This is a genomic window from Hyphomicrobium zavarzinii ATCC 27496 (genome assembly GCF_000383415.1).
In the GTDB taxonomy this organism is placed as follows: Bacteria; Pseudomonadota; Alphaproteobacteria; order Rhizobiales; family Hyphomicrobiaceae; genus Hyphomicrobium_C; species Hyphomicrobium_C zavarzinii.
Window position 1 is genome coordinate 1 of sequence record NZ_KB911263.1, and the last position, 55,742, is coordinate 55,742.

The 55,742-nt window shown below is 65.2% G+C and carries 56 protein-coding genes and 1 pseudogene (1 of these 57 running past the window's edge); 22 read left to right on the plus strand and 35 right to left on the minus strand.

Going from position 1 to position 55,742, the window contains the following annotated elements:
- The 3 genes and pseudogenes from F812_RS24775 to F812_RS24780 form a co-directional block, all read left to right on the plus strand.
- Nucleotides 1-319, plus strand: a pseudogene (locus F812_RS24775) (cytochrome c biogenesis protein CcdA); the annotation flags it as partial.
- A gap of 4 nt (nt 320-323) precedes the next feature.
- Complete coding sequence (gene thiD, locus F812_RS0119555; protein ID WP_020087673.1) at nt 324-1,130, plus strand: bifunctional hydroxymethylpyrimidine kinase/phosphomethylpyrimidine kinase; 807 nt, start codon at nt 324-326, stop codon at nt 1,128-1,130.
- Nucleotides 1,131-1,458: 328 nt separating this feature from the next.
- Nucleotides 1,459-2,736: an MFS transporter gene (locus tag F812_RS24780; protein ID WP_245257723.1), complete on the plus strand. Its 1,278-nt coding sequence runs from the start codon at nt 1,459-1,461 to the stop codon at nt 2,734-2,736.
- Between the two features lie 11 nt (nt 2,737-2,747).
- On the opposite strand, the gene dgcA is transcribed toward F812_RS24780, so the two are convergent.
- Both dgcA and F812_RS0119570 read right to left on the minus strand, forming a co-directional pair.
- Nucleotides 2,748-3,734: an N-acetyl-D-Glu racemase DgcA gene (dgcA, locus tag F812_RS0119565; RefSeq protein WP_020087675.1), complete on the minus strand. Its 987-nt coding sequence runs from the start codon at nt 3,732-3,734 to the stop codon at nt 2,748-2,750.
- 77 nt (nt 3,735-3,811) lie between these two features.
- On the minus strand, nt 3,812-6,799 hold the full coding sequence (locus tag F812_RS0119570; RefSeq protein WP_156827565.1) for a hypothetical protein: 2,988 nt from the start codon (nt 6,797-6,799) through the stop codon (nt 3,812-3,814).
- A gap of 411 nt (nt 6,800-7,210) precedes the next feature.
- On the opposite strand from F812_RS0119570, the gene F812_RS0119580 reads away from it, so the two are divergent.
- The 3 genes from F812_RS0119580 (at nt 7,211) to F812_RS0119590 (ending at nt 9,249) form a co-directional block, all read left to right on the plus strand.
- Nucleotides 7,211-7,654 carry an Hpt domain-containing protein gene (locus tag F812_RS0119580; protein ID WP_156827566.1) on the plus strand — a complete coding sequence of 148 codons (444 nt, stop codon included), beginning with the start codon at nt 7,211-7,213 and terminating at the stop codon, nt 7,652-7,654.
- A 159-nt stretch (nt 7,655-7,813) separates the two neighbouring features.
- Nucleotides 7,814-8,134, plus strand: coding sequence for a 2Fe-2S iron-sulfur cluster-binding protein (locus F812_RS0119585; RefSeq protein WP_020087679.1), 321 nt, complete (start codon nt 7,814-7,816; stop codon nt 8,132-8,134).
- A 59-nt stretch (nt 8,135-8,193) separates the two neighbouring features.
- Nucleotides 8,194-9,249, plus strand: coding sequence for an NAD(P)/FAD-dependent oxidoreductase (locus F812_RS0119590; RefSeq protein ID WP_020087680.1), 1,056 nt, complete (start codon nt 8,194-8,196; stop codon nt 9,247-9,249).
- A gap of 21 nt (nt 9,250-9,270) precedes the next feature.
- Here the strand turns inward: F812_RS0119590 and rsmA are convergent, their stop codons facing one another.
- From rsmA to lptF, 6 genes are all read right to left on the minus strand, one after another.
- Nucleotides 9,271-10,164: a 16S rRNA (adenine(1518)-N(6)/adenine(1519)-N(6))-dimethyltransferase RsmA gene (gene rsmA / locus F812_RS0119595; protein ID WP_020087681.1), complete on the minus strand. Its 894-nt coding sequence runs from the start codon at nt 10,162-10,164 to the stop codon at nt 9,271-9,273.
- Nucleotides 10,161-11,237, minus strand: coding sequence for a 4-hydroxythreonine-4-phosphate dehydrogenase PdxA (gene pdxA / locus F812_RS0119600; RefSeq protein ID WP_020087682.1), 1,077 nt, complete (start codon nt 11,235-11,237; stop codon nt 10,161-10,163). The genes rsmA and pdxA overlap by 4 nt, the downstream gene beginning before the upstream one ends.
- Nucleotides 11,237-12,466 (minus strand): peptidylprolyl isomerase family protein, encoded by a 1,230-nt coding sequence (locus tag F812_RS0119605; RefSeq protein ID WP_020087683.1) that lies wholly within the window; start codon nt 12,464-12,466, stop codon nt 11,237-11,239. Before F812_RS0119605 ends, pdxA begins: the two co-directional genes overlap by 1 nt.
- A gap of 166 nt (nt 12,467-12,632) precedes the next feature.
- A complete protein-coding gene (locus F812_RS0119610) occupies nt 12,633-14,996 on the minus strand; it encodes an LPS-assembly protein LptD (protein ID WP_245257726.1) in 2,364 nt (787 codons plus the stop codon).
- A gap of 93 nt (nt 14,997-15,089) precedes the next feature.
- Nucleotides 15,090-16,184 (minus strand): LPS export ABC transporter permease LptG, encoded by a 1,095-nt coding sequence (lptG, locus tag F812_RS0119615; protein ID WP_020087685.1) that lies wholly within the window; start codon nt 16,182-16,184, stop codon nt 15,090-15,092.
- 6 nt (nt 16,185-16,190) lie between these two features.
- Nucleotides 16,191-17,402, minus strand: coding sequence for an LPS export ABC transporter permease LptF (gene lptF, locus F812_RS0119620; RefSeq protein ID WP_020087686.1), 1,212 nt, complete (start codon nt 17,400-17,402; stop codon nt 16,191-16,193).
- Between the two features lie 681 nt (nt 17,403-18,083).
- On the opposite strand from lptF, the gene F812_RS0119625 reads away from it, so the two are divergent.
- Nucleotides 18,084-19,643, plus strand: coding sequence for a leucyl aminopeptidase (locus tag F812_RS0119625; RefSeq protein WP_020087687.1), 1,560 nt, complete (start codon nt 18,084-18,086; stop codon nt 19,641-19,643).
- A 248-nt stretch (nt 19,644-19,891) separates the two neighbouring features.
- Here the strand turns inward: F812_RS0119625 and F812_RS0119630 are convergent, their stop codons facing one another.
- Both F812_RS0119630 and F812_RS0119635 read right to left on the minus strand, forming a co-directional pair.
- Nucleotides 19,892-20,647 (minus strand): SPASM domain-containing protein, encoded by a 756-nt coding sequence (locus F812_RS0119630; protein ID WP_020087688.1) that lies wholly within the window; start codon nt 20,645-20,647, stop codon nt 19,892-19,894.
- 130 nt (nt 20,648-20,777) lie between these two features.
- Entirely contained in the window at nt 20,778-21,317 is a 540-nt protein-coding gene (locus F812_RS0119635; protein ID WP_156827567.1) for a hypothetical protein, read from the minus strand.
- Between the two features lie 31 nt (nt 21,318-21,348).
- Between F812_RS0119635 and F812_RS0119640 the strand changes: the two genes are divergently transcribed.
- Both F812_RS0119640 and mazG read left to right on the plus strand, forming a co-directional pair.
- Entirely contained in the window at nt 21,349-22,041 is a 693-nt protein-coding gene (locus F812_RS0119640; protein ID WP_020087690.1) for a DUF2306 domain-containing protein, read from the plus strand.
- 52 nt (nt 22,042-22,093) lie between these two features.
- A complete protein-coding gene (mazG, locus tag F812_RS0119645) occupies nt 22,094-23,002 on the plus strand; it encodes a nucleoside triphosphate pyrophosphohydrolase (protein WP_020087691.1) in 909 nt (302 codons plus the stop codon).
- A gap of 16 nt (nt 23,003-23,018) precedes the next feature.
- Here mazG and F812_RS0119650 read toward each other — a convergent pair whose 3' ends face one another.
- From F812_RS0119650 to dusB, 9 genes are all read right to left on the minus strand, one after another.
- Nucleotides 23,019-24,248, minus strand: a complete 1,230-nt coding sequence (locus tag F812_RS0119650) for an FAD-dependent oxidoreductase (protein WP_020087692.1) — start codon at nt 24,246-24,248, stop codon at nt 23,019-23,021.
- Nucleotides 24,249-24,339: 91 nt separating this feature from the next.
- Nucleotides 24,340-25,674: a GTPase HflX gene (hflX, locus tag F812_RS0119655; protein WP_020087693.1), complete on the minus strand. Its 1,335-nt coding sequence runs from the start codon at nt 25,672-25,674 to the stop codon at nt 24,340-24,342.
- A 102-nt stretch (nt 25,675-25,776) separates the two neighbouring features.
- On the minus strand, nt 25,777-26,028 hold the full coding sequence (gene hfq / locus F812_RS0119660) for an RNA chaperone Hfq (RefSeq protein ID WP_020087694.1): 252 nt from the start codon (nt 26,026-26,028) through the stop codon (nt 25,777-25,779).
- Nucleotides 26,029-26,222: 194 nt separating this feature from the next.
- Entirely contained in the window at nt 26,223-27,086 is an 864-nt protein-coding gene (locus tag F812_RS0119665; protein ID WP_026868291.1) for a D-amino-acid transaminase, read from the minus strand.
- A gap of 340 nt (nt 27,087-27,426) precedes the next feature.
- Nucleotides 27,427-28,824, minus strand: a complete 1,398-nt coding sequence (gene ntrX / locus F812_RS0119670) for a nitrogen assimilation response regulator NtrX (protein ID WP_020087696.1) — start codon at nt 28,822-28,824, stop codon at nt 27,427-27,429.
- Between the two features lie 32 nt (nt 28,825-28,856).
- A complete protein-coding gene (locus tag F812_RS0119675) occupies nt 28,857-31,151 on the minus strand; it encodes a sensor histidine kinase NtrY-like (RefSeq protein WP_020087697.1) in 2,295 nt (764 codons plus the stop codon).
- 469 nt (nt 31,152-31,620) lie between these two features.
- Nucleotides 31,621-33,069, minus strand: coding sequence for a nitrogen regulation protein NR(I) (ntrC, locus tag F812_RS0119680; protein WP_020087698.1), 1,449 nt, complete (start codon nt 33,067-33,069; stop codon nt 31,621-31,623).
- Between the two features lie 5 nt (nt 33,070-33,074).
- Nucleotides 33,075-34,247: a two-component system sensor histidine kinase NtrB gene (locus F812_RS0119685; protein WP_020087699.1), complete on the minus strand. Its 1,173-nt coding sequence runs from the start codon at nt 34,245-34,247 to the stop codon at nt 33,075-33,077.
- The gene (gene dusB / locus F812_RS0119690; RefSeq protein WP_280647629.1) at nt 34,244-35,254 is read right to left on the minus strand and encodes a tRNA dihydrouridine synthase DusB; all 1,011 of its coding nucleotides are present in this window, start codon (nt 35,252-35,254) and stop codon (nt 34,244-34,246) included. The genes F812_RS0119685 and dusB overlap by 4 nt, the downstream gene beginning before the upstream one ends.
- Nucleotides 35,255-35,429: 175 nt before the next feature.
- Between dusB and F812_RS0119695 the strand changes: the two genes are divergently transcribed.
- The 4 genes from F812_RS0119695 to F812_RS0119710 all read left to right on the plus strand — a co-directional run bounded on the left by F812_RS0119695 (nt 35,430) and on the right by F812_RS0119710 (nt 38,771).
- The gene (locus F812_RS0119695) at nt 35,430-36,611 is read left to right on the plus strand and encodes a bifunctional 2-C-methyl-D-erythritol 4-phosphate cytidylyltransferase/2-C-methyl-D-erythritol 2,4-cyclodiphosphate synthase (RefSeq protein ID WP_156827568.1); all 1,182 of its coding nucleotides are present in this window, start codon (nt 35,430-35,432) and stop codon (nt 36,609-36,611) included.
- Between the two features lie 117 nt (nt 36,612-36,728).
- Nucleotides 36,729-37,223 (plus strand): MarR family winged helix-turn-helix transcriptional regulator, encoded by a 495-nt coding sequence (locus F812_RS0119700; RefSeq protein WP_020087702.1) that lies wholly within the window; start codon nt 36,729-36,731, stop codon nt 37,221-37,223.
- Between the two features lie 109 nt (nt 37,224-37,332).
- On the plus strand, nt 37,333-37,827 hold the full coding sequence (locus F812_RS0119705) for a CinA family protein (protein WP_026868293.1): 495 nt from the start codon (nt 37,333-37,335) through the stop codon (nt 37,825-37,827).
- Nucleotides 37,828-38,018: 191 nt separating this feature from the next.
- Nucleotides 38,019-38,771 (plus strand): pentapeptide repeat-containing protein, encoded by a 753-nt coding sequence (locus F812_RS0119710; RefSeq protein ID WP_020665394.1) that lies wholly within the window; start codon nt 38,019-38,021, stop codon nt 38,769-38,771.
- A 21-nt stretch (nt 38,772-38,792) separates the two neighbouring features.
- Here the strand turns inward: F812_RS0119710 and F812_RS0119715 are convergent, their stop codons facing one another.
- The 8 genes from F812_RS0119715 to F812_RS26200 form a co-directional block, all read right to left on the minus strand.
- Nucleotides 38,793-39,245 (minus strand): type II toxin-antitoxin system RatA family toxin, encoded by a 453-nt coding sequence (locus F812_RS0119715; protein ID WP_026868294.1) that lies wholly within the window; start codon nt 39,243-39,245, stop codon nt 38,793-38,795.
- A gap of 71 nt (nt 39,246-39,316) precedes the next feature.
- Nucleotides 39,317-40,273, minus strand: coding sequence for a lipoyl synthase (gene lipA, locus F812_RS0119720; RefSeq protein ID WP_020087706.1), 957 nt, complete (start codon nt 40,271-40,273; stop codon nt 39,317-39,319).
- A 122-nt stretch (nt 40,274-40,395) separates the two neighbouring features.
- A complete protein-coding gene (locus tag F812_RS0119725; RefSeq protein WP_020087707.1) occupies nt 40,396-40,683 on the minus strand; it encodes a hypothetical protein in 288 nt (95 codons plus the stop codon).
- Between the two features lie 212 nt (nt 40,684-40,895).
- On the minus strand, nt 40,896-41,195 hold the full coding sequence (locus tag F812_RS0119730) for a hypothetical protein (protein WP_245257724.1): 300 nt from the start codon (nt 41,193-41,195) through the stop codon (nt 40,896-40,898).
- 298 nt (nt 41,196-41,493) lie between these two features.
- A complete protein-coding gene (locus F812_RS0119735) occupies nt 41,494-41,967 on the minus strand; it encodes a YgdI/YgdR family lipoprotein (RefSeq protein ID WP_020087709.1) in 474 nt (157 codons plus the stop codon).
- A gap of 341 nt (nt 41,968-42,308) precedes the next feature.
- A complete protein-coding gene (locus F812_RS0119740) occupies nt 42,309-43,634 on the minus strand; it encodes a transketolase C-terminal domain-containing protein (RefSeq protein ID WP_026868298.1) in 1,326 nt (441 codons plus the stop codon).
- An 8-nt stretch (nt 43,635-43,642) separates the two neighbouring features.
- Complete coding sequence (locus tag F812_RS24785; RefSeq protein ID WP_020087711.1) at nt 43,643-44,632, minus strand: thiamine pyrophosphate-dependent enzyme; 990 nt, start codon at nt 44,630-44,632, stop codon at nt 43,643-43,645.
- A gap of 247 nt (nt 44,633-44,879) precedes the next feature.
- Nucleotides 44,880-45,209: an FtsB family cell division protein gene (locus F812_RS26200; protein WP_337957340.1), complete on the minus strand. Its 330-nt coding sequence runs from the start codon at nt 45,207-45,209 to the stop codon at nt 44,880-44,882.
- A gap of 102 nt (nt 45,210-45,311) precedes the next feature.
- On the opposite strand from F812_RS26200, the gene F812_RS0119755 reads away from it, so the two are divergent.
- Nucleotides 45,312-46,175 (plus strand): class I SAM-dependent methyltransferase, encoded by an 864-nt coding sequence (locus tag F812_RS0119755; protein ID WP_020087713.1) that lies wholly within the window; start codon nt 45,312-45,314, stop codon nt 46,173-46,175.
- Here F812_RS0119755 and eno read toward each other — a convergent pair.
- Nucleotides 46,133-47,422, minus strand: coding sequence for a phosphopyruvate hydratase (gene eno / locus F812_RS0119760; protein ID WP_020087714.1), 1,290 nt, complete (start codon nt 47,420-47,422; stop codon nt 46,133-46,135). The genes F812_RS0119755 and eno overlap by 43 nt on opposite strands.
- Before the next feature lie 191 nt (nt 47,423-47,613).
- On the opposite strand from eno, the gene F812_RS0119765 reads away from it, so the two are divergent.
- The 3 genes from F812_RS0119765 to F812_RS0119775 all read left to right on the plus strand — a co-directional run bounded on the left by F812_RS0119765 (nt 47,614) and on the right by F812_RS0119775 (nt 49,380).
- Entirely contained in the window at nt 47,614-47,976 is a 363-nt protein-coding gene (locus F812_RS0119765) for a GFA family protein (RefSeq protein WP_020087715.1), read from the plus strand.
- The gene (gene queC / locus F812_RS0119770) at nt 47,976-48,692 is read left to right on the plus strand and encodes a 7-cyano-7-deazaguanine synthase QueC (protein WP_020087716.1); all 717 of its coding nucleotides are present in this window, start codon (nt 47,976-47,978) and stop codon (nt 48,690-48,692) included. Before F812_RS0119765 ends, queC begins: the two co-directional genes overlap by 1 nt.
- A 145-nt stretch (nt 48,693-48,837) precedes the next feature.
- On the plus strand, nt 48,838-49,380 hold the full coding sequence (locus tag F812_RS0119775) for a Dps family protein (RefSeq protein ID WP_020087717.1): 543 nt from the start codon (nt 48,838-48,840) through the stop codon (nt 49,378-49,380).
- A 79-nt stretch (nt 49,381-49,459) separates the two neighbouring features.
- Here the strand turns inward: F812_RS0119775 and F812_RS0119780 are convergent, their stop codons facing one another.
- Both F812_RS0119780 and F812_RS0119785 read right to left on the minus strand, forming a co-directional pair.
- The gene (locus tag F812_RS0119780) at nt 49,460-50,170 is read right to left on the minus strand and encodes a queuosine precursor transporter (protein WP_020087718.1); all 711 of its coding nucleotides are present in this window, start codon (nt 50,168-50,170) and stop codon (nt 49,460-49,462) included.
- Nucleotides 50,171-50,204: 34 nt separating this feature from the next.
- Nucleotides 50,205-50,429, minus strand: a complete 225-nt coding sequence (locus F812_RS0119785; protein ID WP_020087719.1) for a hypothetical protein — start codon at nt 50,427-50,429, stop codon at nt 50,205-50,207.
- A 228-nt stretch (nt 50,430-50,657) separates the two neighbouring features.
- On the opposite strand from F812_RS0119785, the gene queE reads away from it, so the two are divergent.
- The 3 genes from queE (at nt 50,658) to queF (ending at nt 52,277) form a co-directional block, all read left to right on the plus strand.
- Nucleotides 50,658-51,287 carry a 7-carboxy-7-deazaguanine synthase gene (queE, locus tag F812_RS0119790; RefSeq protein WP_020087720.1) on the plus strand — a complete coding sequence of 210 codons (630 nt, stop codon included), beginning with the start codon at nt 50,658-50,660 and terminating at the stop codon, nt 51,285-51,287.
- A gap of 115 nt (nt 51,288-51,402) precedes the next feature.
- A complete protein-coding gene (locus F812_RS24790) occupies nt 51,403-51,795 on the plus strand; it encodes a 6-pyruvoyl trahydropterin synthase family protein (RefSeq protein WP_040498957.1) in 393 nt (130 codons plus the stop codon).
- 20 nt (nt 51,796-51,815) lie between these two features.
- Nucleotides 51,816-52,277: a preQ(1) synthase gene (gene queF, locus F812_RS0119800; RefSeq protein ID WP_020087722.1), complete on the plus strand. Its 462-nt coding sequence runs from the start codon at nt 51,816-51,818 to the stop codon at nt 52,275-52,277.
- A 33-nt stretch (nt 52,278-52,310) separates the two neighbouring features.
- Here the strand turns inward: queF and F812_RS0119805 are convergent, their stop codons facing one another.
- From F812_RS0119805 to F812_RS0119815, 3 genes are all read right to left on the minus strand, one after another.
- Nucleotides 52,311-53,441 (minus strand): ceramide glucosyltransferase, encoded by a 1,131-nt coding sequence (locus F812_RS0119805; RefSeq protein WP_020087723.1) that lies wholly within the window; start codon nt 53,439-53,441, stop codon nt 52,311-52,313.
- A 385-nt stretch (nt 53,442-53,826) separates the two neighbouring features.
- A complete protein-coding gene (locus F812_RS0119810) occupies nt 53,827-54,120 on the minus strand; it encodes a hypothetical protein (protein WP_020087724.1) in 294 nt (97 codons plus the stop codon).
- Nucleotides 54,121-54,220: 100 nt separating this feature from the next.
- Entirely contained in the window at nt 54,221-54,472 is a 252-nt protein-coding gene (locus F812_RS0119815) for a hypothetical protein (RefSeq protein ID WP_020087725.1), read from the minus strand.
- A 205-nt stretch (nt 54,473-54,677) separates the two neighbouring features.
- Here F812_RS0119815 and F812_RS0119820 point away from each other — a divergent pair, with 205 nt between their 5' ends.
- Entirely contained in the window at nt 54,678-54,926 is a 249-nt protein-coding gene (locus tag F812_RS0119820) for a hypothetical protein (protein WP_020087726.1), read from the plus strand.
- A 24-nt stretch (nt 54,927-54,950) separates the two neighbouring features.
- Here the strand turns inward: F812_RS0119820 and F812_RS26865 are convergent, their stop codons facing one another.
- Nucleotides 54,951-55,250 (minus strand): hypothetical protein, encoded by a 300-nt coding sequence (locus F812_RS26865; protein WP_020087727.1) that lies wholly within the window; start codon nt 55,248-55,250, stop codon nt 54,951-54,953.
- A 205-nt stretch (nt 55,251-55,455) separates the two neighbouring features.
- Between F812_RS26865 and F812_RS0119830 the strand changes: the two genes are divergently transcribed.
- Nucleotides 55,456-55,695, plus strand: coding sequence for an anti-sigma factor family protein (locus F812_RS0119830; RefSeq protein ID WP_020087728.1), 240 nt, complete (start codon nt 55,456-55,458; stop codon nt 55,693-55,695).
- A 12-nt stretch (nt 55,696-55,707) separates the two neighbouring features.
- Here F812_RS0119830 and F812_RS0119835 read toward each other — a convergent pair whose 3' ends face one another.
- On the minus strand, nt 55,708-55,742 hold the end of the coding sequence (locus tag F812_RS0119835) for an alpha/beta fold hydrolase (RefSeq protein WP_020087729.1). The gene runs 703 nt beyond the window's last position; the window shows 35 of its 738 coding nt (coding positions 704-738); its start codon lies off the right edge, out of view; it ends in the stop codon at nt 55,708-55,710.

A 55,742-nucleotide genomic window follows, 5' to 3' on the forward strand; every position in this document is an offset into this window, starting at 1 on the left:
GAGCCTGGGCGCGGGCGTGCGGCTGCTCGCGGTCTATTCGGCCGGGCTCGGCGTTCCGTTCGTTATGGCCGCGGTGGCCATCCGCCCGTTCCTGTCGTTCATGCACCGCTTCCGCCGCCATCTGGGGCTGATGGAGAAGATCATGGGCCTGCTGCTGGTGCTGACCGGCATCGCCTTCCTCAACGTGTTCGAGTGGTTCAGCATCCAGGCGCTCGGACAATGGCTGATCGAGACGTTCCCGGGCCTAGCCCGCGTCGAGGAGCTGATGACGCCCGAAAAGCTCCAGCACGATCTCCGCACGCTAACGCCCGGAGGTTGAGGACGTGGCCACACCCATCGCGCTCACCATCGCCGGCTCCGACAGCTCGGGCGGGGCGGGCATTCAGGCCGATCTCAAGACCTTCACGGTGCTGGGCGTCTACGGCGCGTCCGTGATCACCGCCATCACCGCGCAGAACACGCGCGGCGTGCAGGGCGTGCTGACGCTGCCGCCCGACATCATCGCTGCGCAGATGACGTCGGTCGCCTCCGATCTCGCTGTGGGCGCAATAAAAACCGGCATGCTGGCCGATCGCGTGACCGTGGAAACCGTCGCCGAAGGTCTCGCGCGGTTCGCGGGAGTGCCGCTCGTCATCGATCCCGTCATGGTGGCGACCAGCGGCGACGTGCTGCTCGCTCCCGAAGCGATCGACGCCGTGAGAACGCGCCTGTTTCCGCTCGCCGACATCGTGACGCCGAACCTGCGTGAGGCCGCCCGCCTGCTTGAGGCGCCTGTCGCCACCTCCCTCGGCGAGATGGAGGCGCAGGCCCGCCGCATTCTGGCGCTCGGCCCCAAGGCGGTGCTGGTGAAGGGCGGGCACGGGGAGGGGGTGGACGCCACCGACATTCTCGTGAGCCGGGACGGTCTGAGCCGTCTCACGGCGCCGCGCATCGCCACGCGCAACACCCACGGCACGGGCTGCACGCTGGCAGCCGCCATCGCGGCGCGTCTTGCGCAAAAAGCCACGCTCGAGACGGCTGTGGCAGATGCGAAAAGCTTCGTCTGGAAGGCGATCGAGGCCGGAAAAACGCTGTCCGTCGGAACGGGTGACGGCCCTGTCGATCATCTCCATGCAATCCGGAGACAGTAACTGTTGCGCCGAAGCATCGCCGGACCGGCAATGCGTCGCGCCCATCTTGTCAGTCTCTTTGGGTTCTGCAACTCTCCTGCCCGTGCAGCGCCGTCGTCGGGGGGCGATAGAGCAGCGCACATACTACTGACTACACGACTTTGGGGGGAGCTAAGTGGCGATCAGGGACGCTGCGAAGCTCGGCAAAAAACCGGTCCGGTTCTTCCGGGCCGGTTTTTTCTTGCCCGAAGCGCTCGCGCCCGCCGCAGGCCCCTGATAAAGACGCTCGCGCCGCCGGACAAACGCAGGCGCCATAATAAGAGCCAAGCCGCGAGATCGGACTGCCGAAATGGGAGGACTTGAGAAGGACGGGCGGGGGAGCAGCCTCCTGGCGATGTCGGCGCGCGCCTCCTACAGCCTGCGTCTCGCTGCGTTCTACGGCGCCCTTTTTCTGATCTACGGCGTGCATCTGCCGTATCTCCCCGTCTGGCTCGACACGCGCGGCCTCACCGCGGGCGAGATCGCCGCCATCACGGCCGCTCCCTTCTTCCTGCGCGTCTTCATAACGCCCACCGTCGCCATCCTGGCCGATCGCACCGGCGCTCATCGCAGGATCGTCAACGGGCTCGCCTGGCTCGCGCTCGTGCTCGTGCTGGCCTTGAGCCGGATGGAGAGCTTCTGGGCCATCTTCCTGCTGGCGGTGCCCTTCGCCATCGCGCTCTCGACCATCATGCCGCTGACCGAGACGATTGCCGTGGCCGGTGTGCGCGCCAAAGGGCTCGACTACGGGCGTATGCGCCTTTGGGGCTCGATCACGTTCGTGACCGCGGGCTTCGTCGGCGGCTGGCTGATCGATCACGCAGGCGCCGATGCCGTCGTCTATTGTATCATCGTCGGCGCGGTCGCGACGGTGGCCATCGCCTCACAGCTTCCGGAAAAGCTGCGGCTCGCGCCCGGCCCGGATCAGGTGCCTGCCGAAACGCTCTCCCATCAGGGCGCCATTCGCGGCGGCAGCACGGAGGAGGCGCTCCGTCTCGTCCGCACGCCCGTGTTCCTGGCGTTCCTGCTGGCTGCCGGCGCTGCCCAAGGCGCGCACGGCATGTTCTACACCTTCGGCGCGCTCACGTGGCACGCCCAGGGCATCTCCACCGCCTGGGTCGGCGCCCTCTGGGCCATCGCCATAGTCGGCGAGGTGATGCTCTTCGCCTACTCCGGCGACATCGTGCAGCGCTGGGGACCCGTGACGCTGATGGTCAGCGCCACCGCCGCCGCCGTGCTGCGCTGGGCGCTGATGAGCTTCAGTCCGTCGCTCCCGGCGCTGATCCCGCTCCAGATGCTCCACACGCTCACCTATGGCGCTTCGCACCTGGGTGCCATGCACTTCATCTCGCGCGCTGTTCCCGAAAGCGCGCAGGGAACGGCTCAGGCCATGTACGCGACGGTCGCGGCCGGCCTCCTGATGGGCGCGGCCACGCTGACCGCAGGCAGGCTCTATCCGAGCATCGGCGGCCACGCCTATCTCGCCATGGCCCTCCTCGCGGCAATAGGATTTGCCGCCGCGCTTTACGTGCGTGCAAAATGGCAGGGCGGCCTGCTGTGGACCAGCCCAGAGGCCGCGAAAGTTTGAGGCCAGGGGGCTCAGCCCCAGAGCTGCGCGGAAGGTGGCTGCAACTTTCCATCCTGGAAGCGCACGGGCGGATCGCGGTCGGTCGCGAGCAGCAAAGGTCCGTCGAGGTCCACCCAATCTGCGTCCTGCGCGATCAGAAACGCGGGCGCGACCGCGAGCGAGGTCGCGACCATCGAGCCAACCATCACCTTGAGCCCAGCCTCCCCTGCCGCCTCCCGCAAGGCGAGCGCTTCGGTGAGCCCGCCCGCCTTGTCGAGCTTGATGTTGACGGCGTCGTAGCAATGGAGAACGTCCGCCAGATCGGCGCGCGTATGCACGCTTTCGTCGGCGCACACAGGCACGGAGCGCATCAACCCTTCGAGCATGGCATCCGCGCCAGCCGGAAGCGGCTGCTCGACGAGCTCGAAATCGGATTCGGCCGCAGCCGCCAGGAACGGCCCCACCATGTCGTCGGTCCAGGACTCGTTGGCGTCCGCGACGAGCCGCGCGTCCGGTCTCGCCTGGCGTACCGCCGCCATACGATCGATATCGCCAGCGCCGCCAAGCTTGAGCTTCAGAAGCCTGTGCGCGGTTGCATCCTGCGCAGCGCGCGCCATGGCTGCGGGCGTGTCTAGGCTCAGGGTGAAGCACGTCTCGACACCCGCGAGCGGCGCGCATCCCAGGCTTGCCGCCACGCTCCTCCCGCTCGCTTTCGCTTCGAAATCCCAGAGCGCGCAGTCGAGCGCGTTGCGCGCCGCGCCCGGAGGCAACGAGGCGGCAAGAATGTCCCGGCTCGCGAGCAGGCCAGGGACACGGCTTGCGTCCTCAATGGCGGCCACCACGCTTTCCGGCGTCTCGCCATAGCGCGCATAGGGCGTGCATTCCCCCCGACCGGTCACCCGCCCGTCGGAAATCGACACCGCGACCACCACCGCATGCGTCTTTGCTCCGCGGGCGATCACGAACGGCACCTTGAGCGCGAAGCGGTCGACGGAGATGGAAAGGGAGCGAAGAGACATGAAAACCGTGGCGCCTGACTTGCGATCCCAGACGCGCGATCATCGACGCGCAGCATCGATCGCCAGCGGGAAGGGAGCTAAGTGATACGCCCGCTGACGTGCGCGAGGAAGAGATAAACCCGCCCCATGTCCGACAGCAGATGAGCGTTGATCGCCCGGCCGGAGGGATCGCGCTGCTCCGCGTCGCGCCGGATGTTCTCGAAGTCGACGAGGTAGTGGTTGATCGTCCGCTGCAGGTCCGGATCGGTGCGGTAACGCACGCTGAGATCGTCGAAGATGGCGCGGCCTTCCGGCGTATAGATGCTGCGCACCATCACGCCGCGCTGGCCTGCCGCGATGCGCTGCCAGAGCGCGGCCGTCGTCGCCGGATCGAGTGCACGCGCGATCACGTCGATCTGGCTGTGGAAGGGGACCGGCGCCTGCGGAGGCGCGTGCATGACAGGCGCGGGATGATGGGCTTCGTCATCGCGCGACGCGCGCGCCAGAAGATCGCCGAGCGACCACCCATCACGGTTCTCTGCGGCAGGCGCTTGCGAAACGGCGGGACGTGAGAGCGGTGCCTGATAGGGCGACGGCGGAGGCGGCGCGGCCCGGTAGACGGGATCGGGCGCCGCCGGTGTGGAAAGCGTGCTGAGCGCGCGCGGCCCGGTGTCCGACACGGCGCGTGCCTCTGCAACATAGCTGCTCGTCAGAGACGGAACGCCGGGTGTGCCGGGCATGGGCGGCTGCGGCGGCGTCACATCCCGCCCGGCGAGCGAGCGCGTCGTGAGGTTGGAAAGCTGCTCGATGGCGCGGAGCTGGTCCTGAAGCGCGCGCCGCATGGCCTCCGCGTTCTCGCGCGTGGCGGTGGGAAGCCGCTCCATCTGCTCCTTGAGGCGCACTTGCTCGGCGGCGATATCGGCGGCCGCGCGGCTCGCCCGCTGCCTGACCTCGTCGGAGGTTTGGTCGATCCGGCTCGTGAGCGAGGAGAGCTGCTCCGAGACCACGTTGGAGATCGACGAGAAGCGCGAGCGAAGCTCGTCGAGCGCGCGCTCGCCCTCCGCGCCGGCTTCGAGGCGGAACCGCTCCAGATCGTCGAGGGCCGTGCGCTTGGTGGCTTCCGCGCTCGCCCTGAGCTGCTCGGCCGTCGCGCGCGCACGCTGCTCGGCAGTGGCCAGCGTGCCTTCCATCGACGACGAGAAGCCTTCTACGAAACGGCCGAACTCGTCCGCCTTTCCGGAGAGCCGGTCCATCGTGCTGGAAAGCTCGGCGTGGCGGCCCTGCAGGGTGGATTCGATCTTGAAGTTGGCGTTCTCGAGCGAGTTGGCGGCGCGCATGATCGCCTGACCCTGGCCCTCGAAACGATTGGTGACGGCGTTGACCTGCGAGAGCAGGTTCTCCGACACGCGCTTCAGCATCTCGGACTGACCTGCCAGTCCCTCGATGGCCTTGAGCGACTGGCGCGTGATGTTCTCGCTCGTGCGGCGCACCGAGTTGATGCCGTGCATCAGGCTCTCATCGAGATTGACGGCCTGACGCGAGATCGTCTCGCTGAACGTGCGCGCGTGATTGTCGAGTGCGGAGGTGAGGGCGCGCGCCTTTTCGGCAACCGCGGTATCGATGGTCATGGTCGAGCGCACGATGGATTCGTCGAACGACTTCAACCGCTGACCGAACGCGGCATCGAGCGCCTTGGTGCGCTCCACGAGCTGAATGTCGAGCGCCTGCGCGCGATTGCTGATCGAGGTGTCGAGGGCCCGCGCATACTCCTCGAAGACGAGCTGCAACTTCTCGGTCCTGTTGCTGAGCGAGGTGTCGAGCGTTGTCACGTAGCTCGCGATCGCGTCCTGAAGCTGGTCCGTGCGTGCACCGAGCGCCATCGCGAGGCCGGACGTATACCCTTCGAGCATCCCCTGCAGTTGCTCGGTCTTGCTGCCGAGCGCGTGCTCCAGCCGGTCGGTGCTCTGCCCCACTGCGGATTCGAGGGCGGTGAGGTTGTCGCCCGCGCCCTGGATGATATGCGCGAGCTTGATCTGCTGGTTCGAGAGTTTGTCGATCAGCGAGGGAATATCGGTTCCGAGCGTCTTCAGCGTCTCTGTGACACGCTCACTGGTGGAGAGCAGAGAGTTGCGCTCACCCGCGAGCTCCTGGATGAGACCGCGGATCTTTCGCTCGTTCTCCTCGTAGGAGCGTTCGAGCGCGGTGACCTCGTTGTGAACCAGGGCTTCGAGCTCACCCGCGCGTCCGAGCGCGCGCGAGATGGCGTCGTTCATGAAGCCGACCTGACGGCGCACAGCCTGCCCGAGAGAGGCGACCGATTGCTCGGCCATACGGTCCGGCTCCGCGAGCCGGATTGCGACCTCTGTCATGGTCGAGGAGCGTAAGCGCAACTCGTCGGAGCGCCACGCGAGAAGCGCCAGCGCCCACAGCACAGCCACGGGAACGATAATCGCGGTCGCGGTGAGGAACGTCGAAGGCTTCTCGAACAGCGAGAGGAAGGTCGCGCCCGCTTCGAGCTCCGCCCGCACGATGACGTAAGAAAACGCGAGGCAGATGACGGTCCAGACAGCGGTCGCGATCGCGGCGTACTTGAAAGGCGCCGAAGAAGGCTTCTGCTCGAGCGCGTAGATGAGGCCGCCGATGGAGGGCGCGTCGTCGTTGGCCGCGATCTTTCCGCGGGGAGGTCCGGCGGGTCGCCGGCGCGCCATGCGCCGCGCCGCGGGCTCGGCCGATTGAGGTGGCTGCTTGTCTCCGCCGGGGCGGTCACCCTTGTCGTTGCCGGAGAGAGGCGGCATCACGGCCGGAGCAGCCTGCGCGCGGGAAGCCATGTTGGGAAGTGGTGGCGGCAACCTATGGTGCACCGTTGCCGTCGGGGAGCCGAGGTTCGGCGCGCTCGCGGGCGTGGAGACGAGGGACAGGGCGTCGCTGAGATCGGGGCCCGAGGATTTAGCGCCGGAATTTGCGTTTCCGGCCAGGGGAGGCGGAATCAGTGCGGAGGCCGACGCCTGCGACGCGGCCGGAGATGCGGCCACGTCGGGCAGCGCCTTGGCAGCCGCCGCCGAGTCAGATTTCTGTTCCTGAGCCATCAACCCGTCCGAGCCGGTAACCACCGGCAGCCCCACGCCCAGCTCTAAACCATGATACCGCAGTCCGAGGCTTGTGCTCAAACGGGTTTTCTCCCATGAGCAGGCCCCATCAACGCCCTTTTTTCAGGGTTCGAGCCTCCTCCTAGGCTCTATGCCGAGTAGGCCGTCTTTGGGGCCAAATGAAGTTCGCCCCAACGCCGCCCAGAACCCGTAGCCTTAAAGAAACCTTTCCCCCAAGAAGCGACTTAGAGATGATTGGTTTACAACTATTTAGCGCGTTACGGGCAGGATGGGCCATGACCTGCGGAAGCCCTCGCTTCCGGGGTGCTCGCCCCTGACGCCGCCGGGACCGGCCGAAAGGCGCTTTTTTGATCCACCGATAAATACGTCCCAACGCAGGCCACGCGGCAGATGACGACCCAAAGACAGAGCGCGACCCACCGTCGCCATGAGCGCTTGGCGCTTGGCCTGGGTGAGCCGTCTCCCGTAATGGCGGGGGAGGGCGCGGGCCCGATCGACCGCGCGCATCTGGCCCGCTATACGCTCGGCAGCCCGAGCCTGGAGCGGGAAATCCTGGGCCTGTTCCTCGCGCAGCTCCCGCTCAGCATCGAGCAGCTTCGCTTCGCAGTCACCGACCGCGAATGGCATGTGGCGGCCCATACCATCAAGGGCTCCGCCCGCGCCGTCGGCGCCTGGCAGGTGAGCCAGATCGCCCTCGAAGCCGAACAGACCTCGGGCGCGACCGACGAGGAGGAGCGCGAGCGGCTGCTCGCCCGCCTGGAAGAGGCATGCGAGCACGTCCAAAGCTATGTGGAGGAAGCCTTTCCTTCCGAGCCTGCCCGCCCCGGATCGTAACCGCACGCTTCCGCATCAGAAAATCTGAAACCGGCGGCTCCGGCCCGCATCAGACAGGGCGCGGCGTGGCAGAGCTTGAATAAAGCGGACGAGCCCATTAATCCTGCCCGCGACCGTCCCGGGAAACCGGGCGAACATCAGGAATTGGAGCCGGCCGTAATGGTTAAACTCACCTTCATCCAGCCCGACGGCGCGAGCCAGACCGTCGAGGTCGAGCCGGGCCTGACCGTTATGGAGGCGGCAAAGCTGAATGACGTACCCGGCATCGAGGCGGAGTGCGGCGGCGCGTGTGCCTGCGCGACCTGCCACGTCTACATCGAGCCGGCCTGGGTGGAAAAAACCGGCAAGCCCGCCGATATCGAAGAGGACATGCTCGATTTCGCCTTCGATGTGCGTAAGGAGAGCCGCCTGAGCTGCCAGATCAAGGTCACGCCCGACCTCGACGGGCTCACCATGCGCGTGCCCACCAAGCAGTTCTGAGATCCCGCCGCCTCGTCGGCGGCAAGAACGCGTCGGCGAGCGCGAAACAGGAGACGACCATGGCGTTGGACGAAGCCAGCCAGGCGACAGACGCAGGCGTGACGGAGATCGATGCGGTGATCATCGGCGCTGGCCCCGTGGGTCTGTTCGCGGTGTTCGAGCTGGGGCTCGTCGACGTCAAATCGCTCGTGATCGATATCCTGGGTAAGCCCGGCGGCCAGTGCTCGGAGCTCTATCCCGAAAAGCCGATCTACGACATTCCCGCGCTCCCCACGGTCACCGGCCAGGAGCTGACCGACCGGCTGATGGAGCAGATCAAGCCCTTCGGCGCCTCGTTCGTGTTCGGTGAGCGCGTCGACGAGCTGCAACGCTCGGAAGACGGCCGCTTCCATCTCAAGACCGACGCTGGACGCGAGATCCTGGCCAAGGTCGTCGTCATCGCCGCGGGCGGCGGCTCGTTCACCCCGAAGCGCCCCCCGCTCGACGGCATCGAAGCCTACGAGGGAACCTCCGTGCACTACGCGGTGCGCCGTATGGAGGAGCTGCGCGGCAAGGACGTGCTTATCGTGGGTGGGGGCGACTCCGCGCTCGACTGGACGCTCAACCTCGCGCCCATCGCCAAGTCGCTCACGCTGCTGCACCGTCGCGACGAATTTCGCGGCGCGCCCCATTCGGTGGAGCAGATGCGTGCCCTCGTGGCGGAAGGAAAAGTCCGCCTGGTCATCGGCCAGATGACGCAACTCCACGGCGAGAACGGAACGCTCGAAGCCGTCACGGTGAAGACAGGCGACGGCGAGCAGCGGGTGACGGCGAACGCCATGCTGCCCTTCTTCGGCCTCACCATGAAGCTCGGCCCGGTCGCCACCTGGGGCCTCAACCTCAATGAAAACCTCATCCTGGTCGACACCGAGAAGTTCGAGACCAGCGAGAAGGGCATCTTCGCCATCGGCGATATCAACTGGTATCCGGGCAAGCTGAAGCTCATCCTCTCGGGCTTCCACGAGGCGGCCCTGATGGCGCAGCAGGCGCACAAGTACGTGCACCCCAACAAGAAGCTGCTCTTCCAGTACACGACCTCGTCGTCCAGCCTGCAGAAGAAGCTCGGCGTGAAGTAACGAGAACGCGCAGGGCTTTCGTCAGCGCCCCGCGATGGAGCGCTCATAGACGAGGGCGAGCTTCGCGAAATCGCGCACGGGCACCCGCTCGGCCCGGAGGTCGGGCGCGATACCGGCAGCGTCCAGCAGCTGTTCCGGATTGGGCACCAGCGTCTTGAGGGAAGCGCGCAGCATCTTGCGGCGCTGACCGAAAGCCGCCGCCGTCACCTTGCCGAGGGTTTTCACGGAGCAGGCGGGCTGCGGATCCGGCCGCGGCTTGAACACGACCACGGCAGACGAGACCTTGGGCGGCGGCGTGAACGCCTCCGGCTTCAGCGTCAGCGCGATGTGCGCCTCGCTCCGCCACTGCGAGATGACGGAAAGGCGTCCGTAGTCCTTGGTGCCCGGCTCGGCGACGATACGCTCCGCCACCTCCTTCTGGAACATCAGCACCATGCGATCCCACCACGGCGGCCACGGCTCCGTTTCGAGCCATCCGATCAGCAGCGACGTAGCCGCGCCATAGGGAAGGTTCGCCGCGATCACCGCTTTTTGCGCGCTGCCACCGAGAAGCGCACGCCAGTCCGCCTCGAGGGCATCGCCCTCGTGCACGTTCAATTGGCCGGGATAGCGTGCGCTGATCTCGGCCAGCGCGGGAAGGCATCGGGAGTCGCGTTCGACGGCGATCACGCGCGCCGCGCCTTCGAGCAGCAACCCGCGCGTGAGGCCGCCAGGTCCGGGGCCGACCTCGACGACAGTCCGCCCCTCGACAGAGCCGCCGGCCCGCGCGATCCGCCGTGTGAGATTGAGATCGAGGATGAAGTTCTGCCCCAGGCTCTTCTTCGCCGCGAGCTCGTGGCGGCGGATCACCTCACGTAAGGGATCGAGCCCGTCGGGGCTTGCTCCGCTCTTGGTCTCGGCCTGAAGCTCGCTCATGAAACGCCTGCGGGAGCGGGGGAGGCCACGCGGCGCGCAGCAATGGAGCCGGCGAGCTTCAAGGCTTCGACGAGGCTCGACGCGCGTGCCTGTCCGGTGCCCGCGATGGAGAAGGCGGTGCCATGATCCGGCGACGTCCTGACGAACGGCAAGCCGATGGTGACGTTCACGCCCGTGTCGAACGCCAGCGTCTTGATCGGGATGAGCGCCTGATCGTGATACATTGCGAGCACCGCGTCGTAGATCTTGCGCGCCGCTGCGTGAAAGAGCGTATCGGCCGGGTGCGGCCCTGTCACAGCAAGCCCCTCTCGCGCGAGCGCGGCGATCGCGGGCGCGATGATGCGATCGTCCTCGGTGCCCATCGTGCCTTGCTCGCCTGCGTGCGGATTGAGACCCGTCACCGCAATGCGGGGGCGCACATAGCCGAAATCGTCCCGCAGCGACCGGTTCAGAATGCGCGCCGTCTCGATGATAGCGTCCGTCGAGATCGCGGCAGGCACATCTTTCAGCGGAATGTGCACGGTGAGGGGGACGACCTTGAGCTCGTCCGAAGCCAGAAGCATCACCGGCTTGCTCTGCGCACTTCCGAAATGCTCCCGCGCCAGCGCGCCAAGAAACTCCGTGTGGCCGGGATGCGGAAAGCCGTGGGCCGTGAGCACGCTCTTTGCGATCGGGTTGGTGACCACCGCCTGTGCCTCGCCGCGCTTGACAGCGAGAACGGCGGTTTCGATAGCGGCAATGACGGAAGGCGCATTACGTGTATCCGCCTGGCCCGCCATCACGGGAGCCGCGCAGCGCACGGGATGAACGGGAAGGCGGCTCTCGAAGGCGTCGATCGCGTCGCTGAGATCGCTGACAATCTCGATGGGAGCGTCGAGGCCGAGGGCAAGCGCACGCGCTGCGAGCGCGTCCGGATCTCCGAGCAGCACGAAGGGCGTCAAAGCATGACGCGCCCGCTCCGACCAGGCCATGAGCGTGATGTCGAGCCCGATGCCTGCGGGGTCTCCCATCGAAAGCGCGACGAGAGGCACGCGCGCCGTCGCGGAGCGGTCGCTATGCGCGCCCCGTGCCATCAGCGGATCTCGATGGCCGCGTCCTGCCGCAGGTCCTTGAGATGCTTCTGGGCGAGAACCTCGAACTCCTTCTGGCGAAGCTCGTTCTGCGCATTCTCGCGGGCCGAGCCCTGCCCGGCTGGCGCCTTGCGTCCGCAGAGCGCCCAAAGCTCGACACTGCCCTGTCCGACGCTCGCGGGCAGCAGGTCGCCGTCGGTCGCGTTGAGCAGGAGGCTGCGGGTCGGCTCGGGAATCGACGCGGGCTTGCGCATCCCGAGATCCTCGAACTTGGCACCCGCTGTCGCCGCGGCGAGCGCGGACATGGAGGCGCACCCGCTGTACTGCCGGTGCAGCGCATCAGCCTCAGCGATGCGCTGGGCGATCTGCGCCTGATCCAGCGAGGAGGGAAGTGGCAGCGTGATGCGCTGGACCTGCAACTCGACCTCGCTCTGAGCCAGCGACGACGTATTCGCGACGAACTGATCGACGTCGCGTTCCGTGATCGCGACGAGATGGCCGAAACGGCGGCGGACCACCTCGCGCCAGGAGATCTCGGCGCGGAAGCGGGCCTTCATGGTGTTGATGTCGACACCCATGCCCTTCATGTGCTGGGCGAACTGGTCGATCGTCATCTTGTTGCGCTCGGCAATTCCGCCGATGATCCGGTCGACCTCTTTCTCGTCCGTAACCGCGTTGAGCCGCTTGGCTTCCTGCAGCTTCAGCTTCTCCTCGATCAGCTCATCCTGGGCTTTGCTGCGGGAGCCGGCCACCGCGCCGGAACGTGCCTCCCGCTTGAGCTGGGCAACCATGTTCGCCTGGAGATCTTTGACGAACTTCGTCTGCAGCGCGCGGGCTTCCTCCTGCGACTGGACGTTGTTCTTCTTGAGCAGCTCCTTGAAGCGCTCGTTGGTCTTTGGATCCTGCACGATCGATTTCCAGCGTGCCTCGGCCTTCGCCTTGAAATCCTGGCCGCCGCCGCCGCCCTGGAGCGCGATGAAGGAGGCACGCTGCTCGATCTCGTAGGCCGTGATCGGCTCGTCGTTGACGAGCACCGCGATCGACTGGCCGCCTTTCTGGCGCTGCGCCTTGCCCGTGCCGCCGGCAGCCGGGTTGGCAAGCTCCGCATTGGCCGTGACCGAGCCTCCCTTCGCCTTGGTTTTGGGCTCCACCGCAGAGGCGGGCAGGGCGAGGCCTGCGCCAAGCAGGAGCGCGCCGGAGGTCAGAAGGAGGAAACGGGGCAGATTAGGCATCGATGCTGTCTCGCCAGCAAAAACGGATCACGGCGCGACGGAAAGCGCTGACGCTTGGCCAATTCCTCGAAGCGCCGGGAATCCCGACAATAAAGGGTGACCAGCAGAATGCAAAGGTCGCGGACCTTATCCACACCAACCATGGCGTTGGCAAGGCATTGACCGATCAGCGGTTGAGAGCACTGCCCAGCGACGAGGCGTCTTCGCCGCCCATGAAGTCGACCACGTTGGTCTGGTAGTTGAAGCCGCCGAGGTGCTTGAACTCGAAGCGCAGCATGACGGTCTGATCCGGCTTGATATCGCGATCCGGATCATTGATGAATGTCTCGCTGTAGGTCGCGCTCAGCATGAAGCATTCGTCGAGATAGGCGATACGGATCGAATCCGTGAGAGTCCTGCCCGCGTCGAGGTCGTAGCGAAGGGCGCCCGACAGCGTCCAGCGATCGGTGATCCGCAGCGAGGCGAAGCCGAGGATGTCTTCTTGTTGGTCGTACGTCGCAGTGTCGTAATCGTAGACGTCACCGTAAGTGTATGTGACCTGAGCGACAATCGGCCCATAGTTAAAGGCTGCCGACAAATCCTGCCGTCGCAGGGAGAGGTCGTCCTCGTCGAAACGAGATTGGGAGATCACCCGGAACACATCTGTTGGCGCGAGGTACAACCCGAGTACGTAGTCAGATTTATTAGTCTCGAGTCCGCTGGCCGAGTTAAAGTCGTTACCCGGCTCATTGTAAGCGTTAGTGCCAGCGAGATGGAAGCTTTGTCCCGCGAGCACGCGAGCGTAGCCCACCGGACCCTGGAACGTGTACTGGACGCCGACGTTGGCTCGAACGCCCGTTTCGAGGCGGTCATAGCCCGAGAACTTGGTGCTCTCGAACAGGTTGGTATCGTCGAAGATCAGGCTTTTCGCGTCTTCATCCGGCAGATCATCCTGACGAACGCTGGAATTATGAGCCACGATCTGCCCGATCGGCTCGATCACGTGCGAGCTTGCGCCAACGTTCGCAACCCAGGGATAGGACACCGTGGCTCCACCCGTCGCGAGACCGCGCAAGAAGGTCTCATCGAGGTCGCCAGCGATCGGGTCCTCATAGTTGATCTGGTAGATGTCGCCACGCAGCTCGCCGAACGGCGTATAGGTTATGCCGATCGCGTCCGTGAAACGGCGGCGCCATTTCACTTCCGTCACAAAACGATTCATGTCTTGCGAGACAAGATCCGAATTCGGAGGCGCATTATCAAGCCGAACATCAGAACGTGACAGGCTCAGCGCGTTGGACCTCCAGCGCAGCTCGCCGCCGAGTACCGGATCCTTGAACACGTAGTTGTGGTCGATGATCGGATGAACGAGCGACTCCGACGCGTCGGTGTCGTTCACCAGCAGCCCGCCGAACTGATAGAGCTTCGCGCTGAAATAGTTACGCTCCGACATGCCCTGCAACCAGACGTCGTTGACGCGGTCGGTCAGCAGGATGCCGTCGAGCTTGTAGTACCGGCGGAACGTGTCGTCGCTTTCGATGATGGCATTCCAGCCGTAGCTCCACCAGCTCGAAAGCGAGAACTTGCCGCGCGTCTCAACGCTGCCGCGCCAGCCGTCCAGATCTTCATTGCCGGGTCCGAGATCGCTCGCGTCCTGGTCGATGGCGGCCAGGTTGATCGAGTACTCGCCGTTGGAGAGCTTCTGGCGCCAGTCACCCTGCCACAGCACGCCCTGCTCGGTCATGTAGCGGGGATGGAACGTGAAATCGTAATTCGGCGACAGAGCGAAGTAGTACGGAATCTCGACGAACACGCCGAGATCGTTCGAGTTGCCATACGACGGCGCGAGGAAGCCGCTCTTGCGCTTCACCGACGGATCGGGGTGCTCGAAGTAAGGCAGATAGCCGACCGTGATGCCGTAGAACTTAACCTCGGCATCCTGGTACGAAATGGTCGCGTTGGCCTGGTCGTGCACGATGCGCTTGGCGCCGATGCACCACAGCGGCGGCACGTTGCCTTCGCTTTTGCAAGCCGTGAAGGTTGCTTCGGCGAACTCGGTGACGTTGCCCTCGCGCCGCTCGCCCCGCTCCGCGGTGATGCGGGATTCGTCGCTCGTCACCACCGACAGCGACTGCACGAAGCCGTCACGGAAGTCGTCCGTCAACGTGTAGTTGTCCGCGCGGATGATGTTGCCGTTCGCGTCCTTGAGCTCGACGTTGCCGGAAGCCGTCAGCGTGTTGGCGCCCTGGTCGTAGATGACCTGATCGGCCGTAAGAACGTTCTTGTTGTAGTAGATCTCGACGTTGCCGCGCGCGATCACGCGGTTGCCCTTGGTGTCGTAGATCAGCTCGTCGCCCTGCAGGTAGAGCGGCAGCGTCTTGTCCATCTTCTGCGGCTTGCCGAACACATCGCCCGACTTGCCGAAAGCCGAGGTCTTCGAGGAGGAGGTCACCTCGTCCTGGAAGCTGTTGGATTTTTTCTGTGCGGAGGCCGGATGGGAGGCGAGCAGCGCCGCAGCTGCCGCGAGCGTAGCCGCCACGCCGGAAAGCACGCGCAAACGCCCGTGTCCCACTGCCTTGCGGCACGGACACGAGTTGCCCAACTCAGTGCATGTCGCCAGCATTTTGCGCGCAACACGCATCACTCAGCCGTCCTCCTGGTGCAAGAGCACCGTGACCGAAACAAGAATTGCGAGAACCACCGGAACCCACACCGCCGCCCAGATTGGGGCGAGGCCCGCCGTTCCGATTTGCCTTGAAATCTCCGTGAAAAGGAAAAATCCAAAGCCCCCGATCATTCCGGTGACGACCATAGTCTGGATCCCACCCGAGCGGAATGACCGCAACGACACAGTGGCCGCCAAAAAAACCATGGCCACGCAGAGCAGCGGGCGAGTCAGCAGCAACTCATACTGAATGCGCAATTTTGATGCTGAAAGACCCGCCTTTTCCGTCACATAAATCAGGTCCGGAAGCTCCCAGAACGAGACCGAGATGACGCTTCCGAGGGCGTCCACGACACGCTCCGGCGTGAGGTAGGTGGACAGCAGATATTTTCCGAAGGTTTCGGGCTCCCGGCCGACGCGCGAGACGAGGGCACTTTCGAGCACCCAGTACCCTTCCTCGAGCTTCGCCCGGCTGGCGTCGACTCGCTCCGAGAAGCGCCCGCTTTTATCGTAAACGAACGCCGTAACCGTGGTGAGCTCGGTTCCCCGCCGCCGGGTGCTGCCTGCCGTGAGCACCGATTGCCCGTCGAGACCGTCCTGGCGCAGCCATGTGCCTGAGGCGCCCTTGCCGAGCAGGCTCGATTCACGCCCGAACGCCTCTGAATACAACTTTTCGGAGCTGTCTCTCGCCGTAGCCGCCAAAGGGTTGAAAACGGTGGAGCTCAGGATCCCGAGCATCATTGCGACGGCCGCGCCCGGACGCAGGAACTGCCAGACCGACATGCCGCCCGCGCGCATCACCGCGAGCTCGCTCTTGCGCGCCAGCATCAGCAGTGCACTGATCGAACCCACCAGCACCGCGAACGGAAGCAGGATTTCCGTGTAGGCCGGCAGCCGCAGCGCCGTGATCCAGGCGAGAAGCCAGGCCGGCACGCTGCCGTATTTGCCGGCTTGGCGCAAAAGCTCAACGAAATCGATCATGAAAATCAGGACCGTGCAGAGCCCGAACACCGCGAAGATCGCGATCAGGAAGCGCATCCCGATGTAGACGGAGAGCGTGGAGACCCCGGGCATCGGCCGCTAGCTCCTGGACCCGGCAGGCGCGGCGACGCCCCGCCGGCGGGAGAAGCGCTGCATAAGGCTCGCCCAAAGCTCCGCCGCGCTCTCGGAAATCTTGTCCAGCATCGCGTTGCCCCGCGAGGGCCGCGTCCCGCGCGCGATCAGGAACAGCGAAACGCAAATCGCCGTGAGCGGAATGAGGTAGAGCACGGGCACGAAGCTCGCGTGCAGCACCACGATGTTGTTCACCGCCAGCCCCGATAGCCGCAGTCCCACGCCCGCCAGGAAGCAGAAGCCCATTCGGGCATGACGGTTCTGTCGCGTGCTTTGCGCCTGGCCGACGAGCGCGATCGCCAGCAACACGAAGGCGAGCGGGTAGAGCGCGCTCGAAAAGCGCTCATGCAACTCGGCCCTGAAGCGGCCGGGCTCGGCTTTGTAGGCCGAGCTGTTGGGGTCGGGATTGACCAGCTCGTCGTAGTAGCGCTCGCGCGGCTTGAGATCCGCAGGTCCTGCCGTCTTGGCTTCGAAACGGTCGAGATCGACCGCGTACTTGTCGAACTCGATGATCTGTGTCGGCTCGGAGATCCCGCCCTCACGGCGCAGAATATGCCCGTTGGTCATGAACAGATAGGACTCGCCCTTGTCCTTCAGGATGAGGCCTTTTTCGGCGAGATAGGACTGCACTTCCTTGGAATTGCGGGCGTCGTGCATCACGAGGCCTTGCAGCGTCCCATCGAGCGAGCGCTCGCGGATATGAAACGTCAAACCGCGCTCGGGGCTCGAAAAGCGGCCCGGCTGGATCACCTGGGTCAGGAGATCGGTGCGGACGTCCATCACGATTTCGCGCAGAAGCCTGAGGCTCCACGGCATGGCCACGTGGTTCACGTAGGAGATGAAGGCCACGACGATCAGCGCCAGCGTCGCCAACGGCTTGACGATGGTCCACGCCGTGGCGCCCGACGCCGTCAGCACAATGATCTCGCTGTCGCTGTTGAGGCGATTGAGCGTGTGGATCACCGTGATCAGCAGCGCGAACGGCGTGATCACGGCGACGAAGTTGGGAAGGCCCAGCGTCGTCATGGTGACGAGCGTCAGCGCGCTCTGGCCAAGGCTGGTCACGACGTTGAGTTCGCGCAGCGCGAGCGAGATCCACACGATGCCGGTCAGCGATAGCAGCACCAGCAAAAGCGCGCTCAGCGTCTGCCGAAAAACATATCGTGAGAAAATCGTCATCTGACGGTGATCACGCTGAGCTTCGAGTGAGACGACGTCGAGGAACCGGCCATCGAAGCCGAAGGGCGAAGACTGCCGCCGAGGACGGCGCCACGGCCGCGCACGGCGATATCTTGAGCACCCGCCCGCAAAACTCGAACCCCCGTCGTCGAAGCGGTACGCACTTAACCACCGTCGTTCCATGTGACAATGGCGGAATTTCGGCTCTAATCCAAGCCTCTAGCCCCATTGATGCAATGCGGAAACAACCCCTGCTGCGTCCGCGGAGCCCCGCCAAACCTAACCCTATCAGCAGATTAATGTGTGGGGCTGACTTTTGGAGCGTCCGCGGCTTGCACTTCCCCCGCAAGCGTCTAATTTCCACAGCGAAGATCGAAAACGCCTGCCCATTGTTCGAGCATGGCCGCGGCTTGAAGCCGGCGGCGGGCTGAAGCCCGATCGTGCCGCCGGCCCCTGATCGCAGCAGTTTGATCCGATCCTGGGCGTATAGGATGCTCTAATCGTTGTCTGCTGAGCATGAGACGCGCCCACGCACCGGGCCATCCGGGGCCTGCTCGAAACCCGTCTCCGGCCCAGCAGATACCCCGAACACGCCGGACCCGCTCCGCGGGCAGGTCCGGACCCGCCGCAACGATCCCCTGTTCTCACGAACCCCATGTCCTCGAGGAGCACCACCCACCGATGACTACGCCGCTTGAAATCACCTTCGCCCGTCTCGATGCCGCCCATGCCGCAACGTCGGCCGTGTTCGTCGGCCAGGATCTCGCGCTGTCGCCCGCGATCCAGAACCTCAACAAGCGGAGCGACGGGCAGATCCTCAAGGCCGCGGAAGCGGCCGAGTTCAAAGGCAAGAAGAACACCTCGATCGAGATCCTCGCCCCGCAGAAGCTCGACATCCAGCGCCTCATCGTGATCGGCGCGGGCAAGGCGGGCGACCACGGCGACAGCGATTGGGCAAGCCTCGGCGGTTATGCCCTCGGCCAGATCTCGGCGCGCAAAGTCGCGGAGGCGAGCCTTTTCGCCGAAGTCTCGGGTGCCGACATCAAGCCCGAGGCGGTGGCCGCGAACCTCGCCTTTGGCGCGCTGCTCCGCCACTACTCCTTCAAGAAGTACCTGACCAAGAAGACCGGAGGCGAGGAGGGGGCTGCCAACGGCAACGGAAATGCCGACCAGAAGCCCGCCAAGGACGGCCTCGTCCACCTCACCATTCACTGCGCCGATCCCGACAAGGCCCGCGCGGCGTTCGAAGCCAAGCGCGCGGTCGCCACGGGCGTGCACTTCGCCCGCGATCTCGTCAATGAGCCCGCCAACGTGCTCGGCCCGGTCGAGTTCGCCGACCGCGTGAAGGAGCTCGAGCGCATCGGCCTCGAGGTCGAGATCCTCGACGACGTGACGCTGAAAGAGCTCGGCATGAATACGCTGCTGTCCGTTGCGCAGGGCAGCGTTCGCCCCGCACGCGTCGCCATCATGCAGTGGAATGGCGCGAAGTCGAAACGCGCCAAGCCGCTCGCCTTCGTCGGCAAGGGCGTCGTGTTCGACACCGGCGGCATCTCCATCAAGCCGGCCGCCGGCATGGAGGATATGAAGGGCGACATGGGCGGCGCCGCCGCTGTCGTCGGCCTCATGTACGCGCTCGCCGAGCGCAAGGCGCCCGTCAACGCCATCGGCGCCATCGGCATCGTCGAGAACATGCCCTCGGGCTCCGCCATCCGCCCGGGCGACATCGTTGTCTCGCTCTCGGGTCAGACGGTCGAGAACCTCAACACCGACGCCGAAGGCCGCCTCGTGCTGGCCGATGTGCTCTGGTACGTGCAGGAGCGCTTCAAGCCGCGCTTCGTCATCGACCTCGCGACGCTCACCGGCGCCATCATGGTGGCGCTCGGCAAGGATTTCGCCGGCCTCTTCTCCAACGACGACAAGCTGGCCGACCAGCTCATCGCCGCCTCGAAGACGACGGGCGAGAAGGTCTGGCGGATGCCGCTCGACAAGTCCTACGACAAGCTCATGGACAGCAAGAACGCGGATGTGAAGAACATGGGTGGCCGCTGGGGCGGCGCCTGCACAGCGGCCGCGTTCCTCAATCGCTTCATCAAGAAGGACGTGCCTTGGGCGCATCTCGATATCGCGGGCACCGCGATGGACGCGCCGAAGAACGAGATCAACACGAGCTGGGGATCGGGCTGGGGCGTCCAGCTCCTCGACCGCTTCATCGCCGACAACTTCGAGAAGCCCGAGAAGTAAGGGCGGAACGCAAAAAGCCAGCGAGCCGGCCGATGGGCTTGGCTCGCTGGCGCCACTGAATGAACCATTAAGACACTGTTCTAAGGTCGCTCCATCTCGTTATTTTCCATAATATATATTATGCGAATTGAGGATGGGCGCGGCAGCCATGGGATGGGCGCTGCTTTGGGCCTCAAGACGAGCCGGAAAGCTCCCCCGGAAAGTTCCACTGCGATAGCCGGGCGCGAAGCTCCACCCCGCCCAGCCGCTCACGGCAGCCGTTCCTCGGCTGCCCGCACGCACGCTGCGATCACCGCCGCATAAACGGCGGCGACGAAACCGGTCAGCACGTTCACGCTGACCACGATGCCGACCACCCGCGCCCACTCCTCGCTCATCACCGCCCGCAAGAGCGTGACGATGAAATCGTCGAACGCCTGCTTGAGCTGGAAGAAGAGCTCGCTCACCTGGCTGACAGACGGCTTCTGTGGAAGCTCCCAGACGAGCTTCCACCCGATCTCACCTACGCTGGTCGCGTGCAGCACACCGACCGCCGCCAGCATCGCGAGGCCAGCGGAGAATGCGAGCCCCAGCGGCGGCGCCAGCCTGAAGTAGCCCCAGCGCCAGGGCTGAGCCCTGAGCGACACCGAGAGCGCCCTGAGCGCTGCCGACCCCGCATAGGTCGTAACGCCGAAGACGACGGCCACCCAGAACAGCCGTGTGCTGTCGGTGCCTGCGAAGGTGAACAGCGCGGCGAGCCCGGCCAGCACCCCCTTCATCAGCGCTTCCACAAAGCCGACCAGCCCGACGAGGAGGATACGCGGAGACCGCGCGCCCTCGAAATAGAACGGCAGCTCGAACGAAAGACGCTTGATCTCGAGCCGGAGGCCCAGGGCGAAGCTCAGCGCCGCGGTGAGCGCCGCAAACAGGAACGGGTGTACGTAGCCAAGCCAAGCGACGGCCGCGACCGCACCGATCTCGGCCGCCATGATCAGTCCGTTGAGGAGGATGCGAATGACGATCATGAGAGGCAGGCGGCGCTCCGAAACACGCCTCCGGAAGGACAGGCGGCCAAAACCGCTCGTACAGGCTCGGAAGCACCGCAAGATGTAACGCGAAGCTGCGCGTCAAGACAACGGAACGAGCGCCGTGCCCTCAATCGAGAAGCGAGACTGTGCTCTCCGGGCGGCAGTGCGCATCGCCCGAGCGCGCGAGCGTGGCGTTGAACGGGAAGGTGCGGCGGAACATGCGGAACTCCCCGCCCGTATCGCCAGTAATGTGAAGCTGCGTCTTGGGCTCGTCACCGGACCAGTTGATCAGGCTCACCTCCACGACATAGGGCTCCGTGCCTTGAGCCAGCTCGAGCTTGCCCTTGAAAAGCGTGTTGCCGCTGATGGCGCTCCGCTCGCCCGCGTCGAGTTTGAGCGCTGTGCTGCCGCACTTTCTACCGGCGTCCAGCACCTCCACCCCGCACCAGCCGGCGGCGCATCGCGCCACATCGAGGGTAAGCGTGCATGGCTTCTCCGCGCAGTCCTTCGTCCGCGCAAGCTCGTAGCTTCGTCCTTCCCAGCGTCCCGAGATATCGATCACAGCGTCGCCGCCGGATGGAGGGCTTGCGGCGTCTCCGGCGAGCGCCGCGCCCGCCGCAGCCAGAACACAAAGTACGGCAAAGCTTGAAGCAGTCCCACGCGACACGATACGACCGGCCCGGGTTTTCAAACTCACCATGACGCGCCTTGCAGCCTCCGAAAAATTGATCACGGTTCCGATCAAATCAGCCCGCCCGGGCAAATTTGTGTCGCGGCTCGCCGTGTTCCTGGCTGCCGCCGTTCTGGTCGCTCTCGCCGTGCCAACCGGCGTCGTAGCCGTGATCGAAGGCGTGGGTGCCCTGCCGCTTCCTTTCAACCTGCATCTGGTGAACGAAAAGCTACCGGGCATCTTCCAGATCCACATGCTCGCCTCCGGCGCGGCGCTGGTGCTGATGCCGGCCGTGATCGCGTTGCGCCGCTACCGTTCCTGGCATCGCCCGCTGGGACGCCTCACGGCCATGCTCGTGATCGCGGGCGCGCTCACCTCCTTTCCGGTCGCTTACGAAAGCACCTCCGTCCTCCCGGCCCGCATCGGTTTTGCCGCACAAGGGCTCGTCTGGCTCGCACTCATTGCCGAAGGTGTCCGCGCCATCCGCGCCAAGGACTATGCCCGCCACGCCACGCTGATGCTGGCCATGGCCGCGGTCGCCTCCGGCGCCATCTGGGTGCGCCTCACGACGGCGGCCGTCACTTCCTGGGACCTGCCGTTCGATCCCGTGTACGCGTGCGCCACGTGGCTTGGATGGCTGATCCCCCTGGCGCTCGTTCTTGCGTTGGCCCCTGCCCCGCTTCTTCCGCGCAAAATGCGCCAGCCGGCACTCGCCACATAGCACCCGCTCCGTTAGGGTCGGCCCGAGTTCAGAGGCTGACAAGAACGTTCCAATGACACCTTCGAAAGACATCGCGCGCCTCCTCGAGATCATGGCCGCGCTCCGTACGCCCGTGACGGGATGCCCGTGGGATCTCGAGCAGACGTTCGAAACCATCGCGCCTTACACCATTGAGGAGGCTTACGAGGTCGCGGACGCCATCGCGCGCCGCGACCTGCCGGACCTCAAGGACGAGCTGGGCGATCTTCTGCTGCAGGTCGCCTATCACGCACGCATGGCCGAGGAGCAGAGCGCGTTCGCATTCGGCGACGTCGTCGAGGCCATCACCGCGAAGATGATCCGCCGCCATCCGCACGTATTCGGCACCGAGGAGGAGCGCGCTGCCGGTGCCGCGCCCGGCTTCTGGACCAGGATCAAGGCCGAGGAGCGCGACGCGAAAGCGAAAGAGCGTGCTGCCTTGCCGGCTTCGCGCGAGCCGCGCTCTGCGGAGGCCCTCCCAACCGGCCGGCGTGGAGAGGGCCAGCTTGCCGATGTCTCGCTCGGTCTTCCGGCCCTGATGCGCGCCGTCAAGTTGCAGGACAAAGCAGCTAAGGTCGGATTCGACTGGCCGTCTCTGGCCCCCGTCTTCGACAAGATGCACGAGGAAATGGCGGAGCTGGAGGAGGTGGCCGGGCCCGCCGATCCGCGCGCGTCTGCACCCGATCGCAGCCCGGCGCTGACGGCGAAGATCGAGGAGGAGTTGGGCGATCTCCTCTTCGTGATGGCGAACGTGGCGCGTCACCTCAAGATCGATCCCGAGGCCGCCCTCCGCGCGGCAAACGACAAATTCACCCGCCGCTTCCGCCACATCGAGCAACGCCTGGCCGAGCAGAGCCGTACGCCGGAAAGCTCGACGCTCGCCGAGATGGATGCCCTCTGGGACGAAGCCAAGGCGCTGGAGCGCACGCCGGACCCATCCTGATCGGAAGAAGCCCGCTCTATCCCTTTGCGTGGCGGATGAATTCGGCGACGTGCTCGCGGCGCACGCCGAGACCGAGCACGCGCGCCGGAATGCGACGTAGAACCGGAAAACGCTGCATCAGGCGCAGCGCGAACGGCGGCGTTGGCTTCTCCTTCAACCGCAGCGTCGGCCCTATGATGTTGTTCTGCGCGGCAACCTGGATCGCCTGGATGACACGCGTCGGAAACATCCGGCGCGTCTGTACAGCTTCGAGATCGGACACGCTCACCGTTCCCTCCCGCAGCGGACGCGCGAGCTGGTTGGCCGCCGCCACCGCGTCCTGCACCGCGAGGTTCACGCCCACGCCGCCGATCGGACTCATGGCGTGGGCCGCGTCCCCTATGGCGAGAAAGCCGGGCCGGTACCAGGTCTTGAGCCGGTCCACCCGCACCGTCAGCAGCTTCACGTCGTCCCACGAGCGGATCGCCTTCAGGCGTTCCCGGTCGAAGGGACCGGCTTCGAAAATCAAGTCGCGGAAGGCTTCGATGCCCTTGGCTTGGATGTTGCCGAGCGCGCCTTTGGGAATGACGTAGGCGCACTGCCAATAGTCGCCGCGAAAGAGCTGCACGAGAATGTAACCGGCCCCGAACCGCCCCATGGTCTGATCGGAATCGTCCGGATGGGCCGGAACCTTGAACCAGAGCGCATCCATTGGCGCGCCGAGATCCTCGACGGTGAGCCCCGCCCTGTCACGGAGCACCGAGCCGCGCCCGTCCGCTGCGATCACGACATCGGCGAGAATGTCCCGAGAGGTGCCGTCGTCTCCCCTCGCCCGCACGCCGACGACGGTTCCGTCGGCCTCGATGACATCGGTGGCCTCGGTTTTCATCAGAACGTCGAAGCCCGGATAGCGCTTCCCCTCCTCCGCCAGGAAGTTGAGAAAATCCCATTGCGGCATGAGCGCGATGTACTTCGCCCGCACCGGCAAATGGGTGAAATCCGCGATCGCGACGGGCGTATCGCCGACGAGCCCGGTAAGCTTCTCCACCTTCTGGTGCGGAAGTTTCAGAAACCGGTCGAGCAACCCCAGCTCGTCCATGATGTCGAGCGTCGAGGGATGCACGGTATCGCCGCGAAAATCGCGCAGGAAATCCCCGTGCTTCTCGAGCACGATCACCTGCACGCCGGCACGCGCGAGAAGATAGCCCGCCATCAGACCCGCCGGCCCTCCGCCAGCAATGCAGCACTCGGTCTTGAAGGTCGTCATGGACGCGCGCCTCCGGTCCGCCTCCGGGATTGCGCAGTGTACTCCCTTTCAACGTGGACGGGGAGTGGCGGGCCCTACGCGCGAGACGGTCTCACGGCAGCGGGAGCCCGGCGCGCTTCAACTCGTGCATCAGCCTGAGCTTCTTCTCGGACGCGATCCGCACGCGCGCGGTCACGGTTCCTTCCTCGTCGCTCGCCTGTTCGAGCACGTCCCCATGCTCGTGCAGCCAGGCGATCAGACGGCCTTCTTTGGCGGGAACGGTCACGGTCATGATCTCGTCGCCCTGCCCAAGACGTGAGTCGATCCGGTCGAGCAGCTGGTCGAGGCCTTGTCCGGTCACCGCCGAGATCATGACCGGCTGCGGCGTGCGGAAGCGGGCTGCGGCCATCGCTTCGTCGCGGGCGTCGGGAGACAGGAGATCGATCTTGTTCCAAACCTCCAGGATAGATCCGTCGGCAGCGACGGTGTCGACGCCGAGATCCTTGAGCACCTGCTCGACGTCCTGCGCTTGAGCTTCCGTTTCCGCATGCGCGATGTCGCGCACGTGCAGGATGAGATCAGCCTCGATCACCTCTTCGAGCGTAGCGCGGAACGCGGCCACGAGTTGTGTCGGCAGGTCGGAAATGAAGCCGACCGTATCCGACAGAATGATCCGGCGGCCGGAGCGCAGCCGCACCTCACGCATGGTGGGATCGAGCGTTGCGAACACCTGGTCCATCGCCAGCACACCCGCGCCGGCCACGCGGTTGAACAGCGTCGACTTGCCGGCGTTCGTGTAGCCCACGATGGCAACGATCGGATACGGCACCTTCCGCCGTCCCTTGCGATGCAATTCGCGCGTGCGCACCACGCCTTCGAGCTCACGGCGGATCGCGATGATCCGCTCGTCGAGCATACGGCGGTCGAGCTCGATCTGCGCTTCGCCGGGGCCGCCGAGAAAGCCGCGCCCGCCGCGCTGGCGCTCGAGATGGGTCCAGGCACGGACGAGACGGCCCTTCTGATAGGTGAGATGCGCCAGCTCCACCTGCAGGCGGCCTTCCCGCGTCCGCGCGCGCCGGCCGAAGATTTCGAGAATGAGTCCCGTGCGATCCAGCACCTTCGCATTCCAGGCGCGTTCGAGATTGCGCTGCTGCACCGGGCTGATGGCGTGATCGACGATCACGAGCCCAACGGCCTTCTCGGCCACGAGCTCTTTGATCTCTTCCACCTTGCCCGATCCGAACAGCGTCCCCGGCTTCGGCTCCGCGATGGTGACGAGCCTGGCGTCGATCACATCGAGATCGATCGCCTCGGCAAGCCCCTTGGCTTCGGCGAGACGGTCCTCGGGCGAATGAAGCGAAGGCGCACGCTCGGCCCTGGAGCCGCCTCCCTCGAACGAGGCCGTGCGCAAACGCGCGAGCACAGGAACGAGCACCAGCGTCCGCATTGCGTCCGCCTGTGTCGTAGCCTGATCCTTGGAACCCTGCTCTTTAGGGTTATGCGCTGCCGGATTTGATCCCGGCTTCATCGTGCGGTCGATGGGACGTGCTCACCCTTGCTGACCGTCTGTCTCCGCTTCCATGAGATGGACCGGAGCACCCGGCATGATGGTCGATATCGCATGCTTATAAACGAGCTGCGAGTGACCGTCGCGGCGCAAGAGGACGCAAAAATTATCGAACCACGTCACGATGCCCTGTAGCTTGACACCGTTGACGAGAAAAATGGTGAGAGGCGTTTTGCTCTTGCGAACGTGATTGAGAAACGTGTCCTGAAGGTTCTGAGCGCGATCTGCGGCCATAGTTTGTTGCCTCTTCTTTTTTAGCCTCTTCGTGGACTTTGATCTTGGGCGTCGGTTGATAGCTCCGTCGTCACCCAACAAGCCATGGGCACGCCGAGCAACTCGTGACTCGGGAGCACCTAACATATCTTGATTGCAGGACAATAAGCGCGAGAACCGGCACGGACAACACGTAGAATTGATCTCAGTCGCACTCAGCGGGAAAATTCGACAGCCTGATGAAACTTTGAGCGCAGACGACGTGTCAGATCTCCAGGATAACCGTTGCCAATGGACACTCCATTGATCCTCACAACGGGCATTACGGTGCCGGAAGCTGACGTAATGAACGCCTCTCGCGCCGAAATTGCTTCGTCAACGGAGAAGGGGCGCTCTACGAGCGGGATATTTTCCCGACTGAGGACGTCAAGAAGTGATCTGCGCGTGACGCCGGGCAGGATTGCATTTCCGGTGGGTCTCGTGATGAGCGTGCCAGCCTTGTCGACGATCCAGGCGTTGCTGGAAGCCCCCTCCGTAATGAAACCGTCGGAATCGACCAGCCACGCTTCCTGAGCGCCATCGGCCGCCGCGGCTTCCTTGGCGAGCACGGCGGGCAGCAGCATGACCGTCTTGATGTCGCAACGTCCCCAGCGGATGTCCGGCATGGTCTTCACGGCGATGCCGCCTTCCGCCCGGGCTTCCCGCTTGGTGCCGTCGACGCGGCGAGCGAGGCACACCACCGTCGGGCTCGTCGCGCCAGCCGCCGGAAAAGGAAAATCGCGGGGCGCGGTCCCGCGCGTCACCTGCAGATAGACGAGGCCCGTCTCCACGCGATTGCGCCGGATGACCTCGCGCAGAATAAGCCCCAGGGCCCGGCGGGACATCGGCAGCGGAATACGCAGTTCACCGAGCGAGCGCTCGAGGCGGTCCATGTGGCGCGTCTCGTCGACGAGACGTCCGCCGTTCACCTCGCACACCTCGTAGATCGCATCGGCAAACTGGAAGCCCCGATCCTCCACGTGAACGCCGGCCTCGGCATAGGGAAGATACCGCCCATTGACGTAGACGACGCGCGTCATGCCCTGCCCCTTGAATGAGATGTCGAACGCCGCGCTCCCCACTCGCCCGGAAGCGATTTGCATTCGCTTCCGACCCCTCCCCGGCGGGGAGAGGCGATAAAATAACGCCGCCTATTCACCTCTCCCGAAGGATGCATTCGCATAGCTCTGTCCATGTCTGATGCAGCAGCGTGACCGGATCCCGACCTCCGTCGGGATGACGTTTATAGTGGGTCGACCGATCGCCGAAATTCGACGTCACACCGGCGAAGGCCGGTGCCCAGACACGTCTCAAAGATTACGCCAAGGTATCCCTCTTGAGAAAAATAGATGTGTAGGCGGGCAAGGCGGAACGCTCGCCTCAGCCGATCTTCATCTCGGCGCCGCGCTGATCCGACGAGACTCCGAGCGCGCGCAGCTTGCGATGCAGCGCCGAGCGCTCCATGCCGACGAACTCTGCCGTGCGCGAGATGTTGCCGCCGAAGCGGTTGATCTGCGCCAGCAGGTATTCACGCTCGAAGATCTCGCGCGCCTCGCGCAGCGGCAGCGACATCAGATGCTCCGCACCGCCGTTCACCGGCAGCGGCACGTTGGAGCCGATCTCCTCCGGAAGCATGTCCGCCGTGATCACCGCGCCGGGATCGCCGCCCGCGAGGATCATCAGGCGCTCGATGTTGTTACGAAGCTCGCGCACGTTGCCCGGCCACTCGTGCGCCTGCAGAACAGCGATCGCATCCTCGCCGATGCGGCGCGGCGAAAGCCCGGACGCCTGCGAAAGCTGAGTGACGAAATACTGGATGAGGTCGGGAATGTCCTCGCGCCGCTCCGCGAGGCTCGGCACCCGAAGCGGCACCACGTTGAGGCGATGATAGAGGTCCTCGCGGAAACGGCCCTCACTCATGTCGCGCTCGATGTCGCGGCTGGTCGAGGAGACGATGCGGACATCGACCGAGACCTTCTGCGCGCCGCCGATGCGCTGGAATTTCTGCTCGACCAGCACGCGCAGCACCTTGCCCTGCGTCTCGAGCGGCATGTCCGCCACTTCGTCGATGTAGAGCGTGCCGACATGCGCTTCCTCGAGCGCGCCGACCTTGCGCGGCCCGCCCGAGCGATCCTCGGTGCCGAACAGCTCCTCCTCCACGCGATCCGGCGCCATCGAGGCCGCATTGAGCACGATGAACGGCCCGTCCGCACGATGCGATTTCTGGTGCAGGAGCCGCGCAGCCAGCTCCTTGCCGGCGCCCGAGGCGCCACGGATCAGAATGCGGCTGTTGGTCGGTGCAAGACGATCGATCGCGCTCTTGAGCTGGTTGATCGCCGGCGACTTGCCGATCATTTCCGCCGAGACCGTCGAGCGCTCCTTGAGCTCGCGCACCTCGCGCTTGAGCTGCGAGGCTTCGAGCGCGCGCAGCGTCACGAGCACGAGGCGGTCCGCCTTGAACGGCTTCTCGATGTAATCGTAAGCGCCTCGCTTGATCGCCGTGACGGCCGTCTCGACGTTGCCGTGTCCGGAGATGATGACGACCGGCAGGTCCGGATAGGTGCGCTTGATCACCGACAGCACTTCGAGGCCGTCGAGCCTGCTGCCCTGCAGCCAGATATCGAGAATGACGAGCTGAGGACGGCGCTCCTCGATGATGCGCAGCGCCTCGTCGCTGTCACGGGCGAGCCGCGTGCGATGTCCCTCGTCCTCGAGAATGCCCGCGACCAGTTCTCGGATATCCGCCTCGTCATCGACGATCAGGATGTCTGCAGCCATCTCTCAACTCCTCAAAGCAATCTTTGTTCGCGTCAAATCTCTCGGCCCCCGGCCGCGCGCTTGGGCTCGATCTCCTCCGCTTGCGACCCGGCCTGAGGTGTCAGGATCGAAAGCGGAAGCGAGAGCGTCACGCGCGCGCCGGAGCTGCGTGTCGGGGTCACGGGGGCGTCATCCAGGATGAGCTGCCCGCCGTGCTGTTCGATAATTTTCTGTACGATGGCGAGCCCAAGGCCCGTGCCCTTGTGGCCCTTGGTGGTCACATAGGGCTCGAGCAGGCGGGAGCGGTTGGTCTTCGGAAGGCCTGGACCGTTGTCCGACACCTCGATCGCCACCATCGTGTTATCGATGCGCACTTCCACGTCTACCCGTCCCTGGCGTCCGGGCTCCGCATCCGCCGCGGTCTCCACCGCCTCGGTTGCGTTCTTCACGAGGTTGGTCACCGCCTGCGTGAGAAGCCGGCGGTCGAAGGAGGCGAGAAGCGGCCGCTCGGGAAGCTTGAGGCCGTAGACCACGCCGCCGTGGCTTTCCCGGAACAGGATCACGGAATCCTGCACCGCGTCCTTGAGATCGTTGTTCTCCATGACGGGCTTCGGAATGCGCGCGAACGAGGCGAACTCGTCCACCATCGTCTTGATGTCGCCCGCCTGCCGTTCGATGGTCGCGGTGAGCTTGTCGAACGTCTCGCGGTCGTCGACGATCACCTTGCCGTACTTGCGCCGGATGCGCTCGGCCGAAAGAATGATCGGCGTGAGCGGGTTCTTGATCTCGTGCGCGATGCGCCGCGCCACGTCCGCCCAGGCCGACGTGCGTTGCGCCGAAACGAGCTCGGTGATGTCGTCGAACGTCATGACCGAGCCCACGTCGCCCGGCCCCGCCCGCTCGCGCGTGACACGCACCGCGAACGTGCGCTCGTCGTCGCCGATGGTGACCGAAATCTCCTGAGCTCCGCGCACCTTGAGGCCCTGCTCGTCACGCCGTTCGAGCGCGGGCGCGAACATCGGCAACGCCTCGACGAGCTTCTTTCCGACGACGGCGGCCTCGGTGGTGGCAAGAAGCTCCTCGGCCGCGCGCGAGACGAGTGTGATGCGATCCTGGCTGTCGAGGCCGATCACGCCAGCCGACACACCCGACAGCACCGCCTCCATGAAACGGCGCCGGTCCAGAAGCTGCTCGTTGGCCATCACGAGCGCGTCGCGCTGGTGTTTCAGCTCCCGCGTCATCGTGTTGAAAGTTGTAGAGAGGCGGCGGAGATCGCCCTCGCCGCGCCGCTCGGGCAGTTCCACGGCCAGGTTGCCGCGCGAGACCTGTTGCGCGGCCGCGATCAGGCGGCGAATGGGGGAAACGAACCGGCTCGCGAACCAGAGGCCGACCCAGATGGCGGCCAGCAGCGCCGTCATCGAGATCATCGTGTAGATGAGGCCGTGCGCGAACTTGAGACCGCCGCGCGCCGCACGCAGCCGGTTGTACTCGTCGACGCTCTGCGCCGTTCGCTGCAAATGCCCTACGACCTTCGGGCTCAGAAGCCGCGAGACATAGAGGAAACGGTCCGGATAGCGGCTGAGCTTCGCGACGCCCGATACCTGCGCGGTGCCGGAGGGCGTGAACAGCGCCACTTGCCCGTTCTTCGCTTGAGCCAGATACGGATAAGGCACCGGCGTGAACGGCTGAGCCTGATCCTCGAGCGCGGCGATGACGGGATCGCCGTTGGCATCGATCACATAGGCTGCGGGAATGTCGCGCAGACCCGCCTGCGCGATGATGTGCTGCCGGAATTCGGGCGAGTCCGCCGGAATATGGTCGGCCGCGGAATCGACGTCGCGAACCATGTTCGCGAGATCCGTGCGCAGAAGCTGTCCGTGCTCGTCGACGTAGGCCTGCGCCACCTCCACCGAGTTGTTGATGATGGCGCGGGTTCGCGTCGAGAACCAGCTATCGAGCGAGCGCGAGAACGTGGTGGTGGCCGCGACTGCGAGCAGCATCGCGGGCAGCGCCGCGATGATCGAGAACAGCAGCACGATGCGCACGTGCAGACGGGCGCCCGCGAGCTTGGCGCGCCACGCGCGCCACATGCCGTAGCCCTGCCACGCGATCACCGCGATCATTGCGGCGATCAGAATGAGATTGATGAGCAGCGCACCGAGCACGATGTCGTCGCGCGGCGCGACAGGCGTGAGACCCGTCAGGATGAGATAGGTCGCAAGCGCCGAGATGAGCGAAAGGACGACGACGACGAGTCCCGTCCAGAACGCGCGGTCGGTGAGGTCCAGGAGCGGAGACGCAGCACCGTCCGTCCACTCGGCCTCGCTCGTGGTGCCTCTACCGCCCATTCTACCTTCCGTTACTGCTGTGCACACGAACTCTGCGCGAGTGTTACTCTCCGACCACGAACATTCGCGGCGGACGCAGCATTCTTGCCATTTCGGCAACGGCCCTGACGTGTGCCGGGCACAAGTGACACTGTAACTGTGACATTCCTGCGACGCAATTGGTGCGACTTAACGACTTGTGTGCAAGCCTGCAACGCGTCCTGTTGCGAAACGCGTTGCATAGGCGATGGCATGGAGCCACGGACTCGAGCCTGGGCCTGCACGAGACCATGCCTTGTTGCGACCGTCGCATTTCCGGCATCGCCCACAAACTGAACGTCATGCCGGCATCATGGCGAAGCCGTGCTCCGCACGGACCCGGCACCCATGCAAGCTTTAGCCCGCGCTTCTTTTTGGAGGGTCGCAGCGCAGACGGACACGTCCAGGCGCAGGCCCGCGTCTGGACACGAGAGGAGAAGGCCCCGCCCCCCTACGGCATCGGCGTCCTGAACACGCGAATGTCGAGCGCCTTGATGCGGCTGCGAAGCGTATTGCGGTTGAGGCCCAGGAGCTCCGCCGCCCGGATCTGATTGCCCCGCGTCGCCGTGAGCGCCGCCGACAGAAGCGGATACTCCACCTGCCGGATGACCCGGTCATAGAGCCCCGGCGGCGGCAGCTCCTTGCCAAAGCCCGCGAAGTACTGCGCGAGATAACGCTCCACCAGCTCGGTGAAGTCCTTCGGCTCGCTGTCGGACGTCGCGCTACGCTTGGGCAGAACCTCCGCCAGCTCCTGCTCGATGATCTGCTGGGTCAGCGTATCCTGGGTATAGAGCGCCCCGACGCGCCGTACGAAGTTTTCGAGCTCGCGCACGTTGCCGGGCCACGGATGCGCCTTGAGCCGCTCGATCGCCGCCGTCTCGATGGATTTCTGGCCGAGGCCTTCGCGTGCGGCCTGACGCAGAAAGTGCCGGACGAGATCGCCGATGTCCTCCACGCGCTCACGCAGAGGCGGGAGGCGAAGCGGCACCACGTTCAGGCGATAGTAGAGGTCCTCACGGAAGAGCCCCTGCTGGATCTGGCTTCTGAGATCCCGGTGCGTCGCCGCGATGATCCGCACGTTGGTCTTGATCGGCGTACGCCCGCCCACGGTTGTATACTCGCCCTGCTGCAGCACGCGCAGAAGGCGCGTCTGGGCTTCGAGCGGCATGTCGCCGATCTCGTCGAGGAACAGCGTGCCGCCTTCGGCCTGCTCGAAGCGGCCGGGCGTACGCGTCTGCGCGCCCGTGAACGCACCCTTCTCGTGCCCGAAAAGCTCGCTCTCGATCAGCTCGCGCGGGATGGCCGCCATGTTGATGGCGACGAACGGCCCCTGCCGGCGCTTGCCGTAATCGTGCAGCACGCGCGCCACGAGCTCCTTGCCCGTGCCGCTCTCGCCCTGGATCGTAACGGTGAGGTCGGTCTGGGTGAGGCGCGCGAGCGCGCGGTAGATCTCCTGCATGGCGGGCGAGCGGCCGATCAGCGGCAGCTCCTCGCTCTCCATCTCGGGTGACGTGGCCGCGCGCGGACGACGTCCCTGTCCCGCGAGCGCACGTCCGACGACCGCAACCACCTCAGAAAGGTCGAAGGGTTTCGGCAGATATTCGTAAGCCCCCTTCTCTGCCGCCGTCAGCGCCGTCATCAGCGTATTCTGCGCGCTCATCACGATGATCGGCAGCTCGGGCCGGGCCTTCTTGATGCGCGGGATGAGATCGAAGGCGTTTTCGTCGGGCATCACCACGTCGGTGATCACCACGTCGCCCTCGCCCTGGCTTACCCAGCGCCAGAGCGTTGCGGCGTTTCCGGTCGCGCGCGGCGCATACCCGGCTCTCGCGAGCGCCTGGTTCAGAACCGTGCGGATCGCGGTGTCGTCGTCGGCAATGAGAACGGTGCCACGGGCCATCGGGGTCAACCTCTCCTGTCGTTAGCGGGAACGGGCCGCGGAACGGCGCCATCTTTTCGTGTGCGGTCTTGCATCGGCAGGAGAACGCGAAACACCGTACGCTTGGCCTCGCTGTCGCATTCGATGATGCCGCCGTGATCGCCGATGATCTTGGCGACGAGCGCGAGGCCGAGACCCGTGCCGTTATGCTTGGTGGTGACGAAGGGATCGAAGAGATGCGGCTTCATGTGGTCGGGAACGCCCGAGCCGTTGTCCTCGATCTGGATCATGAGAGGCAGGCTGATGCGGGCATCCGTTCCTGGAACCGAAAGCCGCACGCCCGGCCGGAACGAGGTCTGCATGATGATGCGCCCCTGCCCGTCCTCGTTGTCGCCGATCGCTTCCGCAGCATTCTTGAGAAGGTTCAGGAACGCCTGCACCAGCTTGTCGCGATTGCCGGGAATGGGCGGCAGCGAGGGATCGTAATCCTCGATGATGCGCACGCCGCGCGCGAAGCCCGATTCCCCGAGCCTGCGCACATGATTGAGAACGTCGTGAATGTTGACCGGCTCCTTGGTGAGCGGCCGCTCGTCGCCGAACACCTCCATCCGGTTCACGAGATTGCGGATGCGCTCCGTCTCCGAGCAGATGAGCTGCGACAGCACACGGTCTTCGTCCGAGAGGTTCTGCTCGAGAAGCTGCGCCGCGCCCTTGATGCCTGACAGCGGGTTCTTGATCTCGTGCGCGAGCACGGCCGCCATGCCCGAGACCGACCGCGCCGCCGCCCGGTGCGTGAGCTGCCGCTCGATCATCTGCGCCATGGAGCGCTGCTGAAGCATGATGACGATGAGATGAGCGCCCTCGCTCATCGGACCGGCGTAGACGTCGACCAGCTTGGGCGCCGCGAACTTCGGGCTCGCCATCTCGACGCCGTACTCGTTGACCGTCGACCCGCCTTCCCGCACCTGCTGGACGAGGGCGAGCAGCGGACAGCCGAAGGCGACGAGGTCGTCGAGCTTGAAGCGCGTGAGCATCGTGGTGCTGGTGGAGAGAAACGATTCAGCCGCCGCGTTGCCGTAAACGATCCGGTTGTCGTCCGTGATCACGAGGATCGGATGGGGCAGCGCCGCGAGCAGCAGATCGTGCTCCACGATGGGCCCAGGAAACGGAATGGTACGCTCGGCAGCGATCTTGCTCACGCAGCTCTCTCCAAAACCTCGACCTCCGGCGCATCTCCGTAGAAGGCATCGAGCAGCTCCAGCACGCGCACGGAGTTCGTTTCCGTGCAGAGCCGCTGCCGCCACGCCTTGAGCGAGCTGGCTCGATGGCCGCTCGTCTCGAGATACCAGCCGATGTGCTTACGGGCGTTACGCAGCCCGATGAATTCGCCGTAGTGGGCGAGCATGGCTTCCACATGCGCCCGCGCGATCCGCCCCTGCTCCGCGAGCGGGGGAGCGGCCGTCTCGGTGTCGGCGGCGAGCGCGGACGCGATCCGCCCGAGAAGCCAGGGCGCGCCGTAGGCCGCCCGCCCGATCATCACGCCATCCGCGCCGGACTGAGAGAGCGCCGTGCGCGCATCCTCGACCGTGCCGATGTCTCCATTGACGATGACCGGAATGGAAACCGCCTCTTTCACGGGGCGGACGGCCGACCAGTCGGCCTTACCTTTGAAGAATTGCTGACGCGTGCGCCCGTGCACGGTGAGGAGCTGAACGCCCGCCGCCTCGGCGCGACGCGCAAGCTCGGGCGCATTGCGAGACCGGTCGTCCCAGCCGAGCCGCATCTTGAGCGTCACCGGCACTTTCACGGCGGCAACGACTGCCTCGATGAGGCCCAGCGCGTGATCGAGATCCCGCATCAGGGCGGAGCCCGACGCCTTGCCCGTCACCTCGCGCGCCGGGCAGCCCATGTTGATGTCGACGATATGCGCGCCCTTCGCCTCCGCGATCCGCGCCCCTTCCGCCATCCAGCGGGTGTCACAGCCAACGAGTTGCATCACAAAGGGAGTGAGATCACCACCCTCGGCACGACGAAGCACGTCGGCCCGGCTTTGCACCAGCTCCGCGCTCGCCACCATTTCAGAAACGACGAGTCCGGCGCCGAACCCGTGGGCGAGCTGCCGGAACGGCAAATCGCTGACGCCCGTCATGGGAGCCAGAAACACATTGTTTGCAATGGGTTGATTGCCGATTTTGAGTGAAGTCAAAGCCGAGTATCCCGCTTTTGCCTATATCTTGATCACTTCTACTCGGTGCCTTGGATTTAGGCACACTATGCTGCCCGCCACGATTGTGCAAGCGCGAAGCGCAGCCGGGAGATTGCCCAATTGCCGCGCCGCGGGCTAAGTGCCCTCGACTTGAAACCATCCGGAAGTGAGATCCGTGACAGCAGCAGCCTTGATCGTAGCCGCCGGCCGCGGCGCCCGAGCGGCCCGGGACGGGCTGGCGCCTAAGCAATATGCACCCCTCGCCGGCCGCCCGGTTCTTGCGCACGCCATCGCGGCCTTTGAGGCCTGCCCCGGCATTTCCAGCATCACGGTGGTCATTCATCCCGACGACCGCGACCTCTACGCGGCGTCTGCGCCGAAGAGCGCCAGCAAGCTGAAGCCCCCGGTGCCCGGCGGCGCCACCCGCCAGGACTCCGTCCGCCTCGGGCTGGCGTCTCTCGAACGCGAGGCACCGAGACACGTGCTGATTCACGACGCGGCCCGCCCCTTCGTCGCGCCCGAGACGATTGCCCGCGTGCTGGCCGCGCTCGAGACCCATGAGGGCGCACTTGCCGCCGAGCCCTTGGCCGACACCTTGAAGCGCGACCGGGGAGACGGCACCGTCTCCGAGACCGTTCCGCGCGCTGGCCTCTGGAAGGCGCAAACCCCGCAGGGGTTCCGCTACGCTCCTATTCTCGCCGCTCACGGCCGCGCAGCCGCCCAAGGGCGCACCGACTTCACTGACGACGCCGCCATTGCCGAATGGGCGGGCATCGCCGTCACGCTCGTCGAAAGCCCGAGCCGCAACTTCAAGCTCACGACCCAAGAGGACCTGATCATGGCCGAACAGCTTCTCCGACCCGAAGCGCCCCTCTGGGAACCCCGCACCGGAACCGGCTTCGACGTCCACGCCTTCTGCGAGGGCGATCACGTCTGGCTCGGCGGCGTGCGCATCCCCCACGATCGCGGCCTTCTGGGCCACTCGGATGCCGACGCCCCGCTCCACGCCCTCACAGACGCCCTGCTGGGAGCCATCGGAGACGGCGACATCGGCCAGCACTTTCCGCCGTCGGACCCCGCCTGGAAGGGCGCGCGCTCGCGCGTATTCGTCGAGGACGCCGCCGCCCGCATTGCCAAGCGCGGCGGACGCATCACCAACGTCGACGTCACGATTCTCTGCGAGGCGCCGCGCATCGGCCCCCACCGCGACGCGATCCGCAACGCCATCGCGGACATGCTCGGCATCGCGCTGACACGTGTGGCCGTAAAAGCAACGACCACAGAGCAGCTCGGCTTTACGGGCCGCAAGGAGGGCATCGCAGCCCTCGCCTCGGCTACGGTGTTGCTTCCGGCTTGATAAAGCCCGCCTTATCCTCAGCCCAATTCCAAGCGCGCGTTGACCCCCCCGCCAGAATCGCGGCATCACCGGGACAGGTGGTTGTATGACCAAAAGCGATCCCGGGGGGCCAACTCCATGAACCTGATGCACACTCTTGAGCGTCCCGCGACGGGCGACACCGGCGGCGCCAATATTTCCGACATCGCCGAGACCACGGCGGCGACGTGCTTGGCGACCCGCGTTCGCCAGCTCTCGCGCATCATCACGCGTCTCTATGACGACGCCATGCGCCCGCTGGGCATTACCGCCAGCCAGTACACGCTGCTCGCGCAGCTCGCCTCGCGCGACGGCATCACGGCCGTCGAGATCGGCCACGAGCTGGACATCGAGAAGTCGACGCTCTCGCGCAACCTGAAGCGCCTTCTCGCACTCAGCATGATCATCATGGATCCGCCCGCAGGCCGCCGCGGCCGCGGATTGCACCTGACGCCCAAGGGCCAGGCCGTGCTCAAGGACGCTTACCCCGTCTGGCAGGCTGCGCAGGCCCGCTCGGTTGCCGTCATGGGCGTCGAAACGCGCGCCAAGCTCGACGAGCTGCTGCGTCTCGCCGAAAAGCTGATCGCCGAATAGGCCGCGCGTTCCGTTGCGGACATCCCAACGATTTGACTAGTCTCAACGAGGCGCCCCACAAGGAGCGCCTCGTTTTCTTTGGCGGATGCCGGACGGAAAAGAGGCTGCCATGTTCACGCCGGAGCTTGTCACCGAAGCGGAGCGTCTGCTCGCCGGGCTGAGAGCGCGCCGCTGGAAACTGGCGACTGCGGAAAGCTGCACCGGCGGGCTGATCGCAGGCCTCTTCACGGAGATCGCGGGCAGCTCCGACGTTTTCGAGCGCGGCTTCGTCACCTACTCCAATGCCGCAAAGATCGGCGATCTCGGCGTCGACTTCGACACCCTCTATCGCCACGGCGCAGTGAGCGCCGAGGTGGCGAGGGAAATGGCGGCCGGCGCCCTGCGCGCCTCCGCCGCCGATGCCGCCGTCGCCGTGACGGGGATCGCGGGGCCTGCGGGAGGATCAGCGGAGAAACCGGTCGGCCTCGTCCATATCGGACTCGCGCTTCGCGGCAAGCCTGCCCTAAGCCGCGAATTCCGCTTTGGAAATCTGGGCCGCTCGGAAATCCGGCTGCAGACAGTCACCGAGGCGCTGGCCATGCTGGCTCGTGGTCTTGCGGCTTGAGGAGAAGGCGGGAAGCGGGAAAAATGTAGCGAGATGGCAACCGCTAGGCGCCCGACTTCGTATATGCTCGTGAGAAAGTCCGAACGCCGCGCGCCGCGGCTTGGTCTCGGCCTGCTATCCGTGACGCAACGTTGAGGTGCGCCTTGCAAAGCCTCCGCCGACCCCTTTTTCTGACGGCAATCCTCGCCGTGATGGCCAGCATCGCGCCCCTCAACGCAGCAGATCTGACCGCCCGGCAGGTGACGGAGCAGCTCTACAAAGCCGCTCCCGACAGCGGCATCGATTTCAGCGGCCGCAATCTCGAGGGTCTCGACTTGGCGGGGCTCGGCTTCAAGAAGGCGCGCATGGCGGAAGCGGACTTGTTCGGCGCCGATCTCAGCGGCGCGGATCTGACCGACGTGGATCTCAGCAAGGCCCGTCTCGACCGCATCATCGCCATCGGAACGCGCTTCGACCGCGCAAACCTTGCTGGAGCGAGCCTCCTGCGCCCCACGACCACCTCGTCTTTCGAAGGCAGCAGAGGCGAGGCCCCGAGCTTCTCCGGCGCCGATCTCACCAAGGCCCGCATGTTCGGTATCTTCAGCGGCGGCAATTTCGCAGGCGCCAAGATGACCGGCGTCTCGCTCGCGCCCTTCAACAACACCGGTTTCATCGAGATGCTGTGGCGCTCGAAGCTCGAGTCCGCCGACCTGGGGGGCACTGACCTCTCCGGCGCCGATCTCACCCATGTCTCGCTACGCTTCGCCAACCTCAAGGGCGCCAACCTCAAGGGCGCCATCTTGCAGAACGCCGACCTGTCCCACGCCGATCTCACGGGGGCGGACCTTACCGGCGCCAATCTCAGCCACGCCGATCTCGACAGCACCAAGCTCACCGGTGTCAAAGGTCTCGATACGGCGTCCGGCATGGCCACGGCGCTGAACCGCGAAAAAGCCATCAACTGACCTGCGATCCGAAAGCTACACTCAAGCGGACGCGGGCGATCCGTAGAGCTTGCGCGCCCGCCCCTCGAACGCGTCCGTGTAGCTGCGCACGGCTTTGTCGAACGCCGCGCCCACGATCAGCGACAGCATCGCCGAGCGAAACGCGTAATCGATCGAGAAGTGCACGTCAGCGCCTCCGTCCGCCGGGGTGAAGCGCCACTCGTTCTGGAGATGGCTGAAGGGCCCGTCGAGGTGGCGCACCCGGATGAGGCTCGCCGCCCGATCGAGCGTCACGTGCGTCGTAAAGCGTTCGGTGATCGATTTGTAGCCCACCGTCATGGTGGCCGTGAGCTCATCGCCGCTCGCGCTGCGCTCAAGCACGGTCAGCCCCTCGCAGAGCGGCAGGAACTCCGGATAGCGCTCGACGTCGGCGACCACGTCGAACATCTGCTCGGGCGTAAAGGAAACGCGCCGGACGGTGCGGAAACTCGGCAAAGGCAAACCTCGCAAATCCCGAGACCATGATCCCGGCCGCGCCGGCGCCATCGCCCGCATAAAAGTTGCAGCTACGCGGTGCGCGCAGCCTTGAGGCGGCGGAAGTCGTCGCCCGCGTGATAGGACGAGCGCGTCATGGGGCTCGCCGCCACGACCAGGAAGCCCTTGGCGAGCGCGATCCTCTTGAGATCTGCGAACTCGTCGGGCGGCACGTAGCGCTTCACCTCGGCATGCTTGGCCGATGGTGCCAGATACTGCCCGATGGTGAGAAAATCAACGTTGGCGCTGCGCAGGTCATCCATCACCTGCAGGATCTCGTCGCGCGTCTCTCCAAGGCCGACCATGAGGCCCGACTTGGTGAACAGGGTCGGATCGATCTCCTTTGCGCGCTGCAGGAGACGCAGCGAATGGAAGTAGCGCGCACCGGGCCGGATCCGCACGTAGAGCCCCGGCACGGTTTCGAGGTTATGGTTCAGCACATCCGGCCGCGCGCGCACCACCACGTCGAGAGCGCCGTCCTTGCGCAGGAAGTCCGGGATCAGAACCTCGATGCTGGTCTGCGGTGCGCGAGCCCTCACCTCTCCGATCACATCGCGGAAATGCGCGGCCCCGCCGTCAGGAAGATCGTCACGATCGACCGACGTGATCACCACGTGCTCGAGCCCCAGTGCCGACACCGCATCCGCGACGCGCACGGGCTCGCCAGTATCGAGCGGGCGCGGCAGGCCCGTCGCCACGTTGCAGAACGCGCACGCGCGTGTGCAGATCTCCCCCATGATCATCATGGTGGCGTGCTTCTTCTGCCAGCACTCGCCGATGTTAGGGCAGCCCGCCTCCTCGCACACCGTCGCGAGGCCATGCTCGCGCACGATCTTGCGCGTCGACAAAAACCCGTCGGAGGATGGGGCGCGGACGCGAATCCACGGCGGCTTGGGCAGCATCGGCCGATCGGGCCGGTGCGCCTTTTCTGGATGGCGCGGACGCGAGCCGTCGCCTGGAGACATCCGCTTATCGATGAGAGTGACCATGCCGATCCCGTCCGAGCCGGATTCGCGTTTTCCGCGAGCTTAAAGCGGAAAGCGCCGCGATGCGAGCGATAGCACCCGCTTCACGGCGCCCACCATAGTACATCCGTGCATGACGCGGCGGATCAGCGCCCGCCGAGGAAGCGCGCCACGATGACGACGATCAGCGCGCCCACAGTCGAAACGACGATCTGGTTGCCGTAGGGCACGATCGCATCGAAGTCGTAGGGAAGGGTCAGAAGGCCGGCCGACACGAGGTATCCGCCGAGCACGGCGCCGATCAGGCCGACCAGGAGGTTGCGGATGAGCCCGCCGCCACCGAGCAGAAGCCCGGCGAGCCAGCCTGCGACCAGGCCGTTCAGGATCATGATGATCCAGACCTTGTTGTCGGTTGCGAATTGTACGTAATCCATCAAAAGCTCCCCATCAGCGAACCACGCGTGCCGGGTCGTTGTGCCCGTCCATCTCCGGGTTGCTGCGGCGCGAGATTAGAGCGCTTCCCGGTAGCTGGGAACCCGTATTCCGAGCGCGTATCCGGCCGAAAAAGAACGCGTAGAGACGCCCCCGCGTTATCCACGCGAGCTTTCAGGCAAGCCGCCACAAACGAGAGCGAGCGAGCCCGTGGCTAAACGTGACAGCGAGCGCCGAGGTAGTCGTTGAGGAGGCGATTGTAGAGATCGGCGTCGGCCTTCTGCTGGCCGCTGAGCTTTTTGCCGGAGGCTTCGGCCTGAACAGACGACGGAACGCCCTTCGCGTCGAGGCGATTGAGCTGCTGCTTGATGGACCCGCAGCTCTCGCCGTTCGCCAGCGCCTTGCCGCTGGGACCGTTTCCGCTTCCCGACGCGCAACCGCCGACCGCGACCGCCGCTCCCAACGCACCGAGCAAAACGACACGCACTGCGCCGCCGCGCATCATCGCAGTCATGGATTGGAAGCCCTCTCGAAGCATTTAATCGACGCGGTACGTTAAGATTTTCGACGGAGCTGTTGAACCCCTGGCCGCTCTAATCAAGGCTTTCGCGCAAAAGTGTGGCCAGGATGCAGCAGTGGCCGCAATCCCGGTTCAAAAGTCGAAAACTCTTCCTACGAAAGCCGGAATTCCCCCGCTTGCAGCCGACACAGAAGGCGCATCCGGCACGGGGGACCGGATACGCTCAGAGCCTGGAAGGTCAAACCCGGAAAGCCGCCAGCACGGGGCCGTGCGGACGGCGATTCGTACCAGCTTACTGCTGCTGCTGAACGACCGGCGGAGCGATGTTGGCTCGCGGCGTGTTGGCAGAGACCACCTGGGCGGAGTTCGCTGCCGGAATGCCCGGCGTGACCTGCGCCGTCGTCTGGACGACGGGCTTCGGCCCGAACGCGGAGCACTTGGCCTGGAATTCGGCGTTCGCCTTGTCGAGTTCGGCCGCCTGGGCCAGCGAAGCGCGCTTGACGGCAACCGTGGAGGTTTTGCCCACCGACGCCTTCTCCAGCCGATCGGTCACGCCTTCCTTGCGCAGCATGTCGATGCGCTGGGAGAGCGAGTAGCAGGCCGGATCGACCTTCGGCGCGGCAGCAACTACCGGAGTCGCGCCGGCATTCGTGCCGATGGATTGGGTGGTGAGCGACGTGCCGAGAATGCCGCCATCCGACGAGCATCCGGCAAGCAGTGTCGCGCCCAGTGCAGCAAAGACGAGAGTTGCTGACGATTTGAACATGATGTCCCCCGTGACGTACTGCTATGGCATGTGTTGCCTGTACGTGCTCTTGGTCTACGTTCGAGTCCGAGCCCGTCACAAGAAGCCCCCCATAAAATGCCCGTGCATTGAGCAAATTGACAGGGTCGAATCTGTGGAAACACAGCCCACGTGGCGATCCGGCCACAAGGTTCCGCAAGGCGTTGCAAGTAAAACCGAAATATTGAACGGCTCGCGGACTGAAATCCGCGAATCAGCACATGGCGAACACATGGAGCCCAGGGCCGGGCCTGCCTGGATGCATCGAAAAACGGCTGAACCTGCGCGCGCTCCGGTCGAAGCCCGAGGCGACGTGCGCCACCTTAGCGGGGCCGCCCAAGCAGCTCGAGGGCCGCTTTCACCACCTGCTCCGCGCCGGGAAGCGCGGCAGCCTGCAACTCTCCCGCGTACGGCATCGGAACTGCCGCGCCGGCAAGGCGAACGGGCGCGCACTTGAGAGATGCGAACGAGCGGCTGGCGATGGAGGCCACCAGCTCCGCGCCGATGCCGCCATCCCCCCAGCCCTGCTCGAGCGTCATGAGGCGCCCGGTCCGCGCCACTGAGGCGGCCACCGCGTCACGGTCGAGCGGGCGCACGCACATGAGGTCGATGACCTCGGCCTCGATCCCCTCCGCACTCAACCGGCCGGCCGCTTCCAGCGCGCCGAAAACCGCGTGACCGATGGCGGCGATCGTAAGATCCGAACCGGCGCGTGCGATCCGCGCGGCGCCGAGCGCGCCACCTTCTGCGACATCGCCTTGCTCGCGCGTCGCATAGAGCTGGTCGTGCTCAAGCAGCGCAACGGGACCGGGATCGCGGATCGCCTGGGAGAGCAGCGCATAAGCCGCACACGGCGTCGCAGGTTGCGCGACCTTGAGCCCCGGAATGTGCGCGAGCTGCGCGGCGACACAGCGCGCATCCTGCCCCGTCATCCCAGGCACGAACCCGTTCGGCCCGCGGAACACGATGGGCACCGGCAGCTTGCCGCCCGAGAGATAGAAGGTCTCCGCAGCGCTTGCGAGATAGGCGCCGAGGGAGTCGATCGAGCGCCCCCAATGAGAAAGCTCCACCACGGGCTTGAGGCCGGCCATCGCCGCGCCCACCGCAACGCCGAACAAGGCGTCCTCGATGGGGGGAACGGAGACGACGCGCGACGGACCGAACTCGTCGAGCAGCCCCTGCGCCACCTTGGGCGCGCCCCGGTTCTGCGCAACGTCCACGCCAATCAGGAACACGTCGGGATCGCGACGCATCTCTGCGGCGAGCGCATCGCGCAAAGCCTCGCGATAGCTGCGGCCCGCCGTCTCGGCCGAACGAGGCGGCGCCGGCGCGAGATCCGGCAGCGGATCGAGAGACGCGAACCCTAGCGGCTGAGCGAGCCCCCGCGCTGACAGGGGTTTTTGCTGCACGCCCGCCAGCACGATCGCGATCGGCGTGTTGACCTTCACGCCCTCTGTCCCTGCGGGAACCAGGATGCGCTCGACGTGGCCTTCGTCCTCGGCCTCGATCTCGAGCGTGGCGGTCGGCGTGGCGATTTCCACCAGAACGTCGCCCGCGGCCACCTGCTGCCCTTCCGCGACATGCCAGCGCGAAATCTTGCCGTCCGTCATGGAGGGCGTCACGATCGGCATGAGGATTTCTCGACGCATTTCGCTCCTCAAGCCCCAGTTGCCGCGAAGAGATCGGCCGCCTCCGGAACGGGCTCCGCACGCGCGGCGAGTGCTGCAGAAACCACGGACTCCTTCACCTCCTTCTCAAGCGCCTTGAGCGCGCGCTCATTGAGGATGCCCGACGCCAGAATGCGCCCGCGGGCCCTCGAGACCGGATCGGCCTCCTCGAGCCTCCGCTCGGACGCGCCCGCGCGCGCCGGCACGCCGCCATGCCCGCGATAGCGATAAGTCAGCATTTCGAGAATGGTCGGCCCGTCCCCGTCGCGCGCCCGCGCAATGGCCTGCCGGGCCGCAACGATCACGCGCCGCACGTCGATGCCGTCCACCTGATGACCGGGAATGGCGACCGGCGTCCCGCTTTCGGCAAGCGCCGAGGGAAGCTGGCCCAGCACGATGCTGGCGCCCGGCGCGGCGGTGTTGTTGTCGATGATGAAAACGATCGGCAGCGCCCACTGCGCGGCGATCTTGTAGGCTTCGAGCACGCGCCCGCGCGCAGCCGCGCCGTCGCCGAAGAAGCAGAGCGTCACATCATCCCCGCCGCGATAGCGCGAGGCAAATGCGAGTCCGGCGCCGAGCGGCGCAGCAAGCCCTGCCGTGCCATGACCGCCGAAAAAATGATGCTCCGGCGCGAACATGCGCACGGTGCCGCCCTTCCCCTGCGCGAGACCCGTCTTGCGGCCCAGAAGCTCGGCCAGCACGAGACGGGGGTCTACGCCGCGCGCCAGAAGCGCGCCATGGGTGCGATAGCTCGTGATCACGGGATCGGTCGCGCGTGCGGCCATCATCGTGCCGACGATCGAAGCCTCCTGCCCGATGCACAGCGGGCATACGCCATGAATGGCCTGCAAGGCGTAAAGCTGTCCGGCCTTTTCCTCGAAACGGCGAATGAGCAGCATGCTGCGGTAAGCCGCGATCTCTTCGTCCGGAGAGAACATGATGTCCTCCGCGCCAACCGGACCAAGGGGGCTTCCCGTCATCTCCGCTCCTCTTGTTGACGATTGGAAGATCTCGCAGGCCGAGATACGCCGCCCGGGCCAGCCCCGAGAGTGCCATCGAACAGCGAAACTTACACGACGAGCCCGTCGCGAGGCCAGCGCCCCTCATGCTGCGCCGCAGCGAAATGGCCCACCAGGATAGTCGTGTAAACGCGCCTGCCTGAATGACAACTATGGCGCCATCGCGCCAGTCCCGTCCGCGCGGAAAACCCCCACTTCCCCACAGGCTTCACCCGGAGGGAGCAGACTCCAGCACGACGCGATCGCGAGGATGGGCGAACCCAAGCACCTCGCGGGCAATCTCTTCGACGAAATCGGGATCGGGGAGATCGGGGCGGAGCAGAGCGACATCGCGCTCCAGTTTGGCGCGCACAGCCTCGAGGCTCTGGATCTCGAACTGCAGAGCGCTTTCACGCTCCGCAAGTCGGTCTCGCGCCTCGAGGCCATGCCGGCCTTTTAGGGTGTGATAGGCGAAATAAGCCGTCAATCCTAGGCAGAGAAGCAACACCAGCGCCTGCCGCGACTTGGCTCGCCGATCATATATTGGCTGACGCAGCACGGATGTTCGACGTTACGCGTTATGAGAACCGGGAACGACGTAACCATACCGCCGAGCCGATTAAAACGAGGTAAAGCGCCGTCCTGATTTTGCCGAAACCGGATGGCCAAGCTGACGCAGGCGCCAAACGGGGGAAACGTGAGCACGCTGGATCGCAAGCTTGGACGCACGGTCTTCGGCTCCGCCCCGGATCTCTACGCCCGCGGACGGCCGGGCTATCCCCCGCGCGTTGCCGAGATCTTGAGAGACCTCTGTCGCGCCGGACCCGAGACGGCGGCGTTCGAGATTGGCCCGGGAACAGGACAGGCAACGGCCCGCCTTCTCGACCTCGGCTGCACCGTCTGCGCCATCGAGCCGGATGCGCGTCTCGCCGCCTATCTGTCGGAGAGCCTCGGCCCGGCTCATCCTGGCCGCCTCACGGTCATGCAGGCCCCATTCGAGGAGGCCGCCCTGCCCAGCACCGCCTTCGATCTCGGCGTAGCGGCGACGTCGTTCCACTGGCTGGATCCGGCCATCGGTCTTCCAAAGGTGAAGCAGCTTCTGCGTCCGGGTGGGCACTGGGCCATGTGGTGGAACGTCTACGGCGATCCGGACGCGCCGGACGACTTCCAGGTGAGAACGCACGCCCTGTTCGACAGCCTGGAGCGCCCGCCCACGTTCGCGGACCGGGAGAAGAAGCCCTACGCCCTCAATAGGGAACTGAGACTCGCGGAGCTGGAACGGGAAGGTTTCGAGGAGCGCGCGGTGGAGATCATCCGATGGGACGTGACGTTCAGCACCGGGCAGATGCTCGCGCTGAGCGCCACGTTCTCTCCCGTCGCGCAGCTTCCCGAGCCTGCGCGTAACGAATTTCTCGAAGCCCTGCGGCGCGTCGGCGACGACGAGTTCGCAGGCTCCATCCCGCGCCGCTTCCTGACGGCCGTTTATACGGCCCGGTCGCCGCGCAGGATGTCCTTGCCGGCATAGCGCGCCACGTCGCCCAGCTCGCCCTCGATGCGGATGAGCTGGTTGTACTTGGCGAGACGATCCGAGCGGCAGAGCGATCCCGTCTTGATCTGCCCGCAGTTGGTCGCAACCGCGAGATCGGCGATGGTCGAATCCTCCGTCTCGCCCGAGCGGTGGGACATGACCGCGGTGTAACCCGCGCGCTGTGCCATGGAGACCGCATCCAGCGTCTCGGTCAGCGTGCCGATCTGGTTGACCTTGATCAGGATCGAGTTGGCGGTTGCGGCCTTGATGCCGCGCGACAGACGCTCGGTATTGGTGACGAAGAGATCGTCGCCCACGAGCTGGCAGCGCTTGCCGATGGCATCGGTCAGCGCCTTCCAGCCGGCCCAGTCGTCTTCTGCCATGCCGTCCTCGATCGAGATGATCGGAAAGCGGTTCACGAGGTCTTCCAGGTAGCGGACCATGCCCGCGCTATCGAGGCTCTTGCCCTCGCCGTGAAGCTCGTACTTCCCGCCCTTGTAGAACTCGGTCGAGGCGCAATCGAGCGCCAGCATGACGTCGTCGCCAGGCTTGTAGCCCGCCTTCTCGATCGACTTCATTATGAAGGACAGCGCTTCGTCGGCGCTCTTGAGGTTCGGCGCGAAGCCGCCCTCATCGCCGATGCCCGTGTTGTGGCCGGCCTCCTTGAGACCCTTCTTCAGCGTGTGGAAGATCTCGGCGCCGATGCGAACGGCGTCCGCGACCGTCTCGGCCGAGACCGGCATGATCATGAATTCCTGGATGTCGATCGGGTTGTCGGCATGCGCGCCGCCGTTGATGATGTTCATCATCGGCACCGGCAGCACATGGGCCGACGTTCCGCCCACATAGCGGTAGAGCGGCAGCGAGGAGGCTTCCGCGGCGGCCTTCGCGGCCGCGAGCGAGACACCCAGAATGGCGTTTGCGCCGAGGCGGCTCTTGTTGTCCGTATCGTCGACGGCGATCAGGGCGGCGTCGAGCCCGCGCTGGTCCTCGGCATCGAGCCCGATGAGGGCATCGGAAATCTCGCCGTTGACGGCGTCCACGGCCTTCAGCACACCTTTGCCGAGATAGCGCTTCGCGTCTCCGTCACGAAGCTCGATCGCCTCGTGCGCGCCGGTGGAAGCTCCCGAAGGCACGGCGGCCCGGCCCCTGGAGCCGTCTTCCAGGAGCACGTCGACCTCGACGGTCGGGTTGCCGCGGCTGTCCAGAATTTCGCGGCCGAGAATGTCGACGATGGCGGTCATGGGGCAGGTTCCTCGGGAGGTGATAGAAAATACGTTTTATGAGAGGATCTTAGGAGTTGCATGGGCCGTGAGGCACCATGACGGGATCGGAGCGGGTTTTAGCTGGGTTCGCACGGCGCGGAAAGACCCCAATGGGTAGGCGGACCTACCCCGCTCCCGCGATACTTTGACGACATAGGAGCTGAAAACCGATGCCGGACCAACAGACCTACCATGGCTCCTGCCACTGCGGCGCCGTGCGCTACGAGGCCAAAAGCGACCCCATTACGCAGGCCATGAGCTGCAACTGCTCGATGTGCCGCCGCAAGGGCACCCTCCTCGCGTTCATCCCGGCGGCCGATTTCACACTTGAAACGGGCGAGAGCGCACTCGCCGACTACCAGTTCAACAGACAGATGATTCATCATCTCTTCTGCCGCACCTGCGGCGTCACGAGCTTCGCCCGCGGCGTGATGCCGGACGGCACGCCGATGGTGGCGCTCAACGTGCGCTGCATCGACGAGATCGATCCCGATACCCTCACCATCAAACGCGTCGACGGAAAGAGCTTCTGATGTCCGCTGGCGGTGCACTGGTTCTCTTCTCCGGCGGACAGGACAGTACGGTCTGCCTGGCCTGGGCGCTCGACCGCTATCCGCATGTCGAAACGCTCGGCTTCGCCTATGGGCAGCGCCACGCCGTGGAGCTCACCCAGCGCCATGTCGTGCGGGACGCGCTTCGCGAGAGCTTCCCGTCCTGGGCTCCGCGCCTGGGCCCCGATCACGAGATCGCGCTTCCCGAACTCGGACGCATCAGTGAGACCGCGCTGACGCGCGAGACCGAAATCGAGATGACGAAGGCCGGCCTGCCGTCGACGTTCGTTCCCGGCCGCAATCTTCTGTTCCTCGTTTACGCGGCAGCCCTCGCCTACAGGCGCGGCCTCACGACCCTCGTCGCAGGCATGTGCGAGACCGACTATTCCGGATATCCCGATTGCCGCAACGACACCATCCGCGCGCAGGAGCAGGCCATCGCGCTCGGGCTCGACAAGCCATTCCGGATCGAGACGCCCCTGATGTACGTCGACAAGGCGGGAACCTGGGCGATGGCCGAGACGCTCGGCGGCGCGGCCCTGGTCGACCTCGTCCGTGAAAAAACCCACACGTGCTATCTCGGCGACCGCACGCACCGTCACGATTGGGGCTGGGGCTGCGGCACCTGCCCCGCGTGCGAGCTGCGCGCGAGAGGATGGGAAATCTGGAACGCCGCCAAGGCACACCCTTCGCGCTGACCGAGACCGCTCCGCCCGCTTGCGCGCCAAGGCTACCGGTCGGTTAACGGCGCGATGATCCTGTACACAGGGGGTCCTTCCCTTCCCCCAGATGCGCTCCTACCTTAGAGGCACCCCCACCAATGAACCCGACGGAGCCTCCCCCATGGCCGAATCCAAAGCCGACCTCAAGAAAGCAGCAGAGCGCCGTAAAGCCCCGCTCGCCACCCCGACCGACCTCGGCGACAACGCCGTGCGCGACCTCACCGGCGCTCTCAACGAGCTCCTGGCCGACGTCTTCGCGCTCTACCTCAAGACCAAGAATTTTCACTGGCACGTGAGCGGCCCGCACTTCCGCGACTACCATCTGCTGCTCGACGAGCACGGCGACCAGATCTTCGCTATGACGGACCCCATCGCCGAGCGCGTGCGCAAGCTGGGAGGCACGACCCTTCGCTCCATCGGACACATCGCCCGCCTGCAGCACGTGAAGGACAACGATGCCGATTACGTGGACGCGCTCGACATGCTGGCCGAACTGCGTGACGACAACAAGGATCTCGTGGCGCGCATGCGCTCCGTCCACGAGCTGACCGACGAGCATCGCGACTTCGCGACCTCGAGCCTCCTCGACGTCTGGATCGACGAGACCGAGCGCCGTCACTGGTTCCTGTTCGAAGCGAGCCGCCCTTCGGTCGAGGGTCACTGAAGATTAGGTGGTAGGCAACGGGGCAGCAGGCAGCTCGCGCATCTGCTGCTGTCGGCTGCCAGTTGGCTGCTGCCTCTCCTCAAGCCTCCAGCTTGAACGGATTGAAGTCCGTCGTGCGGTCGTAATAGTCCTCCTGCTCCGCCTCCTTGAGGAACGCCACGACCTTGTAGGTCACGGGCGTGAAGGCGATCTCCACCAGCGTTTTGGTCACGAACTGCGTGAGCATCACCAGCGGCAGCGCCTCGTTCGGAATGATGCCCGTCCCGTAGAACGCGAGTGGATAGAACAGCGCGCTGTCGATCGCCTCGCCTGCGATCGTCGAGCCGATGGTGCGCATCCACAAATGCCGTCCGCCCTGCGCGACCTTCATCTTCGCGAGCACGAACGAGTTGACGAACTCGCCGCAGAAATAGGCGACCATCGAGGCCGCCACCACGCGCCACGCGTTGCCGAACGCGATCTCGTAGGCAGTCTGATGCGGCCAGAACGGCGCGGGCGGCAACGCCACCACCACGGTCGCCATGAACGATGCGAAGGCGAGCGCCGCAAAGCCGGTCCAGATCGCCTCGCGTGCCCGCGCGTAGCCGTAGACCTCGGTGAGCACGTCGCCGAAGATGTAGGAGACTGGAAAGAACAGAACGCCCGCGCCAAAAACGTAAGGACCCACTCCGGGCACCTCGACCTGCGCGATCTTGGCCGGGCCGATCAGGTTCGAGCAGATGAGAACGGTGACGAACGCCGCCATCACCAGATCGTAATAGCGATAGGATCGCCGCGTCGCAGCGCTCATGCTCCCTCCCCCGACTGCGCGCCCCCGCGCGCCCTCAGTCGAGCGCTGCGACCGTAACCAGGGGCGGTGATCCGGGCTCGGCGGCCTTTCTTGCCCTATCGAGCGTCGCCACGCGCTGATCGAAATCCAATCTCAGAAAATCATTCAGCGCTGCATCGCTCACCGCGAAATGGCCGCACCTCTTGCAGCCCACGATGAGACCATCGAATTCGCCGGAGGAGAGATCCTCCGCTTCCGCTCCGCAGACAGGGCACTGCATGCTGGTCCTTTCTTCGCTCCGCGAGACCGGAGTAGGTGCGGCCCAAAGGCCGGACGCGCCTCGGTCCCGGTGAAAAACCCGGAGCGACTGCGTCTTCATGAGACCCGAAGAGGCTCCAGATTTACCGGAAACGCCTGAAGCGGGATACGGGTCCTGCCCGCCGCTTCGCCCGGCCGGGCTACGATGTGCCGCTTGACACCGGCTTGCGACGTTTTACGGATCAGGCCCATGTATTCCGTCAAAGAGATCTTCTACACGCTGCAGGGCGAGGGGACGAACGCCGGCCGCGCCGCTGTGTTCTGCCGGTTCACCGGCTGTAATCTCTGGTCGGGACGGGAAGCGGACCGCGCGGCGGCCGCCTGTACCTTCTGCGACACGGATTTTGTGGGCACGGACGGCGAAGGCGGCGGCAAGTTTCGCGACGCTCAGCACCTCGCAGCCGCCATCCTCGCCGCTTGGCAAGGCGGCCCCGCCGAGCGTTTCGTGGTGCTCACGGGAGGCGAGCCCGCGCTCCAGGTCGATGCTCCGCTTCTCAATGCGTTGCATCTCCACGGATTTACCATCGCCATCGAGACCAACGGCTCCCTGCCCCTGCCCGAAGGGATCGACTGGATCTGCGTCAGCCCCAAGTCCGGCACCGAGATCCGCCAGACCTCCGGCGACGAGCTGAAGCTCGTTTACCCTCAGCCCGGGCTTGCGCCGGAAAGCCTGCTCAGCCTCGATTTTCCCCGGCGCTTCCTGAGCCCTATGGACGGCCCTCGCCTCGCGGAGAACACGGCCGCTGCCGTGACCTACGTCAAAGCCAACCCCGCCTGGCGACTCTCGGTCCAGACCCACAAGCGGATCGGAATTCCCTAGCGGGCTGTTCCCGGCCAATTGCCGAACATGCGCCACCCGCCATCCGACGCTTTGGGCTCGACACCGATTGCCGCGCCTGCTGGCGTTTAACGCCAAAATCCCCTATGTCACCGACATGCGCATCTATAAGGAATTCCTGTTCGAGGCAGCGCATTACCTGCCGTCGGCACCCCTAGGCCATCCGAACTCCCGGATTCATGGCCACTCGTTCCGCGCGCGCGTCGTCATCGACGGCGAGCCCAATCCGGAAACCGGCCTCGTTTTCCATTTCGACGATCTTGCCGCCGCCATCGCCGAAGCACACGATGCGCTCGATCATCGTCTGCTGAACGAGGTGGAGGGGCTCGAGTTTCCGACCCTCGAGCGCATTTCGATCTGGCTCTGGAACAGGCTCCAGAACCGCGTTCCCGGCCTCGCGGAAATTCACGTTTCGCGCGATAGCTGCAACGAAGGCTGCATCTATACGGGCACGCCCGCCTCGCACCCGGCCGCCCTCGCCGCCGAATAGAAAACGCAGAGAGCGCGCACATGACCGCCGAGACGACGGGCATCACACTTCTGGGCGGATCGTCCGCCATTCCGGAAAGCCCCGACAAGGCGCTGCTGGAGCGTGTCGCCAATCCGCATTCCGACACCGCCTACGTCGCGCGCTTCACGGCGCCTGAGTTTACCTCGCTCTGCCCCGTGACCGGCCAGCCGGACTTCGCCCATCTGGTGATCGACTACGTGCCCGGCGCCTGGCTCGTGGAGAGCAAGTCGCTCAAGCTCTACCTCGCCTCGTTCCGCAACCACGGCGCCTTCCACGAGGATTGCACGGTCGCCATCGGCAAGCGCCTCGCCGCGCTGCTCGAGCCGCGCTTCTTGCGTATCGGCGGATACTGGTATCCGCGCGGCGGCATTCCGATCGACGTGTTCTGGCAGACGGGCGAGCTGCCGAAGGACGTCTGGCTTCCAGACCAGGGCGTCGCGCCCTATCGCGGACGCGGCTGAGCACCTGCCTCTGCCGGGGCCGAGAAGCGAGCCTCAAGCGCGTGTCTGCTCCGGCTCGGCAACCGTCATGTCGTTGCCGCGCCAGGTGAAGCCGTCACCAGTCCAGCCCTTGAGCCACACCAGCGGCAGCACGAGATCGCGCACCAGCCAGGCGACCGGAGAGACGGCGCTTACATGCCAGCCCGCTCCGCGCGCGAGCAGTGCTTCCACACCGAACCAAAGGGCGGCCATGAGCGCCGCCGCCGAGATGCTGTCGATCTCCAGAACCGGCGCAGCGAGCGCCGCCGATATCACCGGCAGCACGCTCCCTGTCAGAAGCTCGGGCATGTAGCAGAGCGGAAACGTCGCGCGGCGCAGCCTCGCCCAGCGGATCTGCCGGTCGAGCACCTGCTGCTTGCTGCGCGGGCCGAGCGGCTGCTCGAAAGGCGCGTCCACGAGGCGGACCCTGAGTCCTTCCGCTCGCACCACTTTCGTCGCCGCCGCATCCTCCGCGATCTCGACGCCGAGCGCGCGGATGCCGCCCGCCGCGTCCAGCAGGTCCTTCCGCCACAGCATCGATTTGCCTTGCGCGAACCCGAAACCGGCCGTGTCGGCCGCGAGTTGCCAGCGCGCCTGATACGTGTTGAGGAACGCGCATTCGACCTCAGACCAGAACCCGGACGGACGGCTGCCGATCGGCGGCGAGCAGACGAGCCCCGTATCTGAGCGCATCCCAGCCATGAGCTGATGCACATAGTCCGCCGGCATCAGCACGTTGCTGTCCGCGATGACGATCCAGCGATGGCGCGCCGCGACCCAGCCCTTGATGATGTTGTTGAGCTTCGGGTTCGGCGTGCTCTTGTCGTCGCCGATGAGCAGACGGGCCGAGACGTGCGGGTATTCGGCCATGAGCTGGCGCACCAGCGGAACGGCCGCATCGCGCTCCCGCGCCGAGCAGAACACGAGATCGAGATCGGGATGCGCGAGCTCGAACGTCGAGCGCAGCGTCAGCTCGTCATAAGGATCGAGCCCGCAAACCGGTCGAATGATCGAGACCGGCGGAAGCGAGCGCGGCGGTTGGGCGGGAGCAGCATGTTGTCTCACGCGCCAGAGCGACATCGCCGCCGAAGCGATATGGACGAGCGTCGCCAGCGTGCAGAACACAAGGGCAGCCCATTCGATCACGGTCCCGCAAGCTCCTCGTCACCGCCGACATTCCATCGCGTGCTTTCGGGGATTCACGTTACAGGCCGATGACAGGGCAACGACACGCTCGCGTGCGAGCGCGCAAAAAAAAGGGGACGCCAGCAGCGCCCCCTTGTTCAAGTTCGTGGGAGAAGTGTGTCCAGAGCGTCGAGTGACAATCAAAGGACTGAGCGATCTAACCGTGCCGGACGCGAGGCCGTCAACGATCTATGCCCTTCATCTGCGGCGCCATTTCGCCGCGTACGCCTGTCATATATCCGAAATAATAGAGAGCGCTCTCAGCATGCCGACAGTCCGCAGCCTGCAAGCGCGGATTTGCTGATAAGCAATGCTGGCTTCACCGGATGCGCAGAGAACCCAACCCTCAGGCGTGCGCAGTGCTATGATCGCTGATCAGGAGAAGGAACGGCAGCGGCCGGTCATCCTTCTCGGGGATGAGGGAGCCGATGGCCGTCACGATGCCCCGCTCCTTGTTCTTCATCACGCCGTTGACTTCCCAATCCGCGTGCGTCTTGAGCACCTCGCGCTCGACATGCTCGAAAAAGACGCTGACGATCTCGTCGGCCGTCTGGCCCATCAGGTTGTCCGGACCTTCGAAGGCATACGAGCCCTCACCGTTCGTCTCGCCGTCCAGCATGCGGGCAAAATAAGTGGCCATGTCCCCTCCAAGTCGCGATGGAGGGCCCTTGTCCGTCACTTGAATGACGGGCGGATGACAGCAGGCAGACTTGCCTTCCGCGAAGGCGGATCGCGCGGGCTCAGCCGGCGAACTCGAGGCCGAGCCGGCGCAGCGCCTCACGGCCGAGAGGACGATGTGCGGGACGATCGAGAAGACGATTGAGACCACGCACCGTGCGCGAAAGCTTGAACGACCTGCGCAGCCTGTGCAGCAACTCGATCCGTTCGGCTTCGCTGGTCTCGACGATCACGCGCGCGACGGCCACGGATTCGATTTCGGAGGGTACTTCGTCGAGTGCTTCTGCTTCCGTCTCGGAATTGCCGGTACGCATGATGACCCCACTCCCACAATTGCGGCAACGTCCTCGCTTATTAGCACCACAAAAGCCTTGCGAGAACCGGGAGCATAAGCCCCGAACTCCAGCAACGGCGGGCTTGATGCACGCTCCGACGCTGCCCCGAAGACGCCAAAAAACTGAGAAGATACGCCACTATGCTCCGCCCCGACCGACGGAATCACAAACCGGGAGCGGCAAAATGTCAGCCACCTTCGAAGATCTCGAAACAGGCGACGTCCTCGAAATCAAATACCGCCTGTGGCGTGCCACCGGTGCGGGCGAAGATGTGGTGGAGCGGTGGATCAGTGCGCAGGTGATCGCGTGCGAGCCGGGCACGTGGCCCCTGGTGCGGCTCGCAGACGGTCAGCCGACGGAAATACGCCCCTTCATGACGTGGCGGCGCATCGCGAGAAGCGAACGGCGCAAGACGGTTGGCCTCGCCGCCTGATCGTATCTCCTCGGCGAACCCGCCTCAGGATTGCGCGGCTGCGCGAGGGGTGGCCGGGTTTGTCTCGGCGGCGGCCACGAGCACCGGACGCTTAGGTGCGGCCTGCGGCTTGCGGGCCGGTGCCTTCGCGGCAGGAGGCTTGCCCTTGGCAGGCTTGCTGCTCGCCTTTGCGGCCGCAGGCTTTCCGGCGCGGCCGGACTGTGGTGCGGCCTGCTGTTTGCCGAGCGACCTGATTTCGGCCTTGAGATTCCCGATCTCCGCCAGAATGAGATCGAGCTTCTCGTTCTTTCCGAGCTTACGGCCTTTGCCAGACTTCTTAGCCATGGAACTCATACCTCGATGAAACGCCCGAAGTTTCAGCTTCGCACGTTTTCCGCGATCAAACGAGAGCCACCCCCTCTCATGCTTGCTGGCGCCTCAAAAAGAAGGCGACGGAACGCCCGGGCTTGCTCCGTTGGAATACGGAGAGCGGCGCGAAGGCGCAGCGCATCCGGCACGCCGGAGGCGTGCTCCGGTGACGGGAGCAGTTATGATCGTATCGGTAAGAGACGAGTTGATCATGGCCTTGGCGGACGGCGAATTGGAGCCCTCCGTCGAGGAGCATGTGCGCGAGGCGATCCGGCAGGACGATGCCGTGCGGCACAAGTACGAGATCTACCGCGTCACCCGCGTCCTTCTTTCGAAGGCGTTCAACGGGATACTGGATGAGCCGGTGCCGGAGCGGCTGACACGGGCGATCATGAAGCCCAAGCGGCCACGGCGCCGTTAACCAAGCCCCCGTCTATGACAATCCGGCCGCCTGCCGGAACGAAACGA

Bases quoted from the DNA above. Each gene is read 5' to 3' on its own strand.
- F812_RS24780 (WP_245257723.1), top strand. From the start codon at position 1,459: ATGGGAGGACTTGAGAAGGACGGGCGGGGGAGCAGCCTCCTGGCGATG.
- dgcA (WP_020087675.1), bottom strand. From the start codon at position 3,734: ATGTCTCTTCGCTCCCTTTCCATCTCCGTCGACCGCTTCGCGCTCAAG.
- F812_RS0119570 (WP_156827565.1), bottom strand. From the start codon at position 6,799: ATGGCTCAGGAACAGAAATCTGACTCGGCGGCGGCTGCCAAGGCGCTG.
- F812_RS0119580 (WP_156827566.1), top strand. From the start codon at position 7,211: ATGACGACCCAAAGACAGAGCGCGACCCACCGTCGCCATGAGCGCTTG.
- F812_RS0119585 (WP_020087679.1), top strand. From the start codon at position 7,814: ATGGTTAAACTCACCTTCATCCAGCCCGACGGCGCGAGCCAGACCGTC.
- F812_RS0119590 (WP_020087680.1), top strand. From the start codon at position 8,194: ATGGCGTTGGACGAAGCCAGCCAGGCGACAGACGCAGGCGTGACGGAG.
- rsmA (WP_020087681.1), bottom strand. From the start codon at position 10,164: ATGAGCGAGCTTCAGGCCGAGACCAAGAGCGGAGCAAGCCCCGACGGG.
- pdxA (WP_020087682.1), bottom strand. From the start codon at position 11,237: ATGGCACGGGGCGCGCATAGCGACCGCTCCGCGACGGCGCGCGTGCCT.
- F812_RS0119605 (WP_020087683.1), bottom strand. From the start codon at position 12,466: ATGCCTAATCTGCCCCGTTTCCTCCTTCTGACCTCCGGCGCGCTCCTG.
- lptG (WP_020087685.1), bottom strand. From the start codon at position 16,184: ATGCCCGGGGTCTCCACGCTCTCCGTCTACATCGGGATGCGCTTCCTG.
- lptF (WP_020087686.1), bottom strand. From the start codon at position 17,402: ATGACGATTTTCTCACGATATGTTTTTCGGCAGACGCTGAGCGCGCTT.
- F812_RS0119625 (WP_020087687.1), top strand. From the start codon at position 18,084: ATGACTACGCCGCTTGAAATCACCTTCGCCCGTCTCGATGCCGCCCAT.
- F812_RS0119630 (WP_020087688.1), bottom strand. From the start codon at position 20,647: ATGATCGTCATTCGCATCCTCCTCAACGGACTGATCATGGCGGCCGAG.
- F812_RS0119640 (WP_020087690.1), top strand. From the start codon at position 21,349: ATGACGCGCCTTGCAGCCTCCGAAAAATTGATCACGGTTCCGATCAAA.
- mazG (WP_020087691.1), top strand. From the start codon at position 22,094: ATGACACCTTCGAAAGACATCGCGCGCCTCCTCGAGATCATGGCCGCG.
- F812_RS0119650 (WP_020087692.1), bottom strand. From the start codon at position 24,248: ATGACGACCTTCAAGACCGAGTGCTGCATTGCTGGCGGAGGGCCGGCG.
- hflX (WP_020087693.1), bottom strand. From the start codon at position 25,674: ATGCGGACGCTGGTGCTCGTTCCTGTGCTCGCGCGTTTGCGCACGGCC.
- hfq (WP_020087694.1), bottom strand. From the start codon at position 26,028: ATGGCCGCAGATCGCGCTCAGAACCTTCAGGACACGTTTCTCAATCAC.
- F812_RS0119665 (WP_026868291.1), bottom strand. From the start codon at position 27,086: ATGACGCGCGTCGTCTACGTCAATGGGCGGTATCTTCCCTATGCCGAG.
- ntrX (WP_020087696.1), bottom strand. From the start codon at position 28,824: ATGGCTGCAGACATCCTGATCGTCGATGACGAGGCGGATATCCGAGAA.
- F812_RS0119675 (WP_020087697.1), bottom strand. From the start codon at position 31,151: ATGGGCGGTAGAGGCACCACGAGCGAGGCCGAGTGGACGGACGGTGCT.
- ntrC (WP_020087698.1), bottom strand. From the start codon at position 33,069: ATGGCCCGTGGCACCGTTCTCATTGCCGACGACGACACCGCGATCCGC.
- F812_RS0119700 (WP_020087702.1), top strand. From the start codon at position 36,729: ATGAACCTGATGCACACTCTTGAGCGTCCCGCGACGGGCGACACCGGC.
- F812_RS0119705 (WP_026868293.1), top strand. From the start codon at position 37,333: ATGTTCACGCCGGAGCTTGTCACCGAAGCGGAGCGTCTGCTCGCCGGG.
- F812_RS0119710 (WP_020665394.1), top strand. From the start codon at position 38,019: ATGGCCAGCATCGCGCCCCTCAACGCAGCAGATCTGACCGCCCGGCAG.
- lipA (WP_020087706.1), bottom strand. From the start codon at position 40,273: ATGGTCACTCTCATCGATAAGCGGATGTCTCCAGGCGACGGCTCGCGT.
- F812_RS0119725 (WP_020087707.1), bottom strand. From the start codon at position 40,683: ATGGATTACGTACAATTCGCAACCGACAACAAGGTCTGGATCATCATG.
- F812_RS0119730 (WP_245257724.1), bottom strand. From the start codon at position 41,195: ATGACTGCGATGATGCGCGGCGGCGCAGTGCGTGTCGTTTTGCTCGGT.
- F812_RS0119735 (WP_020087709.1), bottom strand. From the start codon at position 41,967: ATGTTCAAATCGTCAGCAACTCTCGTCTTTGCTGCACTGGGCGCGACA.
- F812_RS0119740 (WP_026868298.1), bottom strand. From the start codon at position 43,634: ATGCGTCGAGAAATCCTCATGCCGATCGTGACGCCCTCCATGACGGAC.
- F812_RS24785 (WP_020087711.1), bottom strand. From the start codon at position 44,632: ATGACGGGAAGCCCCCTTGGTCCGGTTGGCGCGGAGGACATCATGTTC.
- F812_RS0119755 (WP_020087713.1), top strand. From the start codon at position 45,312: ATGGCCAAGCTGACGCAGGCGCCAAACGGGGGAAACGTGAGCACGCTG.
- eno (WP_020087714.1), bottom strand. From the start codon at position 47,422: ATGACCGCCATCGTCGACATTCTCGGCCGCGAAATTCTGGACAGCCGC.
- F812_RS0119765 (WP_020087715.1), top strand. From the start codon at position 47,614: ATGCCGGACCAACAGACCTACCATGGCTCCTGCCACTGCGGCGCCGTG.
- queC (WP_020087716.1), top strand. From the start codon at position 47,976: ATGTCCGCTGGCGGTGCACTGGTTCTCTTCTCCGGCGGACAGGACAGT.
- F812_RS0119775 (WP_020087717.1), top strand. From the start codon at position 48,838: ATGGCCGAATCCAAAGCCGACCTCAAGAAAGCAGCAGAGCGCCGTAAA.
- F812_RS0119780 (WP_020087718.1), bottom strand. From the start codon at position 50,170: ATGAGCGCTGCGACGCGGCGATCCTATCGCTATTACGATCTGGTGATG.
- F812_RS0119785 (WP_020087719.1), bottom strand. From the start codon at position 50,429: ATGCAGTGCCCTGTCTGCGGAGCGGAAGCGGAGGATCTCTCCTCCGGC.
- queE (WP_020087720.1), top strand. From the start codon at position 50,658: ATGTATTCCGTCAAAGAGATCTTCTACACGCTGCAGGGCGAGGGGACG.
- F812_RS24790 (WP_040498957.1), top strand. From the start codon at position 51,403: ATGCGCATCTATAAGGAATTCCTGTTCGAGGCAGCGCATTACCTGCCG.
- queF (WP_020087722.1), top strand. From the start codon at position 51,816: ATGACCGCCGAGACGACGGGCATCACACTTCTGGGCGGATCGTCCGCC.
- F812_RS0119810 (WP_020087724.1), bottom strand. From the start codon at position 54,120: ATGGCCACTTATTTTGCCCGCATGCTGGACGGCGAGACGAACGGTGAG.
- F812_RS0119815 (WP_020087725.1), bottom strand. From the start codon at position 54,472: ATGCGTACCGGCAATTCCGAGACGGAAGCAGAAGCACTCGACGAAGTA.
- F812_RS0119820 (WP_020087726.1), top strand. From the start codon at position 54,678: ATGTCAGCCACCTTCGAAGATCTCGAAACAGGCGACGTCCTCGAAATC.
- F812_RS26865 (WP_020087727.1), bottom strand. From the start codon at position 55,250: ATGGCTAAGAAGTCTGGCAAAGGCCGTAAGCTCGGAAAGAACGAGAAG.
- F812_RS0119830 (WP_020087728.1), top strand. From the start codon at position 55,456: ATGATCGTATCGGTAAGAGACGAGTTGATCATGGCCTTGGCGGACGGC.